The organism is Microcystis flos-aquae FACHB-1344 (genome assembly GCF_014698375.1).
Classification (GTDB): Bacteria; Cyanobacteriota; Cyanobacteriia; order Cyanobacteriales; family Microcystaceae; genus Microcystis; species Microcystis aeruginosa.
The window spans coordinates 1-49,489 of the sequence record NZ_JACJSW010000227.1; the positions used below are offsets into that span (position 1 = coordinate 1).

At 39.5% G+C, this 49,489-nt stretch carries 41 protein-coding genes and 2 pseudogenes; 29 read left to right on the plus strand and 14 right to left on the minus strand.

The features are described from left to right. A partial coding sequence (locus H6G48_RS24400; RefSeq protein WP_190723698.1) for an RNA-guided endonuclease TnpB family protein occupies positions 1–425 on the plus strand: 425 nt, incomplete at its 5' end. A gap of 266 nt (positions 426–691) precedes the next feature. Then, positions 692–1,747, plus strand: a complete 1,056-nt coding sequence (locus H6G48_RS24405) for a Fe(3+) ABC transporter substrate-binding protein (protein ID WP_190723700.1) — start codon at positions 692–694, stop codon at positions 1,745–1,747. Positions 1,748–1,776: 29 nt separating this feature from the next. On the opposite strand, the gene H6G48_RS24410 is transcribed toward H6G48_RS24405, so the two are convergent. Continuing rightward, positions 1,777–2,391, minus strand: coding sequence for a DUF938 domain-containing protein (locus tag H6G48_RS24410; protein WP_190723702.1), 615 nt, complete (start codon positions 2,389–2,391; stop codon positions 1,777–1,779). A gap of 506 nt (positions 2,392–2,897) precedes the next feature. On the opposite strand from H6G48_RS24410, the gene H6G48_RS27600 reads away from it, so the two are divergent. After that, positions 2,898–3,098, plus strand: coding sequence for a hypothetical protein (locus H6G48_RS27600; protein ID WP_423202562.1), 201 nt, complete (start codon positions 2,898–2,900; stop codon positions 3,096–3,098). A gap of 137 nt (positions 3,099–3,235) precedes the next feature. Next, the gene (topA, locus tag H6G48_RS24415) at positions 3,236–5,872 is read left to right on the plus strand and encodes a type I DNA topoisomerase (protein ID WP_190723703.1); all 2,637 of its coding nucleotides are present in this window, start codon (positions 3,236–3,238) and stop codon (positions 5,870–5,872) included. A 121-nt stretch (positions 5,873–5,993) separates the two neighbouring features. Here topA and H6G48_RS24420 read toward each other — a convergent pair whose 3' ends face one another. Beyond that, positions 5,994–6,779 (minus strand): SWIM zinc finger family protein, encoded by a 786-nt coding sequence (locus H6G48_RS24420; RefSeq protein WP_147068690.1) that lies wholly within the window; start codon positions 6,777–6,779, stop codon positions 5,994–5,996. Positions 6,780–6,923: 144 nt separating this feature from the next. Here H6G48_RS24420 and H6G48_RS24425 point away from each other — a divergent pair, with 144 nt between their 5' ends. The 15 genes and pseudogenes from H6G48_RS24425 to H6G48_RS24490 all read left to right on the plus strand — a co-directional run bounded on the left by H6G48_RS24425 (position 6,924) and on the right by H6G48_RS24490 (position 34,520). Then, on the plus strand, positions 6,924–7,103 hold the full coding sequence (locus H6G48_RS24425) for a hypothetical protein (protein ID WP_012267925.1): 180 nt from the start codon (positions 6,924–6,926) through the stop codon (positions 7,101–7,103). Next, positions 7,085–7,288 (plus strand): annotated as a pseudogene (locus H6G48_RS27605) (transposase); the annotation flags it as partial. The gene H6G48_RS24425 and the pseudogene H6G48_RS27605, both read left to right, overlap by 19 nt. Positions 7,289–7,329: 41 nt before the next feature. Continuing rightward, positions 7,330–11,589 carry an SDR family NAD(P)-dependent oxidoreductase gene (locus H6G48_RS24430; protein ID WP_190723704.1) on the plus strand — a complete coding sequence of 1,420 codons (4,260 nt, stop codon included), beginning with the start codon at positions 7,330–7,332 and terminating at the stop codon, positions 11,587–11,589. 244 nt (positions 11,590–11,833) lie between these two features. Continuing rightward, on the plus strand, positions 11,834–13,711 hold the full coding sequence (locus tag H6G48_RS24435; RefSeq protein ID WP_190723705.1) for a TubC N-terminal docking domain-related protein: 1,878 nt from the start codon (positions 11,834–11,836) through the stop codon (positions 13,709–13,711). A gap of 123 nt (positions 13,712–13,834) precedes the next feature. Continuing rightward, the gene (locus H6G48_RS24440; RefSeq protein WP_190723706.1) at positions 13,835–18,619 is read left to right on the plus strand and encodes a non-ribosomal peptide synthetase; all 4,785 of its coding nucleotides are present in this window, start codon (positions 13,835–13,837) and stop codon (positions 18,617–18,619) included. A 39-nt stretch (positions 18,620–18,658) separates the two neighbouring features. Next, positions 18,659–19,702 carry a type 2 isopentenyl-diphosphate Delta-isomerase gene (gene fni, locus H6G48_RS24445; protein WP_002796364.1) on the plus strand — a complete coding sequence of 348 codons (1,044 nt, stop codon included), beginning with the start codon at positions 18,659–18,661 and terminating at the stop codon, positions 19,700–19,702. After that, entirely contained in the window at positions 19,696–20,328 is a 633-nt protein-coding gene (locus H6G48_RS24450; protein ID WP_012267922.1) for a LysR family transcriptional regulator, read from the plus strand. The genes fni and H6G48_RS24450 overlap by 7 nt, the downstream gene beginning before the upstream one ends. 96 nt (positions 20,329–20,424) lie before the next feature. Beyond that, the gene (locus tag H6G48_RS24455; RefSeq protein WP_147068694.1) at positions 20,425–21,051 is read left to right on the plus strand and encodes a cupin domain-containing protein; all 627 of its coding nucleotides are present in this window, start codon (positions 20,425–20,427) and stop codon (positions 21,049–21,051) included. Positions 21,052–21,099: 48 nt separating this feature from the next. Beyond that, entirely contained in the window at positions 21,100–21,900 is an 801-nt protein-coding gene (locus H6G48_RS24460) for an SDR family oxidoreductase (protein WP_061432418.1), read from the plus strand. A gap of 31 nt (positions 21,901–21,931) precedes the next feature. Then, on the plus strand, positions 21,932–22,876 hold the full coding sequence (locus H6G48_RS24465) for a putative capsular polysaccharide synthesis family protein (protein ID WP_002794050.1): 945 nt from the start codon (positions 21,932–21,934) through the stop codon (positions 22,874–22,876). A 91-nt stretch (positions 22,877–22,967) separates the two neighbouring features. After that, positions 22,968–26,246 carry a non-ribosomal peptide synthetase gene (locus H6G48_RS24470; RefSeq protein ID WP_190723707.1) on the plus strand — a complete coding sequence of 1,093 codons (3,279 nt, stop codon included), beginning with the start codon at positions 22,968–22,970 and terminating at the stop codon, positions 26,244–26,246. Between the two features lie 56 nt (positions 26,247–26,302). Then, entirely contained in the window at positions 26,303–27,079 is a 777-nt protein-coding gene (locus H6G48_RS24475; RefSeq protein ID WP_190723708.1) for an SDR family NAD(P)-dependent oxidoreductase, read from the plus strand. Positions 27,080–27,163: 84 nt separating this feature from the next. Next, entirely contained in the window at positions 27,164–31,636 is a 4,473-nt protein-coding gene (locus H6G48_RS24480) for a non-ribosomal peptide synthetase (RefSeq protein ID WP_190723709.1), read from the plus strand. Between the two features lie 97 nt (positions 31,637–31,733). After that, positions 31,734–32,342 carry an acyltransferase gene (locus H6G48_RS24485; protein WP_190723710.1) on the plus strand — a complete coding sequence of 203 codons (609 nt, stop codon included), beginning with the start codon at positions 31,734–31,736 and terminating at the stop codon, positions 32,340–32,342. Between the two features lie 183 nt (positions 32,343–32,525). Beyond that, the gene (locus H6G48_RS24490; RefSeq protein WP_190723711.1) at positions 32,526–34,520 is read left to right on the plus strand and encodes an ABC transporter ATP-binding protein/permease; all 1,995 of its coding nucleotides are present in this window, start codon (positions 32,526–32,528) and stop codon (positions 34,518–34,520) included. A gap of 114 nt (positions 34,521–34,634) precedes the next feature. Here the strand turns inward: H6G48_RS24490 and H6G48_RS24495 are convergent, their stop codons facing one another. Beyond that, complete coding sequence (locus H6G48_RS24495) at positions 34,635–35,087, minus strand: hypothetical protein (RefSeq protein ID WP_002796351.1); 453 nt, start codon at positions 35,085–35,087, stop codon at positions 34,635–34,637. Positions 35,088–35,140: 53 nt separating this feature from the next. Here H6G48_RS24495 and pyrE point away from each other — a divergent pair, with 53 nt between their 5' ends. The 5 genes from pyrE (at position 35,141) to nuoK (ending at position 39,008) form a co-directional block, all read left to right on the plus strand. Further along, a complete protein-coding gene (gene pyrE / locus H6G48_RS24500) occupies positions 35,141–35,830 on the plus strand; it encodes an orotate phosphoribosyltransferase (RefSeq protein WP_002796350.1) in 690 nt (229 codons plus the stop codon). Positions 35,831–36,206: 376 nt separating this feature from the next. Next, positions 36,207–37,325, plus strand: a complete 1,119-nt coding sequence (nuoH, locus tag H6G48_RS24505; RefSeq protein WP_002762098.1) for an NADH-quinone oxidoreductase subunit NuoH — start codon at positions 36,207–36,209, stop codon at positions 37,323–37,325. A 42-nt stretch (positions 37,326–37,367) separates the two neighbouring features. After that, positions 37,368–37,940 (plus strand): NAD(P)H-quinone oxidoreductase subunit I, encoded by a 573-nt coding sequence (gene ndhI, locus H6G48_RS24510; protein ID WP_002733194.1) that lies wholly within the window; start codon positions 37,368–37,370, stop codon positions 37,938–37,940. Positions 37,941–38,080: 140 nt separating this feature from the next. After that, a complete protein-coding gene (locus tag H6G48_RS24515) occupies positions 38,081–38,677 on the plus strand; it encodes an NADH-quinone oxidoreductase subunit J (protein WP_002762100.1) in 597 nt (198 codons plus the stop codon). A 25-nt stretch (positions 38,678–38,702) separates the two neighbouring features. Continuing rightward, positions 38,703–39,008 carry an NADH-quinone oxidoreductase subunit NuoK gene (gene nuoK / locus H6G48_RS24520; RefSeq protein ID WP_197533180.1) on the plus strand — a complete coding sequence of 102 codons (306 nt, stop codon included), beginning with the start codon at positions 38,703–38,705 and terminating at the stop codon, positions 39,006–39,008. A gap of 67 nt (positions 39,009–39,075) precedes the next feature. Here nuoK and lptC read toward each other — a convergent pair whose 3' ends face one another. Both lptC and H6G48_RS24530 read right to left on the minus strand, forming a co-directional pair. Continuing rightward, positions 39,076–40,224, minus strand: coding sequence for an LPS export ABC transporter periplasmic protein LptC (gene lptC, locus H6G48_RS24525; RefSeq protein ID WP_190723712.1), 1,149 nt, complete (start codon positions 40,222–40,224; stop codon positions 39,076–39,078). A gap of 76 nt (positions 40,225–40,300) precedes the next feature. Further along, the gene (locus tag H6G48_RS24530) at positions 40,301–41,491 is read right to left on the minus strand and encodes an HhoA/HhoB/HtrA family serine endopeptidase (RefSeq protein ID WP_147068702.1); all 1,191 of its coding nucleotides are present in this window, start codon (positions 41,489–41,491) and stop codon (positions 40,301–40,303) included. Between the two features lie 164 nt (positions 41,492–41,655). On the opposite strand from H6G48_RS24530, the gene H6G48_RS24535 reads away from it, so the two are divergent. From H6G48_RS24535 to H6G48_RS24545, 3 genes are all read left to right on the plus strand, one after another. Next, a complete protein-coding gene (locus H6G48_RS24535; protein WP_190723713.1) occupies positions 41,656–42,993 on the plus strand; it encodes a Mur ligase family protein in 1,338 nt (445 codons plus the stop codon). 197 nt (positions 42,994–43,190) lie between these two features. Beyond that, positions 43,191–43,994: a type 1 glutamine amidotransferase gene (locus H6G48_RS24540; RefSeq protein ID WP_190723714.1), complete on the plus strand. Its 804-nt coding sequence runs from the start codon at positions 43,191–43,193 to the stop codon at positions 43,992–43,994. 76 nt (positions 43,995–44,070) lie between these two features. Continuing rightward, positions 44,071–44,991, plus strand: a complete 921-nt coding sequence (locus tag H6G48_RS24545; protein WP_190723720.1) for a hypothetical protein — start codon at positions 44,071–44,073, stop codon at positions 44,989–44,991. Positions 44,992–45,021: 30 nt separating this feature from the next. On the opposite strand, the gene H6G48_RS24550 is transcribed toward H6G48_RS24545, so the two are convergent. Next, entirely contained in the window at positions 45,022–45,255 is a 234-nt protein-coding gene (locus H6G48_RS24550; RefSeq protein ID WP_249267838.1) for a cupin domain-containing protein, read from the minus strand. Positions 45,256–45,286: 31 nt separating this feature from the next. Further along, positions 45,287–45,541 (minus strand): annotated as a pseudogene (locus H6G48_RS24555) (zinc ribbon domain-containing protein); the annotation flags it as partial. A gap of 331 nt (positions 45,542–45,872) precedes the next feature. Here H6G48_RS24555 and H6G48_RS24560 point away from each other — a divergent pair. Then, positions 45,873–46,130 (plus strand): hypothetical protein, encoded by a 258-nt coding sequence (locus tag H6G48_RS24560; RefSeq protein WP_190723715.1) that lies wholly within the window; start codon positions 45,873–45,875, stop codon positions 46,128–46,130. A gap of 93 nt (positions 46,131–46,223) precedes the next feature. Here H6G48_RS24560 and H6G48_RS24565 read toward each other — a convergent pair whose 3' ends face one another. From H6G48_RS24565 to H6G48_RS24595, 7 genes are all read right to left on the minus strand, one after another. Continuing rightward, entirely contained in the window at positions 46,224–46,625 is a 402-nt protein-coding gene (locus H6G48_RS24565; RefSeq protein ID WP_190723716.1) for a putative toxin-antitoxin system toxin component, PIN family, read from the minus strand. Further along, positions 46,603–46,839 carry a type II toxin-antitoxin system VapB15 family antitoxin gene (vap15, locus tag H6G48_RS24570; protein WP_061432407.1) on the minus strand — a complete coding sequence of 79 codons (237 nt, stop codon included), beginning with the start codon at positions 46,837–46,839 and terminating at the stop codon, positions 46,603–46,605. The genes H6G48_RS24565 and vap15 overlap by 23 nt, the downstream gene beginning before the upstream one ends. A gap of 109 nt (positions 46,840–46,948) precedes the next feature. Beyond that, the gene (locus H6G48_RS24575; protein ID WP_190723717.1) at positions 46,949–47,152 is read right to left on the minus strand and encodes a hypothetical protein; all 204 of its coding nucleotides are present in this window, start codon (positions 47,150–47,152) and stop codon (positions 46,949–46,951) included. 50 nt (positions 47,153–47,202) lie between these two features. Next, complete coding sequence (locus H6G48_RS24580) at positions 47,203–47,508, minus strand: helix-turn-helix domain-containing protein (protein ID WP_002732780.1); 306 nt, start codon at positions 47,506–47,508, stop codon at positions 47,203–47,205. Next, positions 47,505–47,879, minus strand: a complete 375-nt coding sequence (locus tag H6G48_RS24585; RefSeq protein WP_002734817.1) for a type II toxin-antitoxin system RelE/ParE family toxin — start codon at positions 47,877–47,879, stop codon at positions 47,505–47,507. Before H6G48_RS24585 ends, H6G48_RS24580 begins: the two co-directional genes overlap by 4 nt. 493 nt (positions 47,880–48,372) lie before the next feature. Continuing rightward, the gene (locus H6G48_RS24590; RefSeq protein ID WP_002734670.1) at positions 48,373–48,639 is read right to left on the minus strand and encodes a type II toxin-antitoxin system RelE family toxin; all 267 of its coding nucleotides are present in this window, start codon (positions 48,637–48,639) and stop codon (positions 48,373–48,375) included. After that, a complete protein-coding gene (locus tag H6G48_RS24595) occupies positions 48,636–48,845 on the minus strand; it encodes a hypothetical protein (protein WP_190723718.1) in 210 nt (69 codons plus the stop codon). Before H6G48_RS24595 ends, H6G48_RS24590 begins: the two co-directional genes overlap by 4 nt. Positions 48,846–49,079: 234 nt before the next feature. Between H6G48_RS24595 and H6G48_RS24600 the strand changes: the two genes are divergently transcribed. Next, a partial coding sequence (locus tag H6G48_RS24600) for a transposase (RefSeq protein ID WP_190723719.1) occupies positions 49,080–49,489 on the plus strand: 410 nt, incomplete at its 3' end.

Consider the following 49,489-nt stretch of genomic DNA (forward strand, 5'->3'; position numbering starts at 1 on the left):
CCACTCAATTAGTTCGTGAAAACCAAACGATTGTGGTTGAGAATTTAGCCATCAAGAATATGGTCAAAAACCCGAAATTATCTCAGGCAATATCTGATGTAAGCTGGGGAGAAATTACCCGACAATTAGCCTATAAATGCCGTTGGTATGGGAGAAATTACATCGAAATAGATAGATGGTTTCCTAGCTCTAAAAGATGTAGTAATTGCGGGTATATTGCTGAAAAAATGCCGTTAAATGTTCGAGAGTGGGACTGTCCAGACTGTGGGACTCACCATGACCGAGATATTAACGCTAGTAAAAATATTTTGGCCGCAGGGCTTGCGGTGTCAGTCTGTAGAGCGACCATAAGACCAGAACAGAGTAAATCTGTTAAGGCAGGTGCGGAACCCCGCAAGGGAAAGAAGCAGAAACCCAAATCGTGAGGTTTGGGAATCGCCGTCCGTTTTACGGCGGCGAGGATGTCAATCCACAATACCCTCGATCGAGCTTAGGGTAACATCTCGGGCTTATTGAACTTAACTAGCGATAGATTCGAGAATTTATTAGCCCCATCAAAACAAAAAACCCTGATTTTACCTCGATTTTACCCGCTCTACCGCCCTAGCCCGACAAATAATTTCTCGCACAGATAAGAATTATTCTCAATAGCTGTACAATAGGAAAAGACAACTTTACCAAGAATCGAGCAATGAACGATAAAATAACTCGGAGAGTCTTTCTAGGCGCGGGAACAGCCACCTTAGCGTTAGCAGTGGGTCAATTAGGGAAAATAAACGAAGTTTCCGCCCAAACTAAACAATTAAACCTCTATTCCTCCCGTCACTACAACACCGACCGACGATTGTATGACAACTTCACCCGACAAACGGGAATAAAAATTAACCTCGTGGAAGGGGAAGCGGATCCATTAATCGAACGGATTAAAAGCGAAGGCAGCAATAGTCCTGCCGATATACTCCTGACGGTAGATGCGGGGAGACTATGGCGCGCCGACCAACAGGGAATTTTTGCCCCCGTCAATTCCCGCATTCTTACCCAAAGAATTCCCGCTCATTTGCGTCACCCCAAAGGTCACTGGTTTGGGTTTAGTAAACGCTTGCGGGTAATTATGTACAACAAAGACAGAGTTAACCCCAGAGAAATCGATTCCTATGCAGATTTAACCAATCCCAAATGGAAAGGAAAAGTCGTCACCCGGTCATCCAGTAACATCTATAGTCAATCTTTTACCGCTTGGTTAATCGACATCCAAGGGGAAGCGGCCGCAGAAAAATGGTGTCGAGGATTAGTGGCTAATTTTGCCCGTCCACCCCAGGGTAATGATAAGGCACAAATCGAAGCTGTAGCCGCAGGAATTGCCGATTTAGCCCTAGCTAACACCTATTACTTAGCGGGGTATGCCGAAGAAAAAGACCCCGCTAAACGGGCAATTTATGACCAAGTAAGCGTAATTTTCCCCGACCAAGCAGGCCGCGGCACTCACGTTAATATTAGCGGTGGTGGTTTAATTAAAACTGCCCCCAATCGAGAATCGGCCATTAAATTTTTAGAATATCTTTCTAGCAATGAAGCACAGAACTTTTTTGCTAAGGGTAATCGAGAATATCCCGTCGTTCCAGGGGTTGCTTTAGACCCTTTCCTAGCAAAACTCGGACGCGGGAAAGAAGATACAGTTAGCGTGGCTAATTATGGTCCTAATTTAGCCAAAGCGGTACAGGTAATGAATCGCGCTGGTTGGAAATAAGTTATCAGTTATCAGTTATCAGTTATCAGTTAAGGCAATTGAAATAAAACCGAGAGATTATTAGCTGGCATAGGAATTACTTCTAACAATTGTAAACCTCGATCGCTCGCTGCTTGCACCACATCTTCTAAATTCCTAACTCCCCAAGTAGAGTTTTGAGAACGGAGAGAAAAATCAAAGCTTTCGTTACTAGGAGAAGTATGTTTTCCCTGCAGTTTATAGGGACCATAAAGATAGAGAATTCCCCCCGAACCGAGAATGCGACTCGCTCCTGCCATTAACGCTAAACAAGCGGACCAAGGGGCGATATGAATCATGTTAATATTAACAATCGCATTAATAACGATATTTTCCGTCTCTACCGCCCAAACTGACTGATGAACATCGATAAATAGGGGGCGATCGAGATTAGAACTAGGACAATAATCGCACCAACTGCGAATACTATCTAGAGCCAGAGGGTTACAATCCGAGGGAATCCAACGACAAGGAGCAAGACGAGGAGCAAAAAAAACAGCGTGTTCACCCGTGCCGCTAGATATTTCTAGGATATTCCCAGTCTTCGGTAAAAATTGGCTGAGAACTTCTAAAATCGGCTGACGATTGCGTTCTGTTGCCGGAGCATATTGACGTAAATCAGACATAACTAGGGTTTGCGGCAAAAAGTTGGTTGGTGGGGTTAGGAGTCGGTCGTCAGGCGTTGGTCGTCAGGCGTCAGTCCTGATGAAAAAATTTTCACCACCACAGATGAAAGAGGTTTCCTTCCCTACACCCCACACCCCACACCCTACACCCTCTTTCCAGTCAGGAGGATTATTTTTATTTATTCTCCCTTCTCCCCATCCTACTCTGCAATAACTACTGGCAGCCAGAAATACGTTGGGTTCATATCATACTTTGTGCTTTTTGTCAAAAAAACTTTTTTTTTGCAATAAAACTACACAAAAAAAAGATCATCGTTGTTGGTGAAATTGACTAATTTACCCGTCCTAATTAGGATAACCTTCTAGGTTTGGTGAGGGTTTCAACCATTGCTGCCTAAAAAAGCACAGAATATCCCATTATGAAATTCAGTAAAATCGCTGTAACCATTGTAACATCGTTGTTAAATAAAAATCTTTCTCAATTAATTTTTAAGAATTTGTAAATATTGCGGAATGTTAATTTAAATATTCTCAAGTTTTTGGAGTCAATAAATAATTTTTGCTTATCTTTGGCGAACATTGGGTTAGGAGTCAGTATTCTCCGAGTCAGCTTTTTTCTCCCTTCTCCCTGCTCCCTGCTCCCCTCTCCCTGCTCCAGAAAAATATTAAGTTTTGTTAAGAAGTTAGTGACAAAAGACCAGCTTTAATCTCTATTATCGTAGTAAGTGGCTTTTGACCCGAATCAAGCCGGTCAAGATAAATAGTAACTTTTGCCCATCATCAAACAACGATTGTCAGTCTAACTAAAACAGTCGCTGTGGCCATGCCCTCGTGATCAATTCCTATGTCAACCCTGGTTATTGTCGAATCCCCCACCAAAGCTCGGACGATCAGCAATTATCTGCCTAGCGGCTATCGAGTCCAAGCCTCCATGGGCCACATCCGCGATCTGCCCGCCTCCGCCGAAGAAATTCCCCCCGCCCACAAAGACAAATCCTGGGCCAATTTAGGCGTGGATGTGGAGAACGATTTCGATCCCCTCTACGTCGTCCCCAAAACCAAAAGTAAAGTCGTCAAAGAATTAAAAGAAGCCCTCAAAGGGGCCAGCGAACTGATCCTCGCCACCGACGAAGATCGGGAAGGCGAAAGCATCAGTTGGCATCTCTTGCAGGTACTCAACCCGAAAATACCCACCAAAAGGATGGTATTTCACGAAATCACCAAAGAGGCAATCCAAGCCGCCCTCAAAAATTGTCGCTCCATCGACGAAAATTTAGTTCACGCCCAAGAAACCCGCCGCATACTCGATCGCCTCTACGGTTATACCCTCTCCCCCCTACTCTGGAAAAAAATCTCCAAAGGGTTATCCGCCGGCCGCGTGCAATCCGTGGCGGTACGTCTGCTCGTACAACGGGAACGAGAACGACGGGCCTTTAAAACCGCCAATTATTGGGACCTGAAAGCCACCCTCGAAAAGGACAAAAATCAATTCGAGTCGAAATTAGTCACCTTAAACGGTCAAAAAGTGGCAAATGGGAGCGATTTCGATGCCGACACCGGCAGACTGCTCCCCGGTCGCCAGGTGACACTTTTGGATCAAGCCACCGCCGCCGCCTTAAAAGAACGCATCCAAGACAAAATCTGGCGCGTTAGCCACACCGAAGAAAAACCCACCACTCGCAAACCTTCCCCCCCCTTCACCACCTCCACCCTGCAGCAAGAGGCTAACCGGAAACTGGGCATATCCGCCCGCGACACCATGCGAATCGCCCAAAATCTCTACGAACAGGGCTACATTACCTATATGCGAACCGATTCCGTCCATCTTTCCGATCAGGCCATCACCGCCGCCCGCAATTGTGTAGAACAAATGTACGGAAAAAATTACCTCAGTCCCCAACCCCGGCAGTACACCACCAAAAGCAAAGGCGCACAGGAAGCACACGAAGCCATCCGGCCCGCCGGTAGTAGCTTTCGCCTGCCCCGGGAAACCGGCCTGAGCGGACTAGAATTCGCCCTCTACGACCTAATCTGGAAACGTACCGTCGCCTCACAGATGGCCGATGCCCGCATTACCCAGATCGCCGTCAATATTCAGGTAGAAAATGCCGGATTTCGCTCCTCCGGCAAAAGAATCGACTTCCCCGGCTTTTTCCGCGCCTATGTGGAAGGTTCCGACGATCCCGAAGCCGCCATCGACGACCAAGAAATAATCTTACCCGCCCTCAACGTTGGTGACACCCCCAATTGTCGCCAACTAGAAGCGATTAGCCACGATACCCAACCCCCCGCCCGTTATAGCGAAGCCTCCCTCGTAAAAACCCTCGAAAGTGAAGGAATCGGGCGACCCAGCACCTACGCCACCATTCTCGGCACAATTATCGATCGCGGTTATGCCCAAATGCGGAATAAAACCCTCATTCCCACCTTCACCGCTTTTGCCGTGGTTAGTTTGTTAGAAAATCATTTCCCCGACCTGGTAGATCCCAAATTTACCTCGAAAATGGAGGAAACCCTCGACGATATTGCCACCGGTTCCGCTCAATGGTTGCCCTATCTCGATCGCTTCTATCGCGGCGAAAAGGGGCTAGAAAGCCAAGTAAAAGAGCGCGAGAGTCAAATTAACTCTAGCACCGCCAAATCGGTGATTTTAGAGGATTTACAGGCAACTATCAAGATCGGCAAATACGGTCCCTATCTGGAAGTCTCCCGAGGCGATGAAATCCTCACCGCTTCCATCCCCGCCGATTTAACCCCCGCCGACCTCAACCCCGAACAGGTAGAAACCCTGCTGCGACAAAAAACCGAGGGTCCCGATAAATTAGGTCTTCATCCCGACAGCGGAGAGCCAATTTATCTGCTGGTGGGTAGTTACGGCCCCTACGTCCAGTTAGGAGATGTCAGCGATGACAACCCCAAACCGAAACGCGCCTCCCTACCCAAAGGAGTCAAACCAGAGGATGTCACCCTCGAACAAGCGGTGGGTTTATTGGCACTGCCGCGACTACTGGGAACCCATCCCCTCACCGGAGGCAAAATTAAAGCCAGTTTAGGTCGTTTTGGCCCCTATATAGTTCAGGAACAGGGTAAGGAAAAAGAATATCGTTCCCTGAAAGCCGGCGATGATGTCTTAACCATAACCCTCGATCGAGCTTTGGCCTTATTAGCCGAACCGAAAAAAACTCGCAGCGCCCGCGGTTCCACCAAACCACCTCTAAAAGAATTGGGTAAGCATCCCGACGACGACGAATCCGTGGGATTGTACGAAGGTCCCTACGGAGTTTATATCAAACACGGTAAGACCAACGCCAAGATTCCCGAAGGAGAAACCGCCGAAACCCTGACTCTAGAACAAGCTTTAGTCGCCCTAGCGGCCAAGACAACCACTGCCAAGAAAACCACTACTAAGAAAACTACTTCTAGCACCACTAAAAAAACTACTTCCCCAGGCAGTAAAACTGGCAAAAGTAAGACGGTTTAGCGGTTACTGGCGGGGCGATTTTCTCCCTGGTTAATTCCTCGCTCTGATGCGAGGACAAATCTGGCTGGCTTTTTTGTCTTTTGCACCACTTTGAACGAGCTGCTCATATACCCCAAATTCCCTACTGTAAAGCAATCGCCATCGCTTCTTGGGGAATTTGCCGGTAAATTGGTTTTAAAAATTGTTCTATGGCATCTGATTCGGGGGCAGCGAGGGGAAAATTGCCTAAAATGTCGAGAATGGTTTGATTTTCATTCCCCGGCGTAATCACAACTAGGGAGGGATCTAGCTCCTCATCGTACTGCCAAAAGCGATCGATAGTGCTGTCGGGGGCAGTTTTTTCGACTACTGTGGGGGGTTCACTGACTGCTAAAGGTTGATTATCAGAGGAATAGGAGCGTTTTTCCCGTAAAGCTTCCAGAATTTGGCTTTTGCTTCGGCCGCGCAGTTGCAAAAGCAGGAAGGGATCGACAATAAAACGATCACCCAATTGATAGTATACTGCTCCTATATGTTTGCAGGGGTTGGCTTGATCGGGACAGGTACAACGAGAGCGAATATCAGCTAGGGAAAAGGGAAATAAATTCACCCCACTATCGATAAAAACACGCTCGATATGATCGGGCATTTGTCCCGTGAGCAATTGAGCGGAATAAATGGCCTTTTTGGAGAGAAGCTTAATAATATAGTCCCATTCTTCATCACTAAAAGCGACTAGGGATAAATCCACTATATAAGGCTCTGGTTCACTGCCTTGTACTCTGGCAATAACTTGCGAGTCTTCAAAGTCAATACTTAAAACATTGCCTTCTCTGGCGTAAAGTCTAGCTCGTTCCAAGCGTTTTTTAAAGCGATAGGAATCGAGTAGTTCTAGCCATTTTTGTACCCACCAAGCTTGTTCTGTCATTTTTTATTTCGCCAATTCAAAAATGAAACACATCAACCTTAAGAGTTGACAGAGAAAGGCTCATCAGGTATATTCTGATCTTTAACAACAACAAATCAGACCCAAAAACGAAGCCCTCAACATCTTAACATAGAACAAAGAAACTTGCTCTACCAACTTGGTCAAGAGGTAAATTTATCTCAACGGCAAATAGCCGTCTTGCTGGGATGTCATGTCATCTATGAAGCAGAAACCCAAATTGTGAGTTTTGGGAATCGCCGTCCGTTTTACGGCGGTCAGGATGTCAAGAAACCATCTACAAAATTTCTTGGGAGAGGGGATTAAACGAGCATACTAATGGACTGTTAAGACAATTCTTTCCCAAGAAAAGGAATTTTAAAATCCTTAAGCCAGAGGAGGTAAAAAGAGCAGTAAACTTGGTTAACAATCGTCCTCGAAAATGTCTTGACTATCGTACCCCGAATGAGCTATTATGTGATAGCTCAGACAGTGATGAAATTCAGAATTGAATTGAATTGGCAAGATGTACACAAAAACGAGGATTTTAGGTATGAGGACAGAACAGAAAAATCCACAATTAAATTGTCAGAAATTAGCAGAAGTCTTTTTATCAAATCCCTTAATTGAAGATTGCTATTTTATGGTACGGGAGGGGGAATTAGTCGCCTATATCGTTTCCTCTGGAGCTTGGAATTCTGAACAATTGTCCTCCGATTTACAGTCTCAGTTACCGGACAATCTTCTACCTAATATCTATGTGCAGATTTCCAGTTTACCCTTAACCGATAGCGGTGATGTCGATGAAACTGCATTAAAGAATATTGAAATTATCGATGATCATCAAGTTCAGGAGACAGAAGAAAAACTACGCTCTTTGTCAGACATTGATCAAGTTGCCGTCGTCATGACTTCCAAAAAAATCAAAATTTTACCCCTACATCTATCGGACTTATTGCCCTTAAAAATAGAGAAAAAAAATGATCATCAAAAATCTGAAACCCCGATTCATCTGGGGATTCACACTTCTAACACTCAAGCTGGAATCAGTCACGGACAGCTTTTAGAAGAATCTGAACTTCAACCGAAAACCTTGGCAGAAATCCTCCAAAAAGCTGCTGAAAATTATTCAAATAAAGGGATTATTTATATTCAATCTAATGGATTGGAAGTTTTTCAGTCTTATCAACAATTATGGGAAGACGCTCAACAAATACAAGCCGGATTACAAAAGCAGGGTTTACAAGCTCACGATAAAGTAATTCTTCAGCTATCGGAAAACTATGATATTATTTCCGCATTTTGGGGGTGTCTTTTAGGGGGATTTATTCCTGTTATTATTTCAGTGCCACCCAGCTATAAAGATTTTAATAATGAAATTCATAAAATATCTCAAGTTTGGCAGTTGTTAGATGAACCTATTATTATCACAAATCAATCCCGTCAGCAAGAGATAAAATATTTAGAACAATGGTTGCCTAATCAACCCTTAAGCTTGAGTTTTATTGAAGAATTAAAAACTCATTCTCCCCATCAGCCTCCTATTGGTCAACCGGATGATATCGCGTTCTTTAATCTAACATCAGGCAGTACAGGAATACCGAAATGTATTTCATTAACCCATAAAAATGTGATCTCTCGTGCGCGAGGAACAAACATCATTTGTGAACATCAAAACGACGATATTATTCTTAATTGGCTTCCTTTTGATCATATTGGAAGTATTTCCGACTGGAATATTCGCTGTGTCGAGTTAGGATGCCAAATGGTTTATGTTCAAACTGAATATATATTAGGTCGTCCTTTGAATTGGTTAGATTTAATTGATCAATATCGAATTAGCCATAGTTGGGCTCCTAATTTTGCCTATAATTTGATCAATGAAGCTTTAAAAAAAGAACCGGATCAAAATTGGAATTTAGATTGTGTCAAATTCTTTTTGGCAGCGGGTGAAGCCGTTTCTGGTCAAGCAGTTGGAGAATTTATTAACACCCTTCATCTTCAATATAATCTGAAAAAAACGGCGATGCGTCCTGCTTTTGGGATGGCAGAAATGGGGTCAGGAATTACCTATTATCAGCCGACGGATCAACAGCCATTACTCTTTCATACGGTTGATAAATCCTCCTTAAATTCTTCCTTAAAACGAGTCCATCCTGAACATCCCAATGGTGCAACCTTTACGGATTTAGGATTACCCATCCCGGGAATATCCATTAGAATTGTTAATGCTGATAATTCCCTATTACCAGAAGAAACCATTGGTCATTTACAAGTTAAAGGAGATGCAGTTTCACCGGGGTATTATAAAAACCCAGAAGCGAATCAAGACGCTTTCTTAAAAGATGGCTGGTTTAAGACAGGAGATTTAGCATTTATTAGTAACGGTCATTTAGTTATTACTGGAAGAAGTAAAGAAACCATTATTATTAATGGAGTCAATTATTATAGCCATGAAATTGAAACTGTAGTGGAAACTATTGAAGAAGTAGAAGTGTCCTACACCGCCGCTTGTGCTGTTTATGATCCTAGGAATAGTACCGATCAATTAGCTTTATTTTTTAGTGCAGAAACCTTTGACCACCAGCATCTAGCGGAACTTCTGAAAAAGATTAGACGAAAAGTAATTAACAGTTTTGGGGTTAATCCTGAATATTTAATCCCCTTAAATAAAACTGAAATTCCTAAAACTTCCATTGGTAAAATTCAGCGATCGCAATTAACAAAACGGTTTGGAAATGGAGAATTTAATTCTATTTTAAAAGAAATAGATATTTTATTAGAAAACGCTCAAACCATTCCTGATTGGTTTTACCAGAAAGTTTGGAAACCTCGATCTCCAGTTAACTTAAAACCCGAACTTTCCAAGTGTTGTAGTTTAATTTTTCTGGATTCCTTAGGTTTAGGAGCATCTTTAGCAGAAAAAATTCAAGGGCAAAACTTACCCTGTATCACGGTTTTAGCAGCGGAAGAATTTTCTCAAATCAGTCAAAATTGCTATACCCTAAGACCCGGGACAGCCAATCATTATCAACAGTTAATGGCATCTTTATCCGAGCGAAAAATTATTCTTGGCAATATTATTCATCTGGGGAATTATCAAGACTATCAGGGAGAAATTTCAACAATTGAACAGTTAGAAAAAGCACAAGAAAAAGGGACTTATGATTTATTATTCCTAGTTCAAGCTTTAGCTAAAACTCATGATTTTAACTCAAAAATTCAATTGCTATTTGTTTCTAGTTATAGTCAATTTGTCATAGAAACCGATGAAATTGCCTATGAAAAATCTCCAGTTTTAGGACTGATCAAAACCCTAGCTCAAGAACTTCCTTGGTTAAATACTCGTCATGTTGATTTACCCCTGGATCAAACCGAAATTAATGTCAGTTATCTGCTGCAAGAACTATCCGTTTTATCCAAGGAAAGAGAAATTGCCTATCGCAACGGGAAACGTTTAATTGCAGGTTTGGAAAAAGTCAATTTACTTCAACACCCCCAACAGGAATTACCCTTTAAATCAGGGGGAATTTATCTGATTACCGGAGGACTAGGAGGGATTGGCAGACAAATTGCTCAGTATTTGCTCAAAAATTATCAAGCTCGTTTACTATTAATTGGAAAAACACCTTTACCAGAAAAACACCTCTGGAGTGAGTACCTCAAAACCGAAGATCAATTATCCTTAAAAATAAAAAGTCTCCAAGCTTTAGAAAACCTTGGGGGAGAAGTAATTTATCAAGCGGTAGATGTGGCTAATTTCCCTCAAGTTAAACAGACTGTAGAACAGGTAAAAAGACAATGGCAAGGAGAACTTAATGGGGTGATTCATCTGGCTGGAATTTACAAAGATTGTTTACTTCTGGACGAAAATCAAGAGGGTTTATCGACAATTCTTCGTCCTAAAGTAATAGGAACTTGGGTTTTACATCAACTTCTCAAAGAATCTCAGGGAGTTTTTATTAGTTTTTCTTCCTTGGCTAGTTTTTTTGGAGGAGCGGCTTTGGGTTCCTACGCGGCGGCTAATAGTTTCCTTGAGTCTTTGAATACCTATCAAAAATCTAAGAATTTGTTCCCCAGTTATTGTTATAGTTGGACAACTTGGCAAGAAACTGGGATAAGCCAAGGTTATCAGATGCAATACATAACCAGATATCAAGGGTATTATGATATGACGGTGCGGCAAGGTTTAGACTCATTTCTAACGAGTTTATATCACAACCAAAGACAATTAATAATCGGTTTAGATGGGAGTAATAGCAAGATTAATCGTTTCACATCTAGGTCTGAAGGATGCCAAAAGTTAACGGCTTATTACACTCGTAAATCTACAGTTCAATCGGTCAATCTACCTAATCATGTTAGTCTAAAAGATCGATTTGGAACGTCCTATCAATGTCCCCTGGTGCTGCGACAATCTCTGCCTATTAAGGATAATGGAGACATTGATAAGCGGCAATTACTCAAGGAACTCCAAGGCAAAGAAAATAACGAATTGATAGCACCCAGAACGGAAGCTGAACGTCAAGTTGCTAAGATTTGGCAAAAGGTGTTAAATCTATCTCAAATTGGAATTCATGACAATTTCTTTGAACTAGGAGGACATTCCTTGCTGGCTAGTCAAGTCATCTCTCGTTTACGGGATGTTTTCTCGGTAGAATTGTCTTTGCACAGTTTATTAGAATACCCCACCGTTGCCAGTTTAACTCAAACGATTGAGGTGCTTAATGTAGCCAACAATAGTCAAAGTGTATCCAAAAGTGGTAAAGTTATGACAACAGCCTCAGAAAATTATGAAGAAGGAGAATTATGAAAATAGCTTAACTAAAATTTAAGCTTTTCAGATCCATTTTGGAAAAAAATGTAAAAAATTGTATCCATCACTGAAATTTATCATCCAGAATATGCTATAAATAGTTTCGGTTTAAAACAGTCTTTTTGTGGAGTATGTAAGCGGTTGCTCCCATAGCAACTGACTTTAACAATAACCACGGACTCTCCACCATTGATAATTTTTGTTTGGTCTATAGTATTTAGTCTTTGAGGGACTTAAATTTATGAAAACAGTTGAATTTTTATCGGATCTGAATCATTTAGGTGTGACAATTTGGATGGAAGGGGATAAGCTGCGCTATCGTTCTCCTCAAGGTGTTATGACTCCCGATTTACTCGAACAATTGAAAGAGCATAAAGAAGAACTCATCGTTTTATTGCGTGAACAAGCTGACAATTTTAGTTCGGAAACAGACTATGATGTGGCAATTTGTGGCGGTGGATTAGCGGGTTTAACCTTAGGGAGACAGTTAAAACTTAAACAACCTAATCTTTCCGTTGTTGTTCTTGATAAAATGGCTCGTCCTTTACCCGAAGCTGGTTTTAAAGTGGGAGAATCAACCGTTGAAGTCGGGGCTTTTTATTTAGCAAATACGCTTCAGTTAACCGATTATTTTGATCATCAACATTTGCCTAAATTGGGATTACGCTATTTTTTCAAACCTCAAGAAACTGAATTTCATAAAAGACCTGAACTGGGATTATCAGAGTTTCATGCTCCTAAATCTTATCAAATTGATCGGGGTAAATTAGAAAATGATTTACGCCAATTTAATATTGAAGCAGGAATTGACCTTAAAGAAAATTGTTCGGTTAAAGACATCGAGTTTGCTGAAGGGCTACAGCAACAGCATAAAATTATTTATACTCAAGGCAGTGGAGCGAATCAAAAAACTCATTGTATTAAATCCCGATGGGTTGTCGATGCGATGGGTCGCCGTCGATTTATACAGAAGAAACTCGGTTTAGCGAAACCTAATCATAATAATTACAGTGCGGTTTGGTTCCGAGTTGAGGGTCGTTTTGATGTCAGCAATTTTGTGCCAGCCAGTGAAGAAAAATGGCATCGGCGTGTTCCTAATAACAACCGTTATTATTCTACAAATCATTTATGCGGTGAAGGATACTGGGTTTGGTTAATTCCTTTATCCACAGGTTATACCAGTATTGGCATTGTGACTCGTCAAGATATTCACCCGTTAAAAAATTATCATAACTATGAATTAGCCTTTCAGTGGTTAAGGGAAAATGAACCCGTTTTAGCGGCTCATTTAGAAGGTAAATCCCCAGAAGACTTTAGAAAGATGCCGAAATATAGCTACTCCTCGAAACAAGTCTTTTCCTTTAATCGTTGGGCTTGTGTCGGTGAAGCAGGCCTATTTCCTGATCCGTTTTATTCCCCCGGTTCAGATAGTATTGGTTTTGGCAATTCTTTAACCACTCAAATGATTGAACTTGACCTTAAAGGTCAACTAACTCCCGAAAGAGTTGACGATGCGAATCACTTTTATTTAACCTATCACGATGGGTTAGCCTTTAATATTCAAAATTCCTATAACTGTCTTAAAAATGGGACAGCGATGGCTACAAAAGTCATCTGGGATACCTTAGCTGGATGGACATTCGGTTGCTTAATGATGTTTAATTCCATCTTCCTTGACCCGGAACTTAAGATGAAAGTTCAACAGATTAATGCAGAATTTTTCCCTCTTTCCTATCGAATACAACAACTATTCCGAGATTGGGCAAATCAATCCCTGGGTCGGGTTAGCTTTGAATTTATTGATTACTTAGCAATCCCCTTTGTGAATGAACTGCGAACCAGGAATTTACAATCTAATAAAACCGAAGCTGAAATCATAGAAGCTTATCGAGCCAGCTTAAAATTATTAGAAGAATTTGCTCAAGTCATTTTTCAAATTGCCTTAGAAGATACCAGTCCCGAACTGTTAACTAAAATTAACGAACACCCCTGGTTAAATGCTTGGGCAATTAGTTTGGATGCCAGTAAATGGGAGACTGATGGGCTGTTTTCTCCTAAGAACGAACCTCGTAATTTACACAGCATTAAAAAACAATATTTAGAGGCAATAAACCGATAAAAATAGACGAATCAAGTTGATTGGATTTCTAACAGTAGCTCAAGTTAGAGCTACTAAACTCAGCCAAACATCACCCCCATTCCAAAAATACCAGAACATTAATTAAGGAAAAGGATACTATTAATGAAAGTCGCAGAATTTTTATCTTACTTAAATAGTTTAGACATCAAGCTTTGGCTTGAGGAAGAAAAGTTAAAATATCAAGCTCCCCAGGGAGCGATGACACCAGAAATTAAGCAAGAAATCGGCACAAGAAAACCAGAAATTCTCACTTTTTTAAGAAGCGCAACAACACCGTCTAAACCCCTTGAATCGGTCATTAATACCGTTGCCAGAACTGAAGATTTACCCCTATCTTTTGCTCAACAGAGAATGTGGTTTCTCTATCAGATGGATCAGCAAAATTCGGCTTATAATGAAGCTCTAACCATCCGTTTAACGGGACGCTTAAACATTGATATTTTAGAGCAAACGATTAATGCTATTATTCAACGGCATGAGAGCTTACGCACAAGCTTTCCAATGGTTGAAGGAAAACCTATTCAAAAAATTGCTCCATCTCTGAAGATTAAATTATTAGTTGTTAATTTAAAAGATATCCCCCAAGAGCAAATTGACAAACAGATTATTGAAGAACTACAAAAACCCTTTGATTTAACCCAATCTCCCCTATTACGATGTACTCTGTTTGATCTGGGATATGAAAATTATATTTTAGTCAACGTCTTCCATCATATTATTATCGATGGTTGGTCAAAAGGCATTTTATTTAAAGAATTATCTGAATTTTATCAGGCATTTTTATCCAATTCAACCGTAGATTTACCCGAATTACCTATACAATATGCGGATTTTGCGGTATGGCAAAGACAATGGTTACAAGGTGAAATCTTAGAAAATCAGTTAAATTATTGGAAAAAACAATTAACGGGCGCTCCTCCTTTATTAGAACTTCCAACCGATAAACCCCGTCCAGCTACTGCCAATTTTCGAGGTCATAGTATCTCGTTTCAAATTAACTCAGAACTCACCGAAAAACTGAAACTTTTGAGCCAAAAGTCGGGGGCGACTTTATTTATGACCTTACTGGCTGCTTTAAACACTTTACTCTTCCGTTATAGTGGTCAAGATGATATTTTAATCGGGACACCCACCGCCAACCGAAACCGACAAGAAATTGAACCTTTGATTGGTTTTTTTGTCAATACTTTAGTGCTGCGGAATTCCCTAGAAGGAAATCCGACTTTTTCGGGATTATTACAGCAAGCTCGCAATGTTGTTTTAGAAGCGTATGCTAATCAAGATGTCCCCTTTGAGCAAGTGGTTGATGGGTTAGAAATCGAACGAAGTTTAAGTTACAATCCCTTATTTCAGGTAATGTTTGCGCTGCAAAATGCCCCCCTCAATGCTTTAGAATTACCCAATTTAAAAGCTCAATATCTAGCCGTTGAACAACAGAGAATTAAATTTGATCTCAGCTTAGTTTTAGAGGAAATCGAAACCGAAAAAGGAGCTTATTTAGAAGGTTTTTGGGAATATGATAGCGACCTATTTACTCCTGAAAGAATTAACCGCATGGTGGGTCATTTCCAAACTTTATTAAAGGGGATTGTAGCCAATCCTCAGCAAACCATCGGGGAATTACCGTTACTGACTGAATCGGAAAAACAGCAATTATTAGTAGAATGGAATCAAACTCAAACGTCTTATCCTGATCATTACTGTATTCATCAGTTATTTGAAGAACAGGTTGTTAAAACACCTGATGCTATAGCGGTCATCGATGGAGAACAATCCCTCACCTATGAACAGTTAAATCAAAAAGCCAATCAGATTGCCCGTTATTTACAAAAATTAGGGGTTAAACCAGATCAATTAATTGGGATTTGTGTCGAGCGATTGCCCTTAATGATTATTGGATTTTTAGGAATCTTAAAAGCTGGAGGAGCTTATGTACCACTGGACACAAGCTATCCCGAAGAACGACTTGAATCTATCATAAATGATGCTGAAATCAAAATTTTATTAACGCAACAGCACCTCATCAAAAAACTACCAACAACAGTCAATCAATTGATTTGTTTAGAACAAGATGAAGACCCAATTAAACAACAAAGTAAACAGAATCCTCTCAGTCATGTTAACGCTGAGAATTTAGCCTACGTCATCTATACTTCAGGTTCTACAGGTAAACCTAAAGGAGTTGCTATTCCCCATCGAGGAGTGACTCGTTTAGTCTGTAATACTAACTATATATATTTAAAACCAACTGATAGAATGGCTCAGGTTTCTAATCCTTCTTTTGATGCCGCTACTTTTGAAATTTGGGGGGCGCTGATACATGGCGCACAGTTAATAGGAGTAGATAAAGATACAGTTCTTTCTCCTGAAAAATTTGTTCATTTTCTCCAAAAATATCAAATTACTATTTTATTCTTAACGACAGCGTTATTTAATCAGTTAGTTCAGACTATTCCCCATGCTTTTCAAAGCTTAAGATATTTACTTTTTGGTGGCGAAGCAGTTGATCCTCAATGGGTCAAAGAATCCCTTAATAAAGGAACCGCTCAAAATTTACTTCATGTTTATGGGCCAACAGAAAGCACAACTTTTACCTCTTGGTATTTAATTAAAAATATTCCTTCAGAAGCTACAACTATTCCAATTGGTCGTCCTTTAGCTAATACAGAAATTTATATTCTTGATCCCTATTTGCAACCTGTTCCTATTGGTGTTAAAGGCGAATTGCATATTGGTGGTGATGGTTTAGCCCGTTGTTATCTCAATCGTCCTGACTTAACTGAACAAAAATTTATTCCCAATCCTTTTAGTCAAGATTCGTCAGCACGTCTGTATAAAACAGGTGATATAGTACGCTATTTAGCCGATGGGAATATTGAATTTATTGGACGGATTGATCATCAGGTAAAAATCAGAGGTTTTAGAATTGAATTAGGCGAAATAGAAGCCGTTTTATTTCAGCATCCTCAAGTCAAAGATGGAATTGTTATCGCCAGAGAAGATCTACTTGGAATCAAGCGTTTGTATGCTTATGTTGTTCCGAAAGATAAACAACTCACTCAGCCAGAATTACGAATTTTTCTCCAAGAAAAGCTGCCCAATTATATGATTCCTGCTTTCTTGATTTTCTTAGATGCTTTTACTCTTAATCAGAATGGAAAAATTGATCGCAGTGTTTTACCTAGACCAGAAATTGATGTTAATGAATTAGAAAATTATCTTCTTCCTAGTACCGAGAAAGAAACAATTCTAGCCCAAATTTGGCAGGAAGTTTTAGGGCAAAATCAAATTAGTATTAATGAGAATTTCTTTGACTTAGGAGGCGATTCAATTATCGCCATTCAAATTGTCGCTAAAGCTAATCAAGTGGGATTACAAATTACTCCTAAACAATTATTTAGTCATCAAACTATCGCTCAATTAGCCACCGTAGCGGAGACAACTGCTATCACTGAAATTGACCAGGGATTAGTTACAGGTGAAGTCCCCTTAACTCCGATTCAAAAATGGTTTTTTGAACAAAACTGGCCCGAACGTCATCACTTTAATCAATCTATCTTGTTAGAGGTTCCCAATAATCTACAACCAGATTTATTAAAACAAACTATTTCTAAATTACTCTATCACCATGATGCTTTGCGGTTACGGTTTGTTCAAAAAGGGGAACAATGGCAACAAAATCACAGCGATGATTGCAATAATTTTGCTTTTGAAAAGGTGGATTTATCCCGTCTATCTTGCGATGAACAATTGACCAAGATCGCAGAAATTTCCGAGGTTCAACAACGGGTACTGAATTTAGAGGAAGGCCCCTTAATGGCGGTGGTTTTCTTCGCCTTGGGTGAGAGTGGAAAAATGTTAATTGTAATTCATCATTTAGCAGTAGATGGAATTTCTTGGCGGATTATCCTCGAAGATTTCGTTACGATTTACCAGCAATTAGAAACCCAAAAGCCCCTGCAACTTCCTCCTAAAACCAGTTCTTTTAAAACTTGGGCTGAGGAACTGCAAAACTATGCGAAAACCCCAGAGTTTTACGCTCAATTCAAGTATTGGCTAAACCGTGATTTTTCATCCGTTTCTCCTCTTCCTGTAGATGTTCAGGGGGATGCCCAATCTAACATTGTTGCCCATGCCAAAACGGTCTCTTTCACCTTAACCGAAGAACAAACCCGCTTACTCTTACAGGAGGTTCCGCAAGCTTATAACACCCAAATTAATGATATTCTATTGACCGCTTTAGTCCAAGCTTTTGGCCGTTGGACAGGAAATTATAAGCTTTTGCTTGACATGGAAGGTCATGGAAGAGAGAATGTAATTGAATCCGTGAATTTATCTCGAACTGTGGGTTGGTTTACCAGTATTTTTCCCGTCTTTTTCACCTTAGAAAATCTTCACCATCCGGGTGAATGTCTCAAGTCCATTAAAGAGCAATTACGACAAATTCCGAATCGGGGATTTGATTATGGAATTGGATATTATCTGAATTCAGATTTAACGATTCAATCCCCGTTAAAAAACTATCCAAAAGCTCAAATTAGCTTTAATTATTTAGGTCAATTTACCAGCCATCAAATCGGCGAGATGGGCTGGAAATTATCTCAAGAATCCAGTGGTTCCATTCATAGTCCTTTGGGACAACGTTCCCATTTAATTGCGATTCATGGAATTGTGGTTGATGGGCAACTTGACATGGAATGGCAATATAGTGAAAATTTTCATCATCAAACAACGATCAAAAATTTAGCCGCTGCTTATCGAGATTCTTTAGAAAGCCTGATTAACCATTGTTTATCGGCAGAAGGGGGCTATACTCCATCGGATTTTCCCGATGCGGATCTTAATCAGGTAGAACTAGATGAACTGCTTTCAGAACTCGATTTTTAAACTCAATTTAATGTTTAACCCTCATGCTTGATAACAACTATGTCATCTCCTAATCTTCCCAGTGAAATTGAAAATCGTAAAAGCGAACATCTGCGAGTTTGTATCGAAGAAGATGTAGAATTTCAACAACTTACAAGCGATTTAGAAAAATATCGTTTTACCCATTGTTGTCTTCCTGAACTTGACCGCAGTGATATTGAACTGGGGACAACCTTTTTGGGGAAATCTTTAAAAGCTCCAATTCTAATCTCTTCCATGACCGGAGGAACAGAATTAGCCCATTTAGTCAATACTCGATTGGCAACGGTCGCTCAACGCTATGGTTTAGCGATGGGGGTGGGTTCTCAACGCATTGCACTCGAACAACCGGAATTAGCGCCGACCTTTGCAGTCCGTTCTCTGGCGCCAGATATTCTCCTGTTAGCGAATTTAGGGGCTGTACAGTTAAATTACGGCTGCGGTTTAGAAGACTGTTTAAAATTGGTGGAATTATTAGAAGCTGATGCCTTAATTCTGCATCTCAATCCTTTACAAGAATGGGTGCAATCGGGAGGCGATTCTAATTTTAAAGGGTTACTCGCTAAAATTCAGCAAATTTGCGCTCAATTACCCGTTCCTGTCATCGCCAAAGAAGTCGGAAATGGCATCTCTGCGGTGATGGCCAAACAATTAATTGAAGCCGGAGTCGCCGCGATTGATGTGGCGGGAGCCGGAGGCACGTCCTGGGCCAAAGTCGAAAGCCAAAGAGCCAAAGACAACAGACAAAGGCATCTCGGACAAGTTTTTGCCGATTGGGGTTTACCTACGGCTGAATGTATTACCGCCATTCGGTCCATGAATTCAACCATTCCTTTAATTGCTTCTGGGGGCTTAAAAAATGGCTTAGATCTTGCCAAATCCATCGCTTTAGGAGCCGATTTAGGAGGGTTGGCTCGACCGTTTCTCGTAGCAGCGATTGAATCAGAAGCCGCCGTTGATGAGTTGGTAAAATTTTTAATTGCTGAACTTGAAATTGTTTTATTTTGCACCGGAAATCCTAATTTATCCGCCCTTAAAAATTCAGGAGCCTTAAAACCATGTTAAAGTTTTCAATGGAATTGTGTTATCCCCAGCTTGATGTCAAAACCTTAAGCGTTGGCACTTTGGGTCCAAAAGAAACCAGTAGTGAACAAACCTTAAATTATCTAATTTCTCAATGGAAATTACAACAGATTTCGGTTAATAGTCATTTATTTGATAGCTTTACAGATTTAAAAGAATCTTTACTCGAAAATCAGATAGATTTGGCGTTAGTCCCCCATGCCTATGAAAAAATTAATGATTTCTATATGGAACCGAGGTTTAAACTAGGTTTTATCTTCACCTATCCCACACCCGTTTACGGATTAGCCAAGCGAAAAAATGAAGAAATCGTTTTAGAAAATTGTACCCTGGTCACTCATCCCGCTCCTCTTCCTTTACTTCCTTATTTATTACCTGGCGACCTGAATCAAAATAAGATTAAAATCAAATTTGTCAATTCTACCAGTGTGGCCGCTATTCAAGTTAAACAAGGGTTGGCAGATTTAGCCATTACCAATGAAAATGCCCTCCGAGAATATGATTTAGAATTTATTTCACAATATGGTAAAATTGAGATGAGTTGGTCTTTATTTCACAAAAAGGAAAACACCATGATTCAAAGTATTTATTTACCAGTGCATACCTAAAAAAGCTACCTATCCGCTCAAAATAGTTGCCTTCATCACATAAAAATAATTGAGATTTAACCTCTCAATTTCATTTTGAACCTGTACCCTAAAATCATGTCTGAATTTTTCCCAATTCCCGATCCTCTTAAACTCAATCATCATGTAGAATTAGAGGTTTTTCAATGCCAAGATACCATTTTTCAATTATACGTTATAGCTCCTAATGCTAAACTTGAATCCCACCAACATCCTGAAAGTCAAATTGGCATGGTATTCTCAGCAGAACTAGAACTGTATATTAAAGATTTGATTAAACCCTTAAGACCTTTGCAAGATGTTTATATAGCTGATGGCAATATTCCTCATGGTGCTTTTAATCCTTTATCAGAACCGATGATTGGATTTGATCTTAAACGGATTACCTCTGCTTTACCGTCAGAAGATGTTTTATTAACACTATCCAACAACCAAGATAAAATCACTCATTTACCTTGTCAATCTGTTAAGGGTTCTTGGTTTGAAATTGTCATGATGAAAATCCCTTCTGGTTATTCCATTCCCCCACATCAAGGTGAGCAAGAAGAAATCGGATTTATTTTGAATGGAAAATTAGAAATCTCCATAGAAAATGAAGGACAGTTTTTAGAATATGGTCAAATTTATTATGCTCCTTCAAAAGTTTTAAAAAAGGGATATAATTCATCGAAACAAGATATTAATTTGATTAAAATTTTAATTTAGTTCGTTTTATGATTTTAAGTTTAACCTCAAAATGCTAGGACAAAGTTTATGGATTTAGGATTAAAAGATAAAGTGGCTTTGATTACGGGAAGTAGTGCAGGAATTGGGTTTACCATTGCTGAAAAATTAGCAGAAGAAGGCTGTCACTTAATTATTTGTGGTCGCAATTCCCAACGCTTAGAACAAGCTTATCAATCTCTGGCTCAAGCTTATCCTGTCCAAGAAATTCTGCGTTTAGTGGCTGATGTCCATCAAGCTCAAGATTCTGAACAATTAATACAGAACTCTTTAAATCAATATGGCAAAATTGACATTTTAGTCAATAATTCTGAAGGAGCTAACTTTGCTGAAAATTTAATTGAAAACCTTTCCGATGAAGATTGGTTAAACGTTTTTCAAGGAAAATTAATGGGTTATATTCGCTTAACCAATTTAGTGTTACCGATTATGAAAAAACAACATTGGGGAAGAATTGTTAATATCATTGGGACATCGGGAAAAGAGCCATCTCCTCGTTTAGTTAAATCGGGTGTTGTCAATGCAGCTTTAATGAATTTTACCAAATCAGTAGCTAGACAAACCGCCCCCTATAATGTTTTAATTAATAGTGTTAACCCCGGCGTTATTGATACCCCTAGACATCGAGAATATTTAGAAATTTATGCCAAAAAGCAAGGAACAACCCCAGATTTAATCCGAGAAGGAATTCTCAAAACAATTCCCATGAATCGAATTGGTACGACTGAAGAATTTGCTAATCTCGTTGTATTTTTAGCTTCAGAATGTGCGAGTTATATAACGGGAATTACTATTCCCATCGATGGTGGTTTATCCTCGTCAGCATTTTAAATTCAACCCTCCAGCATCATCAACAAGCATCATGAACACACAAACTAAACTCTCAAACCAAGCTCTTAACTATTATCCCATCGCAGATAAACAGTTTTTTCCCGTGTATTCCTATATGAATAATAGGATTAATATGTGGAATACAGAAAGAAAATTAAAACAAGAACTTCTCAATAATTCTTCAGTCATATTTGTTTATCAAATGGGGAAAGTCGGTTCAATGAGTACCTATTTGACCCTAAAAAAACATCTGCAAAATCAAGCTATTTATCATATCCATAATCTGAATTCAGAACATTTCTCAAAAATTTGGGAAACAATGCAACTGGAGAAACATTATCATGCTTTTACCTTTGGGCATTCCTGTATGACCAAATATTTAAGCGAACACATTGAGGAAATTAAAAATCAAAAAAATATTAAAATTATTACTGGAGTCCGAGAACCCATCGCCCGTAATATTTCTTGGTTTTTTCAAGTCATTCATTGTCAATCTGTTTTTCCTGAATTTTTCATAAAATATCAAGAAGGATTAATCACAATGGATGAAATTATTAAAAAATTTTGGTCTCAAAAATTTGTTTATGGAAAGCAGTTTGACTGGTTTGAAGAAGAATTGCAACCAGTTTTCGGCATTGATATCGCTTCCATTGATTTTCCGAAAGAAAAAGGTTATGCGATTGCGAATTTCCCAGACAGAAATATTGACTTATTAGTCTTAAAATTAGAAAAACTTGATTCTTGCTTAAAAGAAGCCCTAGAAACTTTTTTAGGTGTTGAAAATTTAGATTGTGAACGACTTGACCGAGCAGACTTTTTAGAAGCGGATGACTATCTCATCTATGATAATTTAAGAAAGAGTCTGACCTTTAGTGATGAATATTTAGAAGAGATTTATGATCAACCATTAGTGCGTCATTTTTACACCGATGAAGAAATTAACAAATTTAAACTCAAGTGGTCTAGTCAACGTTAAAGGTAATTCGTTCTAAGTTTATCGTATTTATTGAATAAAATTTGATTCAATAAACTCACGCACATTTTTATTTAATCTATTGGGAAAAATAATGGTAACACCTCAACAATCTAGGGTTAGTAAAAAAGATATTGAATCCATTTATCCCCTTTCTCCCATGCAGCAGGGGATGCTGTTTCATTCTTTATATAATCCAGAATCAAAGACGTATTTATCACAAATTCAAATCACCTTGCAAGGTAATTTAGATATTAATGCATTCCAACAAGCTTGGCAAAAAGTAGTAGATAGACATAGTATTTTACGGACTTGTTTTGCTTGGAAAAAAACCAAACAGCCTTTACAAGTGGTTAGAAAAAATGTCACCTTACCTTGGTTTAATTATGATTGGCGAGCGCATTCTCTCGCCGAACAAGAAACTAAATTTCAGGAATTATTAATCTCTGATAAAGAGCAATATTTTGAATTAGATAAAGTCCCCTTACTTCGATGTCATTTAATTCAAGTCGAAGATCAAAAATATGAATTTATCCATACTGGACATCATATTTTATTAGATGGTTGGGCAACAGCAATTCTGTTGAAAGAAGTTTTCGAGTTTTACGCTGGACTCATCAACCATCGACCCGTCAATTTACCGACACCCCGCCCTTACCAAGACTATATTAATTGGGTACAACAGCAAGATCAAACTGAAGCCGAACGATTTTGGCGACAAAATCTTCAAGGTTTTACCTCTCCAACTCCATTAGTCGTTGATAAACCGTTAAATCCTCTTGTTACTCAAAGTAAAAATTATCTTCATCAAAAATCAAAACTTTCTCCAGAAATTACCAGTCGTCTGAAATTACTCGCCCAAGAATATCGCCTTACTCTTTCTACCCTAATTCAAGGAGCTTGGGCTTTATTATTACATCATTATAGTAGTGAATCTGATATTGTATTTGGGGCAACCGTTTCGGGACGACCGCCCAATTTTACAGGAATTGAATCGATGGTGGGGATGTTTTTAAATACCTTACCCGTTCGCATCAAAATTGAGCCTCAACTTGAATTATTAACTTGGTTTCAACAATTACAACAAGAGCATTTAGAACGAGAGCAATATAGTTATAGTTCTCTAATTGATATTCAAAAATGGAGTGAAATTCCGTCCCCTCATTCAGTTTTTGAAAGTTTTGTTGTCTTTGAAAATTTACCCTTTAGCGACAATGATAGTCAGAATTTAGGCGGTTTACAAGTCGGTGAAATGCAAGATTATGGCAATGCTGATTATCCCTTAACGGTTATTGTCACCCCTGGAGAAGCCTTAAGTATTAAAATTATTTATCCTCAAGAACGATTTGAAAATGACACCATTGAACGGATGTTAGGTCATTTTAAAACCTTATTAGAAGGAATCGCTATTAATCCCCATCGTCGGATTCAAGACTTACCTTTATTAACGGAAGCTGAAGGTCAATTATTATTAATTGAATGGAATCAAACTGCAACCCAAAAGCCTCTAAAACACTGCGTTCATCAATTATTTGAGCAACAAACTCTCAAAACTACTTCAGCCATTGCCGTTGTTTTTCAAGAGCAACAATTAACCTACCAAGAACTGAATGAATCTGCTAATCAATTGGCTCATTATTTACAAAAAATTGGGGTGAGTTCTCAATCTTTAGTCGGGATTTGTTTAGAACGGTCTGTTAATATGGTAATTGCCATTTTAGCGGTGTTAAAAGTAGGCGGTGTTTGTGTTCCTCTAGACCCAACCTATCCTCAAGAAAGACTTTCTTACATCCTGCAAGACACCCAAATCAAAACCTTATTAACCCAAAAAGATTGTCAATTTCTTTTAAACAGTGAAACCATTTCTCAACGGATTTTATTGGATGAACAAGGGTCAGAAATTGCCTTAGAACCCAAGACTAATCTCGGCAACCCCGTGAGTTTAAAGGATTTGGCTTATCTTATTTATAGTTCAGGCTCTACGGGTGTGCCCAAAGGGATTATGATCCTGCATCAATCCTTAACAAATATTATTGAGCATCATCAAGTAAAAATGTCATCTGCAAGGAATTTCTTACAATTTGCTCCCTTTAATTTCGATGTCAGCTATCACGAAATCTTTGCCGCTTTGTGTTTAGGGGGAAGCTTATTTATTGTTCCAGAAGATTCTCGCTTAGACCTTGCTAAATTAAGTCAATTGTTCGCTAACAATCCAATTCATAAAGCCATTTTGCCCGTCACCTTATTACAACAATTAATCGAAACCTATAGTGAGGAAACCTACTTATTTGCTAACTTGCGTGAAATTATTTCAGCTGGAGAGCAATTACAAATTACTCCAACGATGATTTCTGTATTCAAAAAACTCGAACATTGTACCCTTTACAATTATTATGGCCCCACAGAAGCGGATATCGTTACCAGTTATACATTTGACCCCAATCCTGAGCTTTGGCCGAAGTATATTCCCATTGGTAAACCCGCAATTAATGTGCAAGTTTATATTTTAAATTCCCATCTTCAACCCGTACCTATCGGAGTGACTGGGGAGCTATATGTTGCGGGTGGCGGTTTAGCGCGGGGTTATTTCAACAATCCCCAATTAACCCAAGAAAAATTTATTGCTAATCCCTTTAGCGATAATTCATTGCTGTATAAAACTGGAGATTTAGCTCGTTATTTACCCAATGGAGACATTGAATATTTAGGAAGAATTGATGATGTGGTCAAAGTTAGAGGTTATAGAATTGAATTAGGGGAAGTAGAAACTATTTTAAATCAACATCCTCAAATTGCCCAAGCTGTTGCTACAGTTCAGGGAGAAACCGCCAGAGAAAAATATTTAGCCGCTTATTTTATTCCCCGTCCAGGTGAAACCATAAACCAAGTTGAATTACGTCATTTCCTTGAAAACTGGCTACCCGATTATATGATTCCCTCTGCTTTTGTTGTGATGGAATCTTTTCAACTCAGTCCTAACGGTAAAGTTAATCGAAAAGTCTTACCAATACCCGATAAAAACCCCTTATCGTTAACTCAAAATTATGTCGCTCCTCGAACTGCAATTGAAGAAGTTTTAGCAGGAATTTGGGCAGAAATTTTAGAAGTCGAACGAGTTGGGATTGAAGACGATTTCTTTCTGTTAGGTGGGCATTCTTTAAAAGCAATTCAACTGATTAGTAAAATCCGTCAAACCTTAGAAATTGAAGTTTCTGTGCGTCAACTTTTTAATCACTCAACTATCAGCCAATTAACTCAAGTCATGATTGAATTAGTGGGGAATGAAGGGTTACTAAATGAAATTGCCGTAACAGTTCAAGAAATTTCCCAACTTTCACCAGAAGAAGTTCAAGCTTTATTATCTCAAAGCTGAACCTAAATGACTTAATCTTTCTATAATGGACATTGATTTAAACTGAAGGAAAAAAAATGACAAATCATCTCTTTGATTTAACAGGTAAAGTTGCAATTATCACGGGTGCTGCCCGAGGAATTGGTCGGGTATTAGCGCAAGGATTAGCACAAGCTGGAGCTAAGGTGGTAATTGGTGATATTAATCAAGTTGGTGCTGAACAAACGGTTCAACTGATTCAAGAAGCAGCAGGCGAAGCCATCGCAATTGAGACCGATGTTCGTCAACGTCAAGCTTGTCAGAATTTAATTAACCAGGCGGTTGCTCATTATGGTCAACTCGATATTATGGTCTGTAATGCAGGAGTTGAAATTCTCAAAAACACTGATGAATTAGAAGAATTTGAATGGGATCAGGTTATTAATGTTGACTTAAAAGGTTATTTTAATTGCGCTCAACTCGCAACCAAACAAATGATCAAACAAGGAACAGCAGGTTCAATTATTATGAATTCTTCTATCTGTGCTTTCGTTGCTGTTCCCAAATCTTCAGGAGCATATAGCGCCGCAAAAGGTGGTGTCAATCAATTAGTAAAATCCCTAGCGGTCGAATTAGCTAGTCACAAAATTCGAGTCAATGCTTTTGCACCGGGCTATATGAATAATATGATGGAAGGAACAGAAGGTTTACGTTCAACTTCCGATGAAATGGACGAATTATATACTAGAATTCCCATGAAACGAACTGGAGATTTAGAAGAGTTAATTGGCCCTGTCGTGTTTTTAGCGTCCGAAGCTTCCTCTTATGTCACTGGAGCAATTTTAATGGTAGATGGAGGTTATACCGCTATTTAGCATCAATAATTAAACAATTTTTAGGTTGATTTGTATCCATGAAACCAACCTAAAATCACTAAATTAAATAAATCCTATTAACTCATGTCAAAAATGAACCATAATTCTCAAGACAAACAAAAATTACTGAAGCTATTACTACAAAAAAAAGGAATCGGTTTAAAAACAAATACGATACCGACTAGAAATCCGTCTCAATTTGTACCGCTTTCTTTTTCCCAAGAACGACTTTGGTTTTTGTACCAATTAGAATCTCAAGGCTATACCTATAATATGCCGTTTCGCTTTCAAATTGAAGGCAATTTGGATATTAATATTTTTAGAAAAGCTTTAGAAACTATTATGCAACGTCATGAATTGTTGCGAACTTGTTTTCAAGAATTTGACGAAATTCCCCGACAAATTATTAACCAGAAAATTCATTTAAATTTGCCTTTGTTGGATTTACAGTCTTTATCTTCTGCGGAACAAACCCAAGAATTAGAGCGATTAACCGAACAAGAAATTTATACTCCCTTTGACTTAACCCAAGCCCCCTTAATGCGGACTTTTTTGGTTAAATTAAAAGCTGATTCTTATCTTTTATTTTTGAGTTTACACCATTCTATTTTTGATGGCTGGTCAATGAAAGTTTTACTACAAGAACTTTCTCGTTTATATCAAGCTTTTTTACAAAAACAATCTAATCCTTTACCCGATTTACCTATTCAATATGGTGATTTTGCCGTTTGGCAAAGACAACAGTTACAAGGAGATAAACTCACCCAGGAAGTTAATTATTGGAAACAAAAATTAATGGGAATTCCACCGTTATTGGAAATTCCCACTGATCATCCTCGTCCTCCCATACAAACGTTTAAAGGCAATAATTGTACATTTAAACTAAGTCCAGAATTAAGCCAAAACCTGAAAAATATTAGCCAAACGTCAACCGCTACTTTGAATATGACGCTGTTAACGGCTTTTAATATTTTATTATATCGTTATAGCAGTCAAGAAGATATTGTGATTGGAATTCCCAGTGGAAATCGACAATTTCCTGAAATTGAACCCTTAATTGGTTGCTTTATTAATACCTTACCCATTCGCACTCAGTTTAAAGAAAATCTCTCGTTTAAAGCTTTATTAAATCAAGTCAAACAAGTAGTTTTAGAAGCTTATGAACACCAAGATTTACCCTTAGAGAAGGTGGTAGAAGCGGTAAATCCTGAACGAAATATAAGTTATAGTCCTTTATTCCAAGTGATGTTTTCTTGGGAAGATATGCTGCACATTAATCATTTTTCGATGGCGGATTTAAAATTAACTCCCGTTCCGATGAATGCTTTAATTGCTCAATTTGATTTAACCTTAGCCATGCAAGAAACCACTGAGGGTTTAGTTGGATCGTTTGATTATAATTGCGCGTTGTTTAATCAAGACACGATTGAACGCATGATTACCCACTTTAAAACTTTATTAGAAGGAATTGCCGTTAATCCTGAACAATCAATTGAATTATTACCAATTTTACCGTTATCAGAACAAAAGTTATTAGCTCAATGGAATCAGACTAATATTGCTGAAAATCCAAAGGTTTGTATTCATGAATTATTTGAACATCAAGTTTTAAAAACGCCGAATGATATTGCCATAGAATGGGGCAAGGAAAAAGTCACCTATCAAGACTTAAATTATCGTGCCAATCAATTAGCTCATTATCTCCAATCTAAGGGGGTTAAAGTTGAATCGTTAGTGGGAATTTGTTTAGAACAATCTGTATCTATTATTATCAGTTTTTTGGCAATTCTTAAAATGGGTGCTGCTTATCTTGTTCTAGCTCCCAATTATCCCCAAGAGCGTTTAAACTATATCTTAAATGATGCTCAAGTCTCGGTATTAATCACTCAAAATACCTTGGTTAATTTATTCCGTGATCATCAAGCAGAAGTGGTTTGTCTGGATAATGAAGAAAACTTAATTGTTAGTCAAAGCCAAAACAATTTAGTTAACCCTATTCAGCCAAATAATTTAGCTTATATTATTTATACCTCTGGTTCAACAGGCACTCCTAAAGGGGTTATGATTGAACATCAAAGTTTAGTTAATCATAGTTTAGGAATCATTAAATTCTATGATTTAACAAATCGTGATCGAATTTTACAATTTGCTTCTTTTACCTTTGATGTAGCTGCTGAAGAAATTTATCCAACCTTTTTAACGGGTGCAACTTTAGTCATGCGTCCTGCATTAATATTCCCTTCTTTAGCCGATTTTACTCAATTTATTCAGCACAATCGTTTAACGGTAATTAATCTTCCTGCTACTTATTGGCATGAATGGGTATTAGATTTATCTCAAACTTTAATAACCTTACCTGAAACCCTACGCTTAGTGATTACAGGAAGTGAAGAAGTATTACCAGAGCGATTAATATTATGGCAAAAAATACTATCAAATAGTCAACGAGAAGATATCACTTGGTTGAATGCTTATGGTCCGACAGAAGCGACGATAACCAGCACAGTTTTTAATCCCAATTTCATTCATAAAATTGCTCAAATTCATTCTGTTGCCATTGGTAAACCGATTACAAATACACAGGTTTATATTTGTGATCGCTATTTGCAACAAGTCCCCATTGGAATACCAGGAGAACTGTTAATTGGAGGTTTAGGTTTGGCCAAAGGTTATCTCAATCGCGATGATTTAACCCGTGAAAAATTTATTACTCATGCTTTTAATTCATCAGAATATCAACGTTTCTACAAAACTGGAGATTTAGCTCGTTATTTACCCGATGGAAATATAGAGTTTTTAGGACGCATTGATAATCAAGTCAAAATTCGAGGGTTTCGCATTGAAATTGGCGAAATTGAAGCCGTATTAACTGAATACCCAGATGTCCGAGCGACGGCGGTAATTGTTCGAGAAGATCAAAAAAATAATAAACAATTAGTGGCTTATATTGTGCCAAAATCTCCATCCATTGATCCTGCAAAATTGCGAAGTTTTCTGAAACAGAAATTACCAGATTATATGATTCCAGCTTTCTTTGTACAGCTTCAAGAATTGCCCTTAATGAGTAGTGGGAAAATTGATCGTAACGCTTTACCCGCACCCACCGAAATTCAGGAGCAAAAAACGATGATTACACCCCGAACAGCTACGGAAAAAATTGTTGCTGAGATTTGGCAAGATGTTTTAGGGTTAAAGCAAATTAGTATTTTCGATAATTTCTTTGACTTAGGTGGTCATTCTTTAAAAGCTGCCCAAGTGATTTCTCGACTGCGAGAACAATTAGCTATTAATATTCCTTTAAACTATCTTTTTTCAGAACCGACGGTAGCAGGATTATCCTCTAATTTAGACTTGAATTTATCTGATACAATTGAGAGTGATCAAATCCCAGATTGGCAAGTCGAAATTACCTTAGATCCCTCCATTCAACCGCCGAATCTTGTGGCTCCCTTTCCTCAAAAACCTGCTGATATTTTGCTAACAGGAGCTACGGGTTTTCTCGGAATTCATTTATTAGCTGAATTGTTGGACAAAACCGAAGCTAATATTCATTGTTTAATTCGAGACAAAAGTTTAGAACAAGCTCAAGCGAAAATTTACCAGAAATTAAAAATCTTTCAATTATGGGATGAACAGAAAAGCTCTCGTATTATTCCTGTTATTGGTGATTTATCCCAACAACGTTTAGGAATGTGTGAACCTGATTTTCTGGAATTAGCCAATCAAATTGATCTGATTTATCATAATGGAGCTTGGGTTAATGCCATTTATCCCTATTCAATACTGAAACCCACTAATGTTTTAGGAACAGCAGAAATCTTGAGATTAGCGTGCTTAATTAAAACCAAACCTGTCCATTTTGTCTCGACGATTTCTGTTTTTTCCCCCAGTTATGCTCAAGGAAACTTAATTCAAGAATCTGATCCCCTGGGTATAAATCATGGACTCAATGCCGGTTATACTCAAAGTAAATGGGTCGCTGAAAAATTAATCATGGAAGCTGGAAAACGGGGACTTCCGATGACAATTTTCAGAGCATCTCGAATTATTGGACATAGTAAAACTGGAATTTGTAATAGAGAAGATTTGTTTTGTCGTATGATTAAAGGCTGTATTCAATTAGGAATGATTCCTGATTTTGGCGATAGTACAGAAGACCTCACTCCTGTGGATTATGTGAGTGGTGCAATTATACATTTAGCCAGTCAAGAAAGCTCTTTAGGGAAAGCATTTCATTTGTTGAATTCTCACCCAACCTTAAATCGTGACTTATTTGATTGTGTTCGGGAAATGGGTTATCCGTTGCAGTTGGTTTCTTTTGAAAAATGGCGATCACATTTAACAGAACAATGTAAAATTAATACAGATAATGCTTTATCTCCGGTGTTAGATAATTTTTCAGATGAAAATTTATCCGCAGGTTATCCCCCCCAGTTTGATGCTCAAAATACGGTAATGGGGTTAAAGGGTACAGCGTTTAATTTTCCAAAAATTGATGACAGATTGTTAAAAACTTATTTTGAATATTTTACTAAAAGTGGGTTTTTAACACAATAAATGATCGATTTCATCACACTCCATAAGCTGAATTGCACAGCTTATCTCATACCCAGATTCAAAATATCCAGAGCATCAATTCTAAGAGGGAAATGTTATGTTTAACTTAAAACATAAATTATATTTATTAATTTCAAAATTCTTAGAAGAACAAGAACGAATCGAAAAACGTAAACAACTTTCCGAAAATGCCACGGTTCACAGTTCCGTAAAATTTATCGGAAAGTGTGAAAATTATAGGGTAGATAAAAGTTTAATTACTATCGGAGAAAATACCATAATATTAGGTGAATTGTTTTTATTTACCCATGATGGAAAAATAGAAATCGGTAAAAATTGTTATATTGGTGAGAAAACTGGAATTAGATCAGCAAATTCTATCAAAATTGGCAATGAAGTTATAATTGCCGATGATGTCAATATTTATGACACTGATGCTCATTCATTAAATTATGTTTTAAGACATAAACATTTTGTGGAAGTAGCAATTTTAAATAATCTGATTAAGGATACTAAGTATCTTGATATAAAATCTGCACCTGTGGTGATAGAAGATCATGTTTGGATTGGATTTAATGTTGGAATTCTTAAAGGAGTTACGATTGGGAAAGGAGCAATTATTGGAGCAGGTTCGGTTCTAACAGAAGATGTAGAACCTTTTACAATCGTTGCAGGTAATCCTGCCAAAATTATCAAACGATTATGAATCTGCTCCAATGCCTAAACAATAGGTTAATATTGATTCCTGATATGTAAAAAATCTAGAAAATAGTAGTAATAGAATTTGTGATAATAATGCAGATTTTTATGGTATGCTGAATTAGTGTCTAACTCAATAGATAGACCTTAAAAGTTCTAATGTCCCCCATTTTAGTGCGAGAAGAATTCCATGAATGTTGCAGAAAAAGCCTCAGATACTATAAATCTCAAAGAAGATACCCGAACTTTCAATCAATCTCTTCAAGAATTTTTAAGATTTATTCAAGTTTATTGGTATCCTAAAGAACACCAGGATAGAGCTTTTTCGCAGATTATTCGTTCCTGGGGAATGCTCGTTTTATTGTTTTTATTATTAGTGGGAGTAGTAGGTCTTAATGCTTTTAATAGTTTTGTTTTTAGAGACTTAATTAGCGTCACAGAAGCTAGGGATGCAGAAAAATTAACTCATTTTGTCATTATTTATGGGATTACTCTAGGCAGTATGACGTTTTTCACAGGATTGTCTAGGTTTCTTAAAAAACTAATTGCGCTGGATTGGTATCAATGGATCAATAGTAGTATCTTGCAAAAATATTTTAAAAATCGTGCTTATTATCAAATTAATTTTAAAGGGGATATTGAAAATCCAGATCAACGTTTATCCCAAGAAATTCAACCCATTGCCAGAACAACGATGGACTTTTTAACAACCTGTGTTGAAAAAGTTATGGAGATGCTGGTTTTTATTGTCATCCTTTGGTCAATTTCTAAAACCATTTCTATTGTGCTTCTGGTTTATACGATTATTGGAAATATTCTTGCCACCTATATTACTCAACAACTAAATAAAGTCAATAAACAACAATTAGAAATCGAAGGAACCTATAAATACGCCATTACTCATGTTCGGACTCACGCTGAATCAATTGCATTTTTTAGAGGGGAAGAAAAAGAGTTAAATATTATTCAAAGAAAGTTCAATCAGGTGATTAAAATCATGATGGAAAGAATTAATTGGGAAAGAACCCAGGAATTTTTTAACCGAGGCTATCAATCCATTGTTCAAATCTTCCCCTTCTTAATTGTTTCCCCATTATATATTAGTGGTGAAATTGAGTTTGGACAAGTTAACCAAGCCAGCTATTGTTGCTATTTCTTTTCCACAGCCTTATCCGTGTTAGTGGATGAATTTGGACGCTCCGGTGAGTTTATTAATTATATTGAACGTTTAGAAGAGTTTTACCAAGCTTTAGAGGGTGTAAGCAAACAAAAAACCCCAGTTAATACCATTCAAGTCATTGAAGATAACAATCTAACTTTTGAGGATGTCACCTTACAAACTCCCGATGCCGCTAAAGTGATTGTCGAACATTTATCCCTATCCGTTGAACCAGGGAAAGGTTTATTAATTGTTGGGCCAAGTGGTCGAGGAAAAAGTTCTCTTTTACGCGCTATTTCTGGGTTATGGAATACAGGGACAGGTCATTTGGTGCGACCTCCCCTCGACGATTTATTATTTTTACCCCAACGTCCTTATATCATTTTAGGAAACTTGCGTGAACAGCTAATTTATCCTCAAACGACAACGGAGATGAGTGAATCCCAATTAAAAGAAATCTTACAAGAAGTTAACCTACAAGATGTTCTTAATCGCATCAAAAATTTTGATGAGGAAGTGGATTGGGAAAATATTTTATCTTTAGGAGAACAACAGCGTCTAGCCTTTGCGCGACTATTCGTTAATCAGCCAGATTTTGTGATTTTAGATGAAGCCACCAGTGCTTTAGATTTAAAAAATGAAGATCATTTATATAAACAGTTACAACAAACTGGCAAGACCTTTATTAGTGTCGGACATCGAGAAAGTTTGTTTAACTACCATCAAAAGGTTTTGGAACTTTCCGAGGATTCTACTTGGCGTTTAATGAGAATGGAAGACTATCATCCATCAGCAGCGATTGCAACTCATTCTAACAATACCAAAACCGTTGATGAAACGATAGAAATTGTCTCTGAAATTAACAATCAAGACAATTTTACCCATCAAGAAATGCAAAAACTGACCAACTATAGCTTAAGTACCATCAAAAATAAAGCCAGTCGAGGTCAAATAATTGTTGCCAATGATGGCATGAGCTATCGTTATGACAAAACCCTTGATATTGCCAAATGGGTGAGAGTTTAGCTTCTCAAGGAGCTTCGATCGAACTTAAAAAGGCATCTCGCCGCAGTTCGGGAACCTTCAAAGAAGATTCTCGACCCATTACATTGTTCGCCAATTCCGAGTTGAATTGGCGAATTAAAAGCCGCCAGGACTTAAATAACTGGGATTTTCCTGTAGGGAAGTATCGAAGGGATTGGGTAAATCTTGGGTGCGAATTAAGGGGCCAGACTGTTGCTGTTGCATGACATCATAGTATAAAGTTTCGACCAATTTCGCATCCCGGGTAATCATATTATCGAAATAGGAACCTTGCATAAAAGTACGCCAACCCTCCCGAGAGTTGAACTGTCCTAAAATGCTGGTGTAGTCGTAGAAACGACCCGTATTGTTATTAACAGCGCGGTTAAACAAACCGGGGATATTATTAAATCCCACCGCCGTATCGGGAGAGGGGACAAGTTGCAATTGTTGGGTTTTTACCGGTGCCGGAGTGGTGGCGGGGGAACGTTGGGCGATCGCAATAGGCGAACTCAACCAGACTAAACCGGTTAAACAAAACAGGGAAGGAAGTAAAAATTGAGCGCGCATGGCTAAAAATCTCCTCACAGGGATAGGGTTAATTAAAAAATCGCGTCAATGGGATGAGAAAGAAATCAATACTAGCGATCGAGTCAATATATAATGACTTTTGGCTTAATTGTAACCGAAATTTTGGAGTCAGTCAGGCTCCCAATCCTGAAAATATGGCTAATTCCTCGGTAGCGAATCTCGACACTGCTTCCCTGCGTCAATTTCTCCTCGATGCTCTTGTCCGTCTTGCCTATGGAGAGGGGGATTTCACCCTGTCTTCAGGACAAAAAAGCAGCTACTATATCAACGGCAAACAAGTTACCCTCACTGCGGAGGGAGCTTTAGCCGTGGGGCGTTTATTGCTGTCGCTACTGCCTCCAGATACCCAAGCGGTGGCAGGATTAACCCTAGGGGCGGATCCGATTGTCAGCGCCGTTATTGTGGTATCTGCCTACGAAAATCGCCCGATTCCAGCTTTAATTGTCCGCAAAGAGGCAAAAGGTCACGGGACTATGGCTTATATTGAGGGTCCGACTTTAAACCCCGGGGCTGCAGTGGTTGTTCTCGAAGATGTGGTGACAACGGGGAAAAGTGCCATGGTAGCGGTAGAAAGATTACGGGATGCGGGTTATCAAGTAGATTTAATCATTGCTTTGGTGGATAGAGAGCAAGGAGGGGCGGAATTTTACCAATCTCAGGGAATAAAGTTTCAAGCTTTGTTTTCGATTCGGGATCTACAGGCGGCTTATCACAATAAATAGCAGGGAGTGGCCAGAAACGCTCGATAACTGGATTTTAACAGTCGGTAAAACTTATCGCACAAGGGACTGGAGAGCGGCTTTAACTGCCTAAACGGTAAGTTATCTCCATTTTTTTCCTGTGAATAATTGGTCACTAGCCGAGGTTTTCGGCCCGAAGAAACAGCTGGGAACATTGATAGATTCAGAGTCTAACTATTGACTAATAGCTATTCTCGGCGGGGGACTCAAGATGCCTTGACTCTCTTTGGCTCTAAGAATTGAAGCCTTTATCACTTTCTGATAACCCTCAGACCGACTAACTGTATACTAGGCTATAAGATTTGCTTAAAAATCTTCGGACCATGCCGAACTATCGACAGTACAGCGATCGCCAAATATGAATCAAGGCATAGATTTACAAGAAAGTTTCATTAAATCCCTAACAGACCTGGGATTAAGTGGAGGACTGGCTAAAGCGATTTGGATGCCTTTACCCATGTTCCTGATGATTATAGCCGCCACGGTGGGGGTTTTAGTCTGCGTCTGGTTAGAAAGGAAAATTTCCGCCGCCGTCCAACAGCGTATCGGGCCGGAATACGCAGGCCCCTTGGGCGTTTTACAACCGGTCGCCGACGGTCTGAAATTAGTCTTTAAAGAAGATGTCGTCCCCGCTAAGGCTGACCCTTGGTTATTCCTCTTCGGGCCGATTTTGGTGGTGATGCCGGTGTTTGTCTCCTATCTCATCGTCCCCTTCGGTCAAAATCTGGTGATTACTGACCTAAACGTAGGTATCTTTTTATGGATTTCCTTGTCCAGTATTGCCCCCATTGGCTTATTAATGGCGGGTTATGCCTCGAATAATAAGTATTCCTTGCTGGGAGGCCTGCGGGCGGCGGCGCAATCGATTAGTTATGAAATTCCCTTGGCTTTATCGGTATTAGCGATCGCAATGATGTCTAATAGTCTCAGTACCATTGATATTGTCGAACAACAATCCGGTTATGGCATTTTAGGCTGGAATATCTGGCGCCAACCGGTGGGTTTTCTGATTTTCTGGATTGCCGCTTTAGCTGAGTGTGAACGTCTGCCTTTCGATTTACCGGAAGCGGAGGAGGAATTAGTCGCCGGTTATCAAACCGAATACGCGGGGATGAAATTCGCTCTCTTTTATGTGGGTTCCTACGTTAACCTCGTGCTGTCGGCCCTAGTTTTCGCCGTCCTCTATCTTGGCGGTTGGGAATTTCCTATCCCTGTCAATGCTTTGGCCGGCTGGTTGGGAGTGAGTGAAACCAATCCTTGGCTACAAATTATCACCGCTTCCCTAGGGATTACGATGACAGTATTAAAAGCCTATTTTCTCATCTTCATCGCTATTCTCTTGCGTTGGACCGTACCCCGGGTTCGCATTGACCAATTACTCGATTTAGGCTGGAAATTCCTCTTACCAGTATCTTTAGTTAACTTACTACTTACCGCCGCCCTAAAACTAGCTTTTCCCTTTGCTTTTGGCGGTTAATTCCCGTTTTTGCCCTGTTAACCTACTACCCCTCTGACCATCATGTTTAACATCCTCAAACAAGTCAGCGATTACGCCAAAGGTAGCATTCAAGCGGCGAAATACATCGGCGAAGGTTTATCCGTTACCTTTGATCATATGCGTCGTCGTCCGATTACCGTCCAATATCCCTACGAAAAGTTAATTCCCTCGGAACGTTATCGGGGTAGAATTCACTTTGAGTTCGATAAATGTATCGCTTGTGAAGTTTGTGTGCGAGTTTGTCCGATTAATTTACCGGTAGTGGATTGGACTTTTAACAAGGAAATTAAAAAGAAAGAACTCAAACACTACAGTATCGATTTTGGGGTCTGCATTTTCTGCGGTAATTGTGTGGAATACTGTCCGACTAATTGTTTGTCCATGACCGAAGAATACGAACTAGCGACCTATGATCGTCATGAATTAAACTATGATAACGTCGCCCTAGGCCGTTTACCCTACAAAGTCACCCAAGACCCGATGGTGACACCTCTGAGGGAATTAGGTTATCTGCCTAAAGGTGTCATCGAACCCCACGATTTACCCGCCGGTAGTCAACGCGCTGGTAAACGTCCGGAAGAAATTACCGATTAATTAGCAGTTAGGGGGCTCCGAGACAGCTTTTTCTCCCCAATCCCCCCCGCAACGCGCACGCAGTGACCACCCCATCACCTAATCCCTGACTGATAACTAATAATTAATAACTCTCAAACCTAAAAGGAGATGGAACTACTGTGAATTTAGCCGAGGGCGTTCAAATAGTATCTTTTGGCATTTTAGCAGCCCTGGTAATCGGGACCGCTTTAGGCGTGGTACTATTATCTAATATCGTTTATTCCGCCTTTTTATTGGGCGGTGTTTTTATCAGCATTTCCGGTTTATATCTCTTACTAAATGCTGATTTTGTAGCGGCGGCACAAATTCTAATTTATGTGGGCGCAATTAACGTTTTAATTCTCTTTGCCATTATGCTTGTTAACAAGCAAGAGGACTTTTCTGATATTCCTAAACGTTGGATTCGTCGGGCATCTACAGCTTTAGTTTGTGTGGGTTTATTTGTGCTGTTATCGACCATGGTTTTAATCACGCCTTGGTCAATTTCTAGCACTTCTCCCGCCGTAGTAACTAATACTTTAGTAGAAATCGGTAAGCATTTCTTTAGTGATTTCCTGCTACCCTTTGAATTAGCTTCCGTGCTGTTATTAATGGCCATGGTCGGAGCAATTATTTTAGCTCGTCGTGACCTTATCCCCACCCTAAAAGCTGAAGAACCTACGGCCACAGCTTTAACATTACCCGAACGACCTAGAGAATTAACCGCCCCTAAATAGGACAAAAGAAAGAGGTATCATGCAGATTCAGTTAGAGTATTATTTGTTATTAGCGGCGGCTTTGTTTTGTATCGGAATTTACGGTTTAGTCACCAGTCGCAATGCCGTCCGGGTTTTAATGTCGATCGAATTGATGCTCAATTCCGTTAACATTAACTTAATGGGTTTTTCCAACTATCTTGACCCCGCTAATATCCGAGGCCAAATTTTTACTATTTTCGTGATTACCGTAGCGGCAGCCGAAGCAGCCGTGGGTTTAGCGATTATCCTGACTATCTATCGTAACCGCGACACGATCGATATGGAACAGTTTAACCTGCTCAAATGGTAAGGTTTTAAATATTTACCCCCCCTCTCTCCCTTTTTTGGGGAGAGTTTTTTTTGGCTAATTTTCCCTGTTAACGGGGATAAATCTCGGTGACAACTCGATCGGGGGAGCTACTACTAACAACAATGTTATTATCTTCTAAAGTTCCGATCGCTTTATCGCCAGTGAGATTAAATTTTGGTTCCTGTTGTTCATAGATAATATTCCCCTCGGCCTCGACAATTTTTTCCGACATTTTCCAAGTTAAAATCTGACTATACAATTGCGCCCCAGTTTTCTGATTAATTCCCTTAACCCCGTCCTTGAGATAAGCGATGCGATTGCCTAATTCCACCACCACACGATTACCAGTAATAGTAATTTGATCTTGATATTGAAAAATTTCCGTGGGGCGATCGGAAGTTAGGGTACGATTTTGATAGTTCCAAATTGCCTGAGAACCAGAAATCTGTAAAGGTGGTTCTAAAGAGCGATATTCGAGGTTTTCTTGCAGGATAACCTGATTATTTTTTCTTTCCCAACGACCACCGATAGCAGTAAGGCGATCGATAATAGTTTTATTAATATAGCGATCAAAAGCGACTTTTTGATCGGTACTAATGACCTGTTGCGGAATTTCCCAGTACAGGCGCTCGGTTTGCAGGACGACACGAGATTCCTTGGCGGTAGCCACCACTTGACCTTGTAATTCTAGTTTTTCTTGGCGCGTGTCGTAGCGTCCTTGGCGGGCCTTGGCTTCTAGTTGTAGATGACTACCTTTGATCCCTTTGGGGGAGATTAAAATACCTTCCTTGGGTAGCCAACGCAATTCAGGAGCGTTAATAATGGCTTTATTGCGGGGATCTACAGCCACAATATTATCTTTGAGGAGAATTTCCTGGCCTTCCTTGTAAACTTCACCGCGGTCAGCACTAACCTGTAAAACTACTTTCCCATCTTGATAGATATTACCCTTGATATTTTCCAGACGGGCGATTTTTTGGTCTTGGGTGTAGGTAGCTTTTTTGACTTGAATTTTCCAGAGGGGTTGTCCCGAGGGGTTAGCCTGTTCTAAGGTGGCATTATTGAGAATTAGGCGGCCAGTTTCTTCAATTTTAGGCGATTCTGTCGGCGAAATTGTCGGCGGATCGGGAGGTTGACAGGCTGTTAATCCCAGCAAACCGATTAGAAGGGCAGCCCCGCGCCCAATTGATAATTTTAATTGTAACCGCTGCCTCAATTTCGATCGCTCCGCTGCTATTTTCTCTCCTCCCAGTGTAGGGTAAGGGGTCGCCCCTTGACCGGTTGAAAGTAGTTCACTCGCTAGTTTTGCTGGGAAAAACCCCCGGTTGAACGGTGAGAGTTTGTTGTTTACCCCTGCGGTTAATCTCGATTTCCAGATTACCACCGATCGCACTGGTTTCTACACCTTGCTGCACATCGGCGGCGGTTTTAACGGGGTTTCCTGCCACAGTTTCGATGATATCACCCGCTTGCATTCCGGCTTTTTGAGCGGGGGAATTTTCCACCACTCGCAGGACGATTACCCCTTCATTTTGGTCAATATTAAAGTTTAATTCTTTAGTTTCGTTCAATTGCTGCCGTAATTCTGGGTTTAGCGTCACCATGTGGATACCGATGTAGGGATGTTCCGCTTTACCCTTGCTAGATAGCTGTCCCGCCACTTTTTGGGCGGTTTCGATGGGAATAGCAAACCCTAAACCCTGGGCATCGGCCCGAATTGCCGTATTAATGCCGATAACTTCCCCCTTGGCGTTTAGCAACGGGCCGCCGGAATTGCCGGGGTTAATAGCGGCATCGGTTTGGATAAAACGAACCCGTTTATCGGGAACCCCCACTTCGCTGCTAGTGCGTCCTAGGGCGCTAATAATGCCCACCGTAACCGTATTATCTAAGCCCAGGGGATTGCCAATAGCGATCGCCCACTCCCCGGGGATTAAAGTTTCGGCCTTGCCAAAAGTCACCGTCGGTAAATTTTTCGCCTCGATTTTCACCAGGGCCACATCGGTCATATTGTCAACCCCCAGGACTTTACCTTGATGAGTTTGACCGTTTTTCAAAGTCACTTTTACTTGGGTTGTCCCTTCCACCACATGGGCATTAGTTAAAAGTAGTCCATCTGTACTAACAATAAACCCGGAACCGGTTCCCCGTTCCAAATGCTCCCTGGGAATCGGCACTTCATTACCAAAAAAGCGCCGAAAAAAGGGCTGTTTAAATTCTTCGGGAATTTGGTCGGCCACTTCCCGGGCCGAGTCAATCCGCACCACCGCCGGCCCGACTTTCTGCACGGCCTGGGCGATAAAATTAACATTGCCGTCGTTTTGGGGAATAACAGGGAGAGAGAGGGAAGCGGGGAGGATTGCCGGCGGTTTATTTACCTCTAGGGGCGCTTTTCTGCTTAAATACTGATTTCCTAGCACACCCACAGTACCGCCTAGGGCGAGTAATCCCAGTGAAATCCCCAATCTTGTCAATAAACCCATAAGCTCTAGCCCTAAAATGTCGTGTGCGGTGGAATCGGCGCCAAACTTACCTACAATTATAGGCTGTCTTTTTTGTCGGTAGGGAAGAATCAATGGGAACTTACCCCGTTCACCCGTCTTCTTTTAGCGGTAAAATCACGAAACAGCTATGAGAATCTCAGTTCATGCAATTGTTTGATCGCATCCGTTTAGGGATAGCCGTAGCGGTGGCTAAAACCGTTACTGCTGTGGTTAAAGGACTCCGTTTAGGGGCTGCCAGCGTCTTGCCGGGGGAAATAGCCCGTCGTCTCCATCCCCGTTTGTTGCCGCTACTCTGTGGGCAAGTCCGAGGGGGGGTAATCTTGGTGGTTGGCACGAATGGAAAAACTACCACTTCCCTACTCCTAAGAACTATTCTAGAGCGTCAAGGGGCAAAAGTCACCCATAATACCACTGGGGCGAATTTAATTAATGGTTTAATCACTGCTTTATTGGCCGATGCCAATTTATTCGGCACTTTAAAGGCTGATTATGCCATTTTAGAAGTGGATGAAAATATTCTCCCTTTGGTTTTAAAAGATTGTCGTCCTCGCGCTATTTTAGCTCTCAATTTGTTTCGCGATCAACTCGATCGCTATGGGGAAGTGGATACGATTAGTCGCCGTTGGCAAGGGGCCATATCTCCCCTACCCACCGATACTTTAGTGATTCTCAATGCTGATGATCCGACCCTTTCCCATTTGGGTCAACAACTGCCCCAAAGAGTTGTATATTTTGGCTTAAGTGAGCCGGAATTATATCTAGAAGAAATTCCCCACGCTGTGGATTCTATTTACTGTCCTAAGTGTGGCGCTTCTTTGGATTATCGTGGGGTTTATCTCTCCCATTTAGGGGATTTTAGTTGTCCTAGTTGCGGCTTTAAAAAGAGTAGTCCTGCTTTTCATAGTCACGATTGGCCGCAGATTTTAATCGGTGTTTATAATAAATATAATACTTTAGCGGCGGGTTTAGTAGCCCAGGAATTAGGGATTAAAGATCGAGAAATTTTTGAGACAGTTCAGGGTTTTAAAGCGGCTTTTGGTCGAGCGGAAGAATTAGAAATTGAGGGTAAAAAAGTTAGAATTTTACTGTCTAAAAATCCTGTGGGTATGAATGAAACAATTCGCGCAGTGGCTGATATTTTACAGAAAGAAAAGTCTTCTACTACTCTCTTAGTTCTCAATGATCGCATCCCCGACGGTACGGATGTTTCTTGGATTTGGGATGTGGATACGGAAAAATTAACCCGTTTGGGAACAACTTTAGTAGTAACGGGCGATCGACTTTATGACATGGCTTTACGCTTACAATATAGTCAGGATAGTCTCGCTTATCCCGTTAATTTAATTGTTGAATCCGAGCTAAAAAAAGCGCTCCAAATTGCCCTTAATAACACCAAAAATGAGGAAACTTTACATATTTTACCCACCTATTCTGCTATGTTAGAAGTACGAGAGATTCTCACAGGTCGAAAGATTTTGTAGAAATTAGAAAAGGGGGACATAAGCGCAAGCTTACATTAGCTTTTTTTGTGAGATGCTTACACGCAGTTGTTCAGATATTTGTAATAATTTTTGATATTTCTACAAACTTGAGATGCAGTCCGTCTCCTGTCTCCTGTCTCGGAGTCTCCTGTCTCGGAGTCTCCTGTCTCCTGTCTCCTGTCTCCTGATTAAAAATTATGCAAGAAATAGAACTAAAAATCGGCTGGTTGTATCCGACCTTAATGAGTACCTACGGCGATCGAGGTAATGTTATTACTATTCAAAGAAGATGTCAATGGCGTGATATTCCTGTGACAATTATTCCCCTAGATGCTCAAACAGAAGCCGAGACATTTTATCAAGTAGATATAATTGTTGGGGGTGGGGCGCAGGATCGGCAGCAGGAGATCGTTATGCGGGATTTACAGGGGAGAAAAGCAGCGGCGATGAAAGAACAATTATCGGCAGGAATACCGGGAGTTTTTACCTGTGGTTCCCCACAATTATTAGGACATTATTACGAACCAGCTTTCGGTCAAAGAATCGAGGGATTAGGATTATTAGACCTAGTAAGTAAACATCCCGGCCCCAATGCAAAACGCTGTATCGGTAACGTGGTTTTTGAAATTACTGCCTCCCCCTTAGCGGAGGAAATTAAAGCTATGACTGGGGAAAAACCGCTAGTAATTGGTTTTGAAAATCACGGGGGTCGTACCTATTTACAAACCGTTTCTCCCTTAGGAAAGGTGATTACCGGTTACGGAAATAACGGAGAGGACGGTTATGAAGGGGCATTTTACCACAATGCGATCGCTACCTATGCCCACGGTCCCCTACTACCCAAAAATCCCTTTTTAGCCGATTGGTTAATCAGAAAAGCTTTAGAACAAAAGTATCAAAAACCCGTTTTTTTAACAAAACTTGATGATTCTCTGGCCCTGAAAGCAAGATTTGCCATGTTTGAACGACTAGAACTAACCGGCGTGACCAATAAAGCCTAAACTGGTCATATACACTTATGGCAGGAGATAGTCAAACTAGCCATTAAGAATTTTAATTGTGGCAGCTTATGAAATTATGACTGGAAAAATTATCGATCGTCAAACGGCGGGGTTTCTCGTCCTCATCATTCCCCTAGCGGTGCTAATCATCCTTGTTTTTACCGCTTGGCCATTGATCCTACTTGTCTTCTTCTTAACTCTGGCAGTCAAGGTGTGGCAAGACTATCGCTGGTCAAAATTATCGACGGTGATTAACCCCTATTTCAATCAACTTTTACAGGACAATCAAGGTTGTCTCACCCCGATTGACCTATCGGCAAAAGCCAATCTCACGGCCAAATTAGCCAGACAATTTTTAGACAAAAAAGCTGAGGAATTTGGGGCGCAAAAAAAAGCTGTAGGCGATCAGGGTATGGCCTATTACTTTATCACCGCCAGTACCTTGGGTAGTATTTTTGATGAGAGTGACCCCTCTTTAGAACAAATAGGGGAAAAACAAATTCCTGCGATTACTGCATCGAGATTCCCTCGGACCAATTTAGAGCAATCGCAGGAGACTAAATCCCCCCTGATTGTCGCCGAGAAAAGCGAAAATTCCGTCCCGGAGGTTCCTGTTATTTCCTCCTCCCAACCTCTGACTAATTTAGGTAAATTATTTGAGGAAAAAGAGGAAGAAAATACCGCAGCGATCGCTGTTCAAGAAACGGTAATTCAAGAACCGGAGGAGATAATTAATCCTAGTTTGAACAGTCCTGACAGTTCTTTATCCCAATCAGAATCAGAAGTTAGGGAAGAATCTCTAGCCACTGTATCTGAAACCATCTCATCGATGAGTTTGGCGGATTTGGCTAAACGTTTAGGAGTTACCCCAGCCGTTTTGGGTAGAAACAAAAAAAATAAATCGGAAGCAGAATTTGCCGATTGGAGTCGCATCAGAGATCCCGATGGTATTGCTTGGAAATTTGACGCAAAAAACTCCTTATTTGTGGTCAGCTGATAGGGAATTTGTTTTGTTTTTTAGACAGGCTCAATGCCTGTCTTTTTTGGCTCTACGTCCGACCCCTGTTTCATCTACAAAATTGCCTTCAAGCACCAAAATCTCTTCACCACCGGGATGTCCATGCAGCGGGAAAAAACCACCGGGATAGAATCGAGTCAGCATTGTTACTGGATGATCCTGGATTTCATGGTCAGACTCGAAACAGCCAAACCAAATTCCAGTAAAGTTTGTCTGAAACCAAGTTAATCGTGTGGGAAGCACAGATGTGCGACTTATTGACATACTCCCACCGTCAAGCTAGGCTGTGACGGGGGATTCTTGACCTATCACTATCGTAAATTCCTTGTTCAACGAGACAGCTTAGATTCTCAATGTCTCCACTGAAACCCCAGAGGCCGGACTCTCCCAAGGCGTTTGGGTCGGTTTCTGTTTGCCCAACAGTACCGTTGAGATGATTTCCCAAATATTGCCACCCTTTTTTAAGAATATTTATTGCTGCATTATGATCCCTATCTAAGATTGTTTTACAATTGGGGCATTGATGAGTAAGTGCAATCGCCTATCTTGTAGTGGACTGTTTCAATTAAAATAGGGCAATAGATTTCGGCTTAAAGTCTTAGATTATAGAATTTATAGCATTTTTCTAATACACCAAATTAGCTGAAACAGTCCAGTAGGGTGCGTTAGTGATAGCGTAACGCACCCATTTTCTTAAGATGGTGCGTTACGGCGCGATAATAATTTAATTATTAACAAATTTCCTTTAAATACGCGCAAACACGCACCCTACAAGCTGATTTAAGAGAAGTAGAATCCTTTATTTAGTCAATGGTTAACATATAATTGAGTTAAGACATTCTCACTCAACGATTTTCCCTATGGCACAAGGTCAGGAACCGAACGATAAAAATTATGAAGTGGAGCGTCAATTGAGGAGTCTTAATCGGCGACTGGAGCGTCTGGAAGATACCCAAGTGACAGGAAGAGAGCTAAACCAGAGTTTTGATCGAGTCTATGAGGAAATTGATCATCTTGAAGATAAAGTTGATCGGCTTCAATCGAATTTTGAAGAGTTTCGTGATGAGATTAACCAAAAATTAGATACGATTTTACAACATATTACGGGCATCAATTAAATTGACAGCGATCATCAATAAAGTATTATCGTAGGTTGGGTTGAACGATAGTGAAACCCAACACTTTTAAATAATTGAGTTGGGTTTCGTTCCTCAACCCAATCTACAGATTACTAAAAATTGTTGATAAGTAACAATTTTAGTTATTCCAAATTGTTGCAAAATTAATAAATCTTGATCGCCTGTAATTAAAAAGTCAGCTTGACTATCTTTGGCTAAGGCTAAAAGGTAGTTATCTTTAGCATCTCTACAGATATTAATTTTTGATTTAGTCTCAATACATAACCCAATTATGCTTAAAAGTTCAAGTAATTCTTGAACTTTACTTTTGGGAAAATGCTTTTGTAATTTTGGTCTTTTGGTAACAAGGTTAATCTCATTAAGTAGCTGTGGAGAAAAAATCGGCACAAGAGTTTTGGCTAACTGTTTACCAATAAGAAAGCTAATCCAAAGGTTAGTATCAATAATAACTTTAATCGGTGGCTTGTTGTCCATAAATTTCAGCCCTAACTTCCTCCACTTCTTCGGTAATTGTCTCTAGGGAAAGCTCATCAGTTTTAAAGGTTTCTAAAAGTTGGGTTAATTTGTGATTTAAAGTTTCTTTTTCGAGTTCTTTACTGAGTTTTATTTTGTCACTTTCTGGGAGTTGTTTAACCAAATCTAAAATCTGGTCAAAGTTTAAGGTTAGTTGGTAAGTTTTTTGGTTCATTTTCTCAAATTATTGTTTATTGATAAAGTTTAATTGCTCGCAGTGCATACTCAAAACAACGTTCCCGAATATCTATTTGTTTCTTCTATTCTTTTTGATAATTCATAATTCATAATTCAAAAGAAAGGTCTGGTTCAGCCTCTATACAACCGATAAAATCAGACCAATCTTCTGTTCGCTGCTCTTTCATTTCCTGTGGGTTGGGAGAATATCGTTTTTTGAGAATATCTACAAGTTCAAGAATAGTCTGTTGTGCGTCGAGGGGAAGAGACGCAATATCTTCTTCAATTGTTTCTAGGTTTATCATTGTCATTGTTTAAATGCGCGACAGCTTATTCTCATTGTAGCAAATTACTGAAACAATTAGGCTGAAACTAATTCAAATTTAACCTTTATTTTTAGGGCTGTAGCGATGAGATTTAGCAACAAAAAAGAGTTTCCTTCATAGTCAGCATTTTCTAAGGCTTCAATAATAGATTCATCAGTATTAATTAATTCTGCTAAAGCTTTTGTTGAAAGATGATGTGTTTCCTTAATCTTAAATATTTTTCTGGCTACTTCGTCATCAATACGAGCCTTTTCTAATTCTAATTGACGTTCTGGATTATTAGCATAATAACGTTGGTAAAGAATTTGTAAGCCATCGGCTGTCGTTTGGTGTGTATTCATATCAACTCCTGAAAATAGGTGTGTAATTCGGGATTTTTTTCAAATTTAGCTTTGTTTTTAATTGCTTGCTCGATTTCCAGTGGTAGAACTTCTTTTTCTTTAATTATACCATGAGAAATGACCACAGCTTTGTTTTTATAAAAGAAATAAAGAATTCTATAATTTATTCCTTTAAAATTAACTCTCAATTCATAAATTTTGTCCCGCAAAAAGTCTGCTTCTGGTCTGCGTAATTCATATCCTAGTTCTGCCAGTCTTTGTAATTTGATAAAGCATTTGTTTTGAGCTTTGCCAGGAAGACTATCAAGCCATTCTATAATTGGTATATTACCTCTTTCATCTTGGTAAAAAATAAGTTGTATTTTTGGCATATTAAAGCTTTTATATATGTGAGTTTTCTAACAAATGATAAATTAAATAGTGTCAAGTATCGAGTTCCCCAAAAGCTGATGTTTACATGAGCAAAACCCCTCAAATTAGACTTGACAAAAAACCTGAGATCGTTATATTCTACAGGTAACAAGCTTTTAAACGAGAGAGCCACGCCCCACGCACCAATTATATCATTCATTCTACCTGAATATCAAACAGGAACTAGAAACCTGTTACTAGGGAGAGATTACTGCGGGGGGGATATTCGGTAGCAGTTAAATAATCATAATAAAAACCACTCCAGACACAGTGGCGGCTCTTGTCGGGTGCGTTAGTGATAGCGTAACACACCAATTTTCTTAAGATGGTGCGTTACGGCGCGGTAATAGTTTAATTATTAACAAATTTCCTTCAAATACGCGCAAACACGCACCCTACAAGCTATCAAAAGAGTCAGGCTTATCCAAAGAATGGACGATTTTATGGATTGGATTAGGGAAAAAATCTATAAACTTCTCTTCTGTGTAAGAATCGACTAAAGATCAGTTCATCGTTAATAATTGCAACACCAATGCGATAATCTCCTATTTTGATACGATAAAAACCCTGATAACCTTTAAGCTTTTTGAGGTTTTTTATATCATCCAGTGTTTGAGCTAATTTGCATTCATTGACAACAGTTTTGATCTCAGATAATAGTTTTTGATCTTTAATTTTTCTTAAGTCTTTGGAGAATTTAGCTACAAATTGAATTTTCATTCAGCTTCTCCATTGAGAATAGCAAAAACTTCTTCTTCTGGAACAAATTCACCATTTAATACTTCCATAATAGCATTAGCTAAACCAATATCTTCTAAGGCTTCGATAACAATTTCATAAAATAGTTCCCGTTTGTTTTGCATCATTTCAATGAGGATTTCGGTTAGGATTTCTTTGGTTTTTTCTTCGGTAATGATCGATGACATTGCGGTTAGTCCTTTGAATTATGAATTATGAATGGGGAGCGAGGTAACAGGTAACAAGCCAGAAAATCGGCGTACTTCATGACTTTGAATACCGCTATATATATTATAGGTTACTGTAATCCACTATGTCAAATTGGCTGGTGCGTTACATTAATATTGGGACTTAAACGATCAACAAGAGTATAATAGAGTATAATCGTTAAAGAGTAAGCACTTTACGTTGAAAAATCGGCGATGAAAGAGACAACCCCAGCCGCGATGCCCCCATGCTTTGACCGATGGTGTCGGCGGTTTGACAATTGCTTCAAAAACGAAGCGCAAAAAAACGGCTTCAGACAATATTTAGGAGGATTATTAGGGGAAAGTGAGAGGAAAAATCTCACTCAAATGGCCAATAATGCCGTCGGAGTAGTTTATAACCGATTACATCACTTTTTGACCGAATCTCCCTGGTCAGACCGTCAGGTGAATGAATGTCGGTTGCAAGTGATGAACCAATGCCGCCAGACGCAAATACCCCGAGGATTTTCCCTGATTGTCGATGACTCAGGACATCGAAAAAGTGGCAATCTGACCGCCGGAGTTGGCAGGCAGTACCTGGGAGAAATTGGCAAGACAGACAACGGAATAGTCGCCGTCACTAC

Bases quoted from the DNA above. Each gene is read 5' to 3' on its own strand.
- vap15 (WP_061432407.1), bottom strand. From the start codon at position 46,839: ATGAACCAAAAAACTTACCAACTAACCTTAAACTTTGACCAGATTTTA.
- H6G48_RS24545 (WP_190723720.1), top strand. From the start codon at position 44,071: ATGACTGGAAAAATTATCGATCGTCAAACGGCGGGGTTTCTCGTCCTC.
- H6G48_RS24460 (WP_061432418.1), top strand. From the start codon at position 21,100: ATGGATTTAGGATTAAAAGATAAAGTGGCTTTGATTACGGGAAGTAGT.
- H6G48_RS24410 (WP_190723702.1), bottom strand. From the start codon at position 2,391: ATGTCTGATTTACGTCAATATGCTCCGGCAACAGAACGCAATCGTCAG.
- H6G48_RS24405 (WP_190723700.1), top strand. From the start codon at position 692: ATGAACGATAAAATAACTCGGAGAGTCTTTCTAGGCGCGGGAACAGCC.
- H6G48_RS24575 (WP_190723717.1), bottom strand. From the start codon at position 47,152: ATGACAATGATAAACCTAGAAACAATTGAAGAAGATATTGCGTCTCTT.
- H6G48_RS24430 (WP_190723704.1), top strand. From the start codon at position 7,330: ATGAGGACAGAACAGAAAAATCCACAATTAAATTGTCAGAAATTAGCA.
- H6G48_RS24435 (WP_190723705.1), top strand. From the start codon at position 11,834: ATGAAAACAGTTGAATTTTTATCGGATCTGAATCATTTAGGTGTGACA.
- H6G48_RS24560 (WP_190723715.1), top strand. From the start codon at position 45,873: ATGGCACAAGGTCAGGAACCGAACGATAAAAATTATGAAGTGGAGCGT.
- H6G48_RS24530 (WP_147068702.1), bottom strand. From the start codon at position 41,491: ATGGGTTTATTGACAAGATTGGGGATTTCACTGGGATTACTCGCCCTA.
- H6G48_RS24470 (WP_190723707.1), top strand. From the start codon at position 22,968: ATGGTAACACCTCAACAATCTAGGGTTAGTAAAAAAGATATTGAATCC.
- H6G48_RS24580 (WP_002732780.1), bottom strand. From the start codon at position 47,508: ATGAATACACACCAAACGACAGCCGATGGCTTACAAATTCTTTACCAA.
- H6G48_RS24465 (WP_002794050.1), top strand. From the start codon at position 21,932: ATGAACACACAAACTAAACTCTCAAACCAAGCTCTTAACTATTATCCC.
- pyrE (WP_002796350.1), top strand. From the start codon at position 35,141: ATGAGAAAGAAATCAATACTAGCGATCGAGTCAATATATAATGACTTT.
- H6G48_RS24490 (WP_190723711.1), top strand. From the start codon at position 32,526: ATGAATGTTGCAGAAAAAGCCTCAGATACTATAAATCTCAAAGAAGAT.
- H6G48_RS24585 (WP_002734817.1), bottom strand. From the start codon at position 47,879: ATGCCAAAAATACAACTTATTTTTTACCAAGATGAAAGAGGTAATATA.
- H6G48_RS24495 (WP_002796351.1), bottom strand. From the start codon at position 35,087: ATGCGCGCTCAATTTTTACTTCCTTCCCTGTTTTGTTTAACCGGTTTA.
- H6G48_RS24535 (WP_190723713.1), top strand. From the start codon at position 41,656: ATGCAATTGTTTGATCGCATCCGTTTAGGGATAGCCGTAGCGGTGGCT.
- H6G48_RS24440 (WP_190723706.1), top strand. From the start codon at position 13,835: ATGAAAGTCGCAGAATTTTTATCTTACTTAAATAGTTTAGACATCAAG.
- ndhI (WP_002733194.1), top strand. From the start codon at position 37,368: ATGTTTAACATCCTCAAACAAGTCAGCGATTACGCCAAAGGTAGCATT.
- H6G48_RS24595 (WP_190723718.1), bottom strand. From the start codon at position 48,845: ATGTCATCGATCATTACCGAAGAAAAAACCAAAGAAATCCTAACCGAA.
- H6G48_RS24540 (WP_190723714.1), top strand. From the start codon at position 43,191: ATGCAAGAAATAGAACTAAAAATCGGCTGGTTGTATCCGACCTTAATG.
- H6G48_RS24450 (WP_012267922.1), top strand. From the start codon at position 19,696: ATGTTAAAGTTTTCAATGGAATTGTGTTATCCCCAGCTTGATGTCAAA.
- H6G48_RS24485 (WP_190723710.1), top strand. From the start codon at position 31,734: ATGTTTAACTTAAAACATAAATTATATTTATTAATTTCAAAATTCTTA.
- topA (WP_190723703.1), top strand. From the start codon at position 3,236: ATGTCAACCCTGGTTATTGTCGAATCCCCCACCAAAGCTCGGACGATC.
- H6G48_RS24565 (WP_190723716.1), bottom strand. From the start codon at position 46,625: ATGGACAACAAGCCACCGATTAAAGTTATTATTGATACTAACCTTTGG.
- H6G48_RS24455 (WP_147068694.1), top strand. From the start codon at position 20,425: ATGTCTGAATTTTTCCCAATTCCCGATCCTCTTAAACTCAATCATCAT.
- H6G48_RS24475 (WP_190723708.1), top strand. From the start codon at position 26,303: ATGACAAATCATCTCTTTGATTTAACAGGTAAAGTTGCAATTATCACG.
- H6G48_RS24480 (WP_190723709.1), top strand. From the start codon at position 27,164: ATGTCAAAAATGAACCATAATTCTCAAGACAAACAAAAATTACTGAAG.
- H6G48_RS24420 (WP_147068690.1), bottom strand. From the start codon at position 6,779: ATGACAGAACAAGCTTGGTGGGTACAAAAATGGCTAGAACTACTCGAT.
- nuoH (WP_002762098.1), top strand. From the start codon at position 36,207: ATGAATCAAGGCATAGATTTACAAGAAAGTTTCATTAAATCCCTAACA.
- H6G48_RS24590 (WP_002734670.1), bottom strand. From the start codon at position 48,639: ATGAAAATTCAATTTGTAGCTAAATTCTCCAAAGACTTAAGAAAAATT.
- fni (WP_002796364.1), top strand. From the start codon at position 18,659: ATGTCATCTCCTAATCTTCCCAGTGAAATTGAAAATCGTAAAAGCGAA.